Genomic DNA, 57,671 nt, shown 5'->3' on the forward strand with positions numbered 1-57,671 from the left:
CTCCGGTTGTGGGGCACGGGCATGGAGCGTGCGTGTGGCGCTGCCTTTCTTCAGTGCCGGTTTATGAATCCATTCGGGAATGTCTGCCAAAGACATCATGCCGCTGAAGGTGAAGGTCAGTACGAAGATGCCGAAAAATATTCCGCTGACGTAGTGCCAGTGATACCATCTTTTTCGGTAGGGAGAGAATTTGGAGTGACGGTTGCGGTGTGTCTTGCGCCATACATCCACAGTTACCCAGATGCCGGCAATAACCATGAGGCAGCCCAGAGCTGTGAGCCAGATGACGGTTTTAGTCCAAAGGGCGGTGTCCTGCCGCAGCCAGGTGAAGTACACCCAGTGGGGGATGGCTCCCAGCCATGCCCAGAAGCGTTCGCTTTTGTTGGAGAACTGCAAGACTTCGCCGTTTTGCGAGCCGAGATAGAGTTGTGTCCCGGCATCGTCGGCAAAGTATATTTTATAGACGGGCATTTCCTTTTTCAGTTCAGCGAAGGGAATCCATTGGTCCAGAGAGTGGAGGGTGTCGATGCGGGTAATGGGAGAAGAACACCACAAAGCTGCTGTTCGGTGCAGGTGCTCGCTGTCCAAAGAGGGTTGTGAGATGGTGGAATCGGCAAGGAAATGAAACGTGCCTTTTGTGGTACTAAAGCTGAACTCGGGGTGTCCGGCATTGAGGTTCAATATCGTAGACCTGACCTTTACGCCACGGGGCAGGCGGGCTGTGACGGAGGAGATGTCCGGAAGTGAGTCTCCGGCTTGGGAGAGCATTTCCAGCTTTTGCATTTTTTCCTTGGCGCTGACACGGGGAAAGCGGTGGTACATCATCACGAAGGCGGAGAGGAACCACATGAGAAATAGGATACAGAGCAAAGTGCCCAGTATCCTATGAATAGAGTACATCAGTTTGGTGATAACATTCATTGTCGTTCGCGTTTTTCCTGCAAAAGTACAAGATGATTCAAGAACACTAAATACCCACTAATGGGTATATTATTCAGTGTCTTTTCCGGCAGCATAGGCCGCCTTCTTCGTCATGATGTCCAGCATGCGGTGCTTCAGTCCGAAACGGATATGGTCAATGAATATTTCTTGAATTTCCGGAATTTGTCCCAGTCCTTCCAGTTGTGCACTGACGGTGAAGCCTTCTTTCTCGAGCATCTCCTTCCACTCTCCGGCAATGTCGTTTTTGGCATGGTCTCCGGCAACAAACATGAAGGGTATGAGGGTCACACGTTTGGCTTTCCCGGCTTTCAGTTGTGCCAGCATGGTGTCAAAGGTAGGATAACCTTCGATGGTACCCACATGGAAATTGGCCAGTCCGCCTGCTTTCAGCATATAATCCATCTGACTGTAGATGGCGGTACTAGGGGTATAGGTACCGTGCCCCACAAGGACGAAGTGTTCTTTGGAAACTTTCTTGCCTTGTGCCGGGGCGTTGTAGCGGTTGCCCAGAATATCTGCCACCTTTTCTGCATCTTCGATAGAGTAGAGCAGGGGAGTACCTACACGTATTTCCTTGAAGAAGGGCAGTGCACTTTCCACATCCCTGCGGAGTGATTCCATTTCTACTCCGTCAATGATGTTGGTGCTCTGCACGATGAGGTGTGTGTAACCTTCGCTGCGCAGTTTCAGCATGGCATCCAGTGGAGTCAGCTTCGTGGTGCCGCGCTCTTTCAAGCGGCGGATAATGATACGCGACGTATAGGCTTCTTGGAACTTCAACTCCGGGAAGGCAGCTTGTGCCTTGGCGTTGATGGCATCAATGGTGAGGGCACGGGTATCGTCATGCGTAGTGCCGAAGTGCACCATGAGCAGGGCGGCCTTGTCACCGGGTTTCATACTTGCAAGCATATCGCTGTGCTCGTAATTGCCTCCCCCGTGCGCATGGCAAAGGAGGGAGGTGCTTAGTAAAAGTAATAAAGAAAGAATCTTGTTCATAGATTATTTATCGTTTTCAACAACTCTAAGCATATCGAAATAATAACCTTCGGCAATTTCTGCGCCTTTTTCTACTTTACCGGTTGCTATGTCATAGATGTAGATACAAGGATTGGCTTTTTCTGTATTTACGCCGATGTATGCCTTACCGTCTATAATAACGGAGCGTTGTGCAAATCGTCCGCCACTGTAAGGTATTTCTTGTCCGTTATAACTCAAGCGTTCTTGTGTTCCGGTATTGATGTTGATGATAGAATAATAGTGGCTGTAGCTGTCGATGGCAGTACCGGCTGCATCATTACGTGCATACACAAGGGCTTTACCGTTACCCAGGTTTTGGATGGTGAGCAGTTTACCGTCGGCGTTGGGATATCCCTCATAGCTTGCATCGAAGTCTGTTTCACCTTTCCTGATGCGGAGCAGATGACCTTGTTCCATGTCATTGGCATCAGTGAATGCAGCCAAGTAGAGGTTACCGTCTGCATCATACATCACGCAACTTTGCATCAGTTCTCCGTAAGCGCTTCCCGCCATTTCTCCGGCAAGGGTATTGACCTTGTTACTTTCCACTTTCATGTCCGAGGGATTGATAACTGCTGTCAGGAAGTTTGAGGTTGCCTTTCCGCCTCTGCCTGATTTGTCTTTACCGAAGTAGAAGTAATATAATTTACCGGCCTTTTCGTTGTAGGTCAGAATGCCGGAAGCTGTGAATACTTTTGCTCCTTCTGGCAAAGGAAGGTCCAGTGTTCCTTCGGCAAGGATACGCATGTCGTCAGCATTCAGCTTGGTCCAGATAACTTTATCTGCATCACCATTGGCTGCCATGATAATCAGGGTATGGTCATCCAGCCAGGCATGTGTGTAGCCGCGTACTTTGAAGGTATTCTGTACAAATGTTTGTTCTTGGACTATTTTGATGGAATTACCAGTTACCTGCAATTTAGTAAATCGGTCGTTTGAGTTTGGTACTTGATAATAGTATTTCCCTTTGACAATGGCTTCCATGGAATAAGTGTTGTTTTCACTTCTGAATTCAACGCCGTCATTCTTTATGTCAATGACTCCCATATCTGCCGTAAGGCTGTTTACACTTTTTACAATGGTACCGTCACCCTGGTTCATACCACCGTGTTTGCCGATAGTCATAAAAATATCAAAGTGATAATCGGAAAGTTCCGGTTGCGGGTCTGGATCCGGGGTGGGATCTGGATCGTTGTTGTCGGAACATGCACTGAATGATAAGGTCATGGCTACGGCCATAAGGATACCGGATAAAAGATTTAGTCGTTTCATTTTAATAAAATTAGTTAGTTGATGAATAATCTGAATTTGGCGAAGAATGCTCGTCCGGGCTTTTGCAGTTTATAGTTGTCATAAGCCAATTTGTCGAGTAGGTTCGAGCATTCCAGCGAAATATTGTATCGTCCTCGTTTCCATGAATAGGTGATGTCGGCATTGCAAATGTGTTGTGCCGGGATGCGTGCCTTGCTTTCGCGAGAGCCATAGGCCTCCCATGTCAGGAAGAACCAGTGCACCCACTGATAACTGCAACTCAGCCGTAATTTGCTTTCGGGCAGAACCACATTGTGGAAAAGATAGCTTGCTTCTGCACTTCCGAAGAGCCAGGGGCGGTTGGGTACCCGGTTGTTGTAAGTTGCCGAAGGCTTCCCGTCAGTCTTGTATCTGTTCTGGTCGCGTGCCTCTTGAAAACTGACATTGGTGGCAAGCTGTAACTTGCTTTGCCAGTCGTAACGTACTTCTCCTTCTATGCCCTTGATATGTACAGCCGGAACATTCTTATATTGCATCATACCTTCTTTGGTTTCTACGGTGGCTTGGATATAGTCGTCCACATAGCGCAGGAAACCGTTTGCTTCATAATAAAGTGTATGGCCGGGGGCAGGATGCCATGTGCCGAAGATACCCAGATTGATGTTGTCGCTGCTTTCGGGTTTCAAGGCTACATTGGCATATATGGTGGTACCGTTTCCCAATAATTCGCGGGCAAGGGGTAGCCGGACGCTGTGCTCATAGGAAATTTTAATGGATAAAGGTTTTATGGCTGTGTAGCGTGAACCGATACCGTAGCCCCAATACTTTTTGGTTATTGTCCCTTTTACATCCTTCGACCCGGTGATGCTGGATAAATCCGTTTGCCGGATATTCAGGTGGTTGATGTAGTTCTTTACAAAAAAGGTATTGCTCATTTTTTCTTCGAGAAGGGACTGATTGTAGGAGAAGCCTGTCACATGTTTTGCCAGAATATCATTGGAGGCTTCAAAATCAGTATCCGCTTCATCATAGCGGTCATTGCCGATGCGGCTTAATAGATAGTTTAGGTTGAGGGAGTGATGGTTGTTCAACCGATAGTCCAAATTGGCGCGGCCAATGGTCAGGGGACGTTTGTAATGGCGCATCGAACGGCCCCGTCCTGTGATTTCGTTACGTGAGCTTACGATATAATCTCCGTTCCAGTCATACTTACGGTAGGCTGTATCTGTGGTCAATGAATGGTCCCAAGTGTGCGAGAGTGCGGCATTCAGCTGCATGTTCTTCCAAATGAAATTATGCTTTTGATAGCGGGCTGAAATGTTCCATGCATCGGAGCCTCTTTCTGCCATTCCATATACCTTACTCTGTACAGAGCCTGTCTGCAACTCCTTGTCTACTTTGGAGTAAGAGGCGGAAACAAAAAAAGCATCTGCCCAGGACTTATTGGCAAAGCCGATTTCCATTTGTCCGAACAGTGAAAAATAGTCATCATGGAAGCGTCTACGGTCAGTCAGAATGTATTTGCGGCTGTCTTCATCCCAGACTTCGACATCTCTCATCATATAATCGTTTTTGGAGTAATTGACCCCAAAGGTGGGTTTAATGATCAGTCCGGTTCGAGGCTCTACAAACTGGGCATTCAAGTCTGCCTTGTGAGTATGGAAGGAACCGATACCGTAAGAGACATCCAGATAGTTCTTCTTCTCTTGTTTTGTAATGATATTGATGGCACCTCCCAATGCATCTGTACCCAGACTGGTAGGTACTACTCCTTTATAAATTTCAATCCGGTCGATGATATTGACCGGCAGATTTGCCAATGAAACGCCGCTGCCTTTTGTGTCCAATGGTATTCCGTCTAAGAAATAACGTATGGAATTACCAGACATTCCATTGATGGAGAGGTCGAAGTCCGAGCCAACTCCGCCTTCCTCTCTCACCTTAATGCCCGTTGTACGGTTCACCAGGTCGTTGAGGTTATTCAGAGAGTTTACTATCGGCTTGATGTCGAGTGCATTGACAGCAAAGGCCCCTTCCTTCACTTTCTGCGTTTGGGTCTTTCCGTATACTTCGACAGAATTCAATGCCACGGAGCTTTCCTGCAATGTGAAGTTCTGTTTTTTATCCTGTCGGATGTCAAAAGTTTGTTTCACGGTTTGGTAGCCCAGGAAGGAGACGACGAAGGTATGTTTACCCGGAGTGACTTGTAGTGAATACTTCCCCCGGTCGTCCGTATAGGTGCCGGAGGTGGTGTTTTCCACAGCGATGGTGGCTTGGGATACCGGTGTCCCGTGCTGGTCTATGACTTTTCCGGATAAGGTGACCTTATTCTGTGCCATACTACCTGCAGGCAGTAGGCAGATAAATGTAAATAGCAGTCCTGTGATGAATCTCATTTCAGTTCCTTATAAGCGTTCGTAACTTGCCCTCAAGGAAAAATGAACAAAGAGAAAGATTCCTTTATATGGATAAAGAATGCCTCGACTCAATGTTTTGTTGCTTTATTCCCCGAAAGCACTAAAACTATGTTGTCTTGGCAGGTCTTCTGACTTATCCCTCTTTGAATGCCTTCCCATCCGCCGGGCGGACAGTGGCTTGTAGAATATTCAAAGATTTTGGAAGGACTTACAGCAGCGGGTCTGTTCAGGATTTGCACCTGATTCCCTTTTTCATCACTCATCTCCAACAGAACCGGGAGAGGTGAAACCAAAACTGGGACAAAGATAACAAAAACTATTAGGTTTGCGAATACTCCTGATAATTTTTGTTATCTTTGCCCGCGAATTGGTTCCGGATGCATGTTTCCATCATCTGGATTAAAAGGGAATCGGGTGTAAATCCCGGACAGTCCCGCTGCTGTGAAGCTCCGTTTATATCATGAAAAACACCCTTGCCACTGATATGCATTGAAATATCGGGAAGGCTTCAGGATTAGGAGTCAGTCAGAAGACCTGCCATTCATTAAAGGCTGCCTTTGCTCGTGGGTTAGGAAGACAGTACGAAGATATTAGTTGAACATTTAAACAAGAAATGGAATGCCTTTGTTAAAGGTATGTCCGCATTGTGGTGTGACTATATATATCCTTTATATATTAAAGAAAAAGTAAAATGATTAAGAAAGTATTGATTGCTAACAGAGGTGAGATTGCCTTGCGCGTCATGCGTTCGTGCCGGGAGATGGGACTGCTTACGGTTGCGGTCTTCTCCGAGGCCGACCGTACCTCTCATCATGTGGCATATGCCGATGAGGCTTATCCGATAGGACCGGCCGTGGCAAAAGAGAGTTATCTGAATATTGAAAAAGTGATTGCCACGGCAAAGCGATGCGGTGCCGATGCCATCCATCCGGGTTACGGCTTTTTGTCGGAGAACTCGGAGTTTGCACGCCGTTGCAAGGAGGAAGGGATTATCTTTATCGGTCCCGCCGCCGAGACGATGGAGGCGATGGGCGACAAGATAGCTGCCCGCAAGCGAATGATTGCGGCAGGCGTACCCGTGGTTCCCGGAACGGAACAACCTTTGCAGAGTGCCGAAGAAGCCGTGCGCATCTGCAACGAGATAGGTTATCCCGTGATGCTGAAGGCGTCTATGGGTGGCGGTGGTAAAGGTATGCGCCTTATCCATAACGAGAGCGAAGTGGTGGAAGCCTACAACACGGCACGCTCCGAGTCCATGTCCTCCTTTGGAGACGACACGGTCTATCTGGAAAAGTTCGTGGAAGAACCCCACCACATCGAGTTCCAGATATTGGGCGACAACCACGGCAACGTCATCCACCTCTTCGACCGCGAATGCTCCGTGCAGCGTCGCAATCAGAAGGTGGTAGAAGAAAGCCCGTCACCCTTCCTTACGCCGGAATTGCGCCGGGAGATGGGAGAGAAGGCGGTTGCCGCAGCCAAGGCAGTAAACTACTCCGGTGCAGGTACCATCGAGTTTCTGGTAGACAAGAACCGTCGGTTCTACTTCCTCGAAATGAATACGCGCTTGCAAGTAGAGCACCCCATCACGGAAGAAGTGGTAGGCGTGGACCTGGTGAAAGAGCAAATCCGCATTGCTAACGACGAGGTGCTGCACCTCAAGCAGGAGGAACTGTTCCAGCGCGGCCATGCTATAGAGTGCCGCATCTGTGCCGAAGATACGGAAAACAACTTCATGCCGTCTCCCGGTGTCATCAAGCAACTGACGGAGCCGAACGGAATCGGTGTGCGTATAGACAGCTATGTGTACGACGGCTATGAGATTCCCATCTACTACGACCCTATGATAGGTAAGCTCATCGTATGGGCAACCACCCGCCAGTATGCCATCGAGCGTATGCGCCGTGTGCTCTACGAGTACAAAATTACGGGCGTAAAGACCAACCTTGCCTATCTGAAGCGCATCATGCACGTGCCCGACTTTGTGAAGGGAGAGTACAACACCCTCTTTATCGAGAAGAACGCCCGCATGCTGGTACGCACCAACACTGCCAACGAAGAGTTGGAGAACATAGCCATGATAGCTGCCTATATGGACTATCTGGTTAATCTGGAGGAGAATGTTTCGGCACAGCTACCCGATGCCCGCCCCATCAGCCGTTGGAGGGAATTTGGCTTGCAGAAGGGAGTGCTCAGGATTTAAGGAATGGATAATTGATAATGGATAATTGATAATGGATAATTAATAATGGAAATACATATAGGAGACCGTATCGCAGACATTACCCTGGTGGGTAAGGAAGGGAATAAGGTACAACTTACCATTGACGGAAAGCCCTACGAAGTGGACATTGTGATGGCAGAGAACGGAAGTTGCTCCATCCTGCACAACGGAAACTCGTTCAACGCAGGCCTTGTGCGCGGCGAGGGCGGCAAGAGTTATGACATCAGCATGCTCCAGCGTTCCTTCCACGTAGACATTGTAGACACGCAAGCCAAGTATCTGCACATGAAGAAAGGAGCCGACGAGAAGCAGGGCGACAAGATTTTGGCTCCGATGCCGGGCAAGGTGGTAAGCATCCCCGTCAAGGTGGGCGACCGACTGGCTGCCGGCGACATTGCCGTGGTGCTGGAAGCCATGAAGATGCAGAGTAACTATAAGGTAAATGCCGACTGCATCGTCCGCAACATCCTCGTGAGCGAGGGCGAACCGGTAAATGCCAACCAAGTATTGATTGAATTGGAGTTGATAAAGGAGGAATAATCCCGAGTCGCATTCAGTCCGTATATTATAAATCACTAAATTGTAAATGCAAATATGAACAGAGAAGAAATATATCGCCAGTTTGAGGAACTGGACAAACGTGCCTCGCTGGGTGGGGGCGTAGACAAGATAGAGAAACAACACGCCTCCGGCCGCATGACTGCCCGCGAACGTATTGACATGCTGCTGGACAAAGGCTCGTTCAATGAGCTGGACAAGTTCGTGAACCACCGTTGCACCAACTTCGGCATGGAGAAGAAACAGATTGCCGGAGACGGCATGGTGTCCGGTTACGGAAAGATAGACGGCCGCCTTGTATTTGTCTATGCCTACGACTTCACGGCGCATGGCGGTTCGCTCAGCGAGACGAATGCCGCAAAGATTGTAAAGGTGCAGCAGCTTGCCCTGAAGAACGGTGCTCCCGTCATTGCCCTCAACGATTCGGGCGGCGCACGCATCCAGGAAGGTGTGAACAGCTTGGCAGGCTATGCCTCCATCTTCTATCAGAACACCATTGCGTCGGGTGTCATTCCGCAGATATCCGCCATTCTGGGTCCGTGTGCCGGTGGGGCATGCTACTCTCCGGCGCTCACCGACTTTATCTTCATGGTAAAGGAGCAGAGCCACATGTTCATCACCGGTCCGGACGTGGTAAAGACCGTGACCCACGAGGAGGTGGACAAGGAGGAACTGGGCGGTGCCTATACGCATAGCAGCAAGAGCGGCGTTACCCACTTCATGTGCAATACGGAGGAGGAGACACTGATGAGCATCCGCGAGCTGCTGAGCTTCCTGCCGTCCAACAATATGGAGGATGCTCCCTTCACTCCCTGCTCCGACGATATCCATCGCCGGGTAGAGGCGCTTCAGACCGTCATTCCTGAGGACCCGAACATGCCCTATGACATCAAGGATATTATAGAACCGGTGCTGGACAACCAGTACTTCTTCGAAGTGATGCCTCACTTTGCCAAGAACGTCGTTATCGGTTTCGGTCGTCTGAACGGGCGTTCGGTAGGTATCGTGGCAAACCAACCTGCCTATTTGGCGGGTGTGCTCGATATTGATGCCAGCGACAAGGCGGCACGTTTCATTCGTTTCTGCGACTGCTTCAACATCCCGCTGATAACCTTCGAAGATGTTCCCGGCTTCTTGCCCGGAACGATGCAGGAGCACAACGGCATCATCCGCCACGGCGCCAAGATTGTCTATGCCTATGCCGAGGCCACCGTGCCCAAGATAACGCTGATTACCCGCAAGGCATACGGCGGCGCCTACATCGTGATGTCCAGCAAACCGACGGGTGCCGACGTGAACCTGGCTTATCCGCAGGCGGAAATCGCCGTGATGGGTGCCGAGGGTGCGGTGAACATCCTCTACCGTAAGTCCTCTGCCGAAGAGAAGCAGGAGATTATCAAGGAGTACGAAAGCAAGTTCTCCAACCCTTACCGCGCTGCCGAGCGTGGCCTCATAGACGAGGTCATCATGCCGCGCGATACCCGCTACAAGCTAGTGCAGGCATTGGAGATGGCGCACAACAAGAATCAGAGCAATCCACCGAAAAAGCACGGCAACATGCCTTTATAATAGTAGTTATTTTTTATGTGTGAAATGCGTATCCCCGGAGAAGTGATTTCTGTGGGGATACACTTTTTAAATAGAGAATTAAGAATTAAACAATAAGGCTGAAAAGTAAAAACTAAAGATAGAAACTATGGAACTATTAAGAAACCTCTTTGAGGGTTATCCCAACCTTTGGGGCGGAGGAGTGGCACACTCTGTCCTAATTCTGTCCCTGGTCATCACCTTCGGTATCATGCTGGGCAAGTTGAAAGTGGCGGGTATCTCGCTGGGTGTCACCTGGATTTTGTTTGTGGGCATTGTCTTCGGACATTTCGACATGAACCTCGACGAACATCTGCTGCACTTCCTGAAGGAGTTCGGCTTGATACTGTTTGTCTATTCCATCGGTCTGCAAGTAGGACCGGGATTCTTCTCCGCTTTCAAGAAGGGTGGACTTACGCTGAACATGGTAGCAATGCTTTCCGTCTTCCTCAGCGTGGTTATCACCATTGTATTGCACTTTGCCACCGGAATTCCCATTACTACGATGGTGGGTATCTTGTCCGGAGCCGTGACCAATACCCCCGGTCTGGGTGCTGCCCAGCAGGCAAACAGTGACCTCAACGGGGTGGATGCTCCGGAAATCGCACTCGGATATGCCGTTGCCTATCCGCTGGGTGTGGTGGGCTGCATCCTGGCGCTGCTAGCCTTGAAGATTTTCATGCGGATTAACACCCAAAAAGAAGAGGAGGATGCCGAGCACGGGCTGGGTCATCTGCAGGAGCTGACCGTGCGTCCCATATCGGTAGAGATACGCAATGAGGCAATAGACGGCAAGCGGATCAGAGATGTGAAACCATTGTTGAACCGTGCGTTTGTCATCTCCCGCATCCGGCACACCGGCAGTCAGGAAACAGAACTGGCGAATGCCGATACGGTGCTGCACATGCAGGATGAAATTCTGTTCATTGCCAACCCGAAAGATGTGGAGGCCATTGTTGCCTTCTTCGGAAGAAAAATTTCGGTGGAGTGGGAACGGGAGGACAAGAACTTGATTTCACGCCGCATCCTCATCACCAAGCCGGAACTGAACGGCAAGTCTCTGTCTCAGCTCAAGATACGTAACAACTTCGGTGCCTGCATCACTCGTATCAACCGTTCGGGCGTGGACCTGGTGGCAACTCCCCACTTGCAGTTGCAGATGGGAGACCGTGTGACGATTGTAGGCAGTGAGCTTGCCGTGAGCCATGCGGAGAAGGTATTGGGAAACTCGCTGAAGCGTCTCAACCATCCAAACTTGATTCCTATCTTCCTGGGTATTGCCCTGGGATGTATCTTGGGCAGTCTGCCGTTCATGTTCCCCGGCATTCCCCAACCCGTGAAACTGGGACTGGCCGGTGGACCGTTGGTGGTTTCCATCCTCATCAGCCGTTTCGGGCCTCAATATAAGCTGATAACCTACACGACGATGAGTGCCAATCTGATGATACGCGAAATCGGTATCGCCTTGTTCCTGGCCTGCGTGGGGTTGGGTGCAGGAAAGGGATTCATCGATACCATTATCTACGAAGGCGGCTATGTGTGGATTGGCTATGGGGCCATCATCACGGTCGTTCCGTTGCTGGTGACAGGATTCATGGGGCGCTATTTCTGGAAGCTGAACTACTATACGCTGATAGGTGTGCTGTCCGGAGCTAACACCAATCCACCTGCATTGGCCTATTCCTCGGACTTGACATCCTGCGATGCCCCTGCGGTGGGATATGCCACGGTCTATCCGCTGGCTATGTTCCTGCGGGTGCTGACGGCTCAGTTGCTGATACTGGCACTGGCGTAGTTTCACCATAGATAATCTATGGTACATAGGTTGATTTGATAACAAGTAATGTAAAGAGAGCTAACAAGTAATGTTAGGCTGCTTTACATTACTTGTTATTTTTGTTTGTAGTATTCCTCCGCTTGTGCCAGTGTCTCCGGTTTGCCGATGTCGAACCAGCGGAATCCTTGCAGCGGATAGCCTTGTATGTGCACCTTTGTGCAGGCGGACAAGTAGAAAGGAATGATGGAGAACTTGCCGTCCCACTGCCCATCGTCCATCAGGCGGAAGAGGGAGGGGGAGATGACATGGATTCCTCCGAAGGCGAGTTCCCGGTACTTCGTTTCCCGGTAGTCGAAGCCTGCCGGTTTCACCTCTCCGGTGGACTTGTTTATCCAGCCGTGCAGGTGGTAGTCGTCGTCAAAAAGGAGATAGCGGGAAGTCTTGCGCTCGCTCACAAGCAGGGTAGACTCCGCATCGCTCTCCAGATGGTGGCGGTAGAGACCTGCAAGGTCAATATCCGTCAGAATATCCGCGTTGTGCACCAGAAAAGGTTCTTGTCCGTCCAGAAAGGGGCGTGCCTTTTTGATGCCTCCTCCGGTGTCGAGCAGCATGCCGCGTTCGTCGCTGATGTGAATCTCCGTGCCGAAGTTGTCGTGGGCACGGAGGAAGTCGATAATCTGCTCCCCGAAGTGGTGGATATTGACCATTATCTCGTTGAATCCTGCTTCCTTCAACCGCAGTATCACCCGTTCCAGCATGGGCTTTCCTGCTACGGGAACGAGGGCCTTGGGCATGTGGTCCGTCAAGGGGCGCAACCGGGTGCCCAGGCCGGCGGCGAAAATCATGGCTTTCATATTGGCATATTCTCACATTAGCACATTAAACTTTGGCCTTAAACGTCTGTTCAATATTCTGTTCTCTATGTATCAGGTTCACTTGCACGCCGAACTTCTTGTGCAGATGTTCCGCCAGGTGTTGTGCCGAATATACGGAGCGGTGCTGTCCGCCGGTGCAGCCGAAGCAGACAGACAGATTGGTGAAGCCGCGTTCCATGTAGCGCTTCACGGAAGCGTCGACAAGGGCGTAGGCATGCTCCAGGAATACGGCTATCTCGCCGTCGTCTTCCAGGAAGCGGATAACGGGTTCGTCCAGTCCCGTGAAGGGTTTGTAACGCTCGTACTTGCCGGGGTTGTTCACAGCGCGGCAGTCAAAGACGAAACCTCCTCCGTTGCCCGTGGAATCTTCGGGGATACCTTTTTTGTAGGCAAAGCTGGTGACTTTCACCACGAGGCGGCGCTTTTGCAGGTCGTCTGTAAACTGTTTCAGCTCGGTAAGTTCGCGCAGAATCCGGCAGAGGTAGGGATATTCGGGATAAGGCTCTTGGAGCAGCTGGCGCAGGTTCTCGATGGCGAAGGGGACACTTTGTATGAAGTGGGGCTTCTTCTCGAAGTAACCGCGGAAACCATAGGCACCCAGCACCTGCATGGTGCGGAACAATACGAAGTGGCGAAGCTGGGCATAGAAATAAGCCTCGTCCACGGGCTGGTACTTGCGCAGGGCGTCGATGTATTCCTTCAGCAACTCTTGGCGCAGGCTGTCGGGATAGTTTGCTTTGGCTTGCCACAAGAAGGAGGCTACGTCGTAGTAAACCGGACCTTTGCGTCCGCCCTGGAAGTCGATGAGCCACGGCTCGCCGTCCTTTATCATAACGTTACGGCTCTGGAAGTCGCGGTACATGAAGGTGGCGGAGCTGCTACGGAGCAACACGTCTGCCATCTTCTGGAAGTCGTCCTCCAGCCGGTCTTCCTGAAAGTCCATCCCCGTAGCCTTGAGGAAGCAGTATTTAAAGTAGTTCAGGTCCCACAGAATGCTGCGGCTGTTGAACTCTGCCTGCGGGTAGCAGTAGGAGAAGTCCATGCCGTCGGCTCCGGCAAACTGCACGGCGGGCAGCAGACGGATGGTCTTGCGCAGTAACTGCTTCTCATCCTCGCCGAATACGCTGGTCTTGCGGCCTTTCTCGATGGCATTGAATAGGAGCGAGTCGCCCAGGTCTTCTTGCAGATAATAGATATCATCTTCGGAGCGGATGAACACTTGCGGTACGGGCAGTCCTTTCTGGCGGAAATGTTCTGCCATGTAGAGGAAGGCGCGGTTCTCCTCCACAGACTCTCCGCTGACGCCGATAAGTGTAGGACTTCCGATGAGGCGGAAGTAACGGCGGTTGGAGCCGGAGGAGGGGAGTTCGTCAATCTGTTCCGGTTCGTGTCCGGTATGTGCGATGTAGAGTTTCTTAAGTTCTTCGGTTATCATGGTGGTATGTTTTATTTTGGCAGCTAAGATAAAACTTTTGTCGGAGATATGCTTATCTTTGCACGTTGAAAATGTGCTAATGTGCCAATATGCCAATGTGCCAATGACCTGCGGCATGGGGAAGTAGCGCAAGTATAGCGCAGCCGATTAGCACATTGGTACATTAAATCATTAGCACATTAATTATGCGTTCCATCTCTCAGTTTCTCATAGCCGCCCCTACATCGGGCAGTGGAAAGACCACCGTCAGTCGTGGACTGATGGCATTGTTTGTGAAGAAAGGTCTGAAGGTGCAGCCTTTCAAGTGCGGTCCCGATTATATAGATACTAAGTATCACGAGGCGGTATGCGGCCGTCCTTCCGTCAATCTGGATACTTTCATGGCATCTCAGGAGCACGTAAGCAGTCTGTATGCACGCTATTCGGCGGATGCGGATGTTGCCGTGGTCGAGGGGATGATGGGGATGTACGACGGGTACGACCGCGACCGGGGCTCGTCGGCAGAAGTGGCACGGCTCTTGGGTATTCCTGTGGTGCTGGTGGTTGATGCCAAGTCGGCTGCCTATTCCATGGCTCCTTTGTTGTCGGGGTTCATCAATTTCCGTCCGGATATACGTATTGCGGGAGTTATCTTCAATCGTGTCGGCTCGCTCCGCCACTACCGGATGCTGCAGGAGGTCTGTGAAGACTTGAACGTGACTTGTCTGGGCTATCTGCCCAAGCAGAAGGAACTGGAGCAGGAGTCACGCCATCTGGGGCTGGATTTCAGCCGTTCTAAGGAGACGGAGGGGCTGGACATGCTGGTAGGCTTGCTGGAGGAACATGTGGACTGGGAACTGCTGCTCTCGACAACCGGGCTTCCATTGCCTGCGGCGGCTGTGGAGGAGAAGCCGATACTATCAGAGCCGGGGAAGCTGCATATCTCGGTAGCGCGCAACGAAGAGTCCTTTTCCTTCCTCTATGCGGAACATCTGGATATTCTGCGCCGTATGGGCACGGTCACTTTCTTCAATCCGGAGCAGGACCGGGCTGTTCCGCAAGAGACGGATTTGCTCTATCTGCCCGGCGGCTATCCCGAGAACCGTCTGGAGGAACTTGCCGGGGCAAGGCTTGCCAGGGAGTCTATCCGCAGCTATATAGAGGCCGGTGGCAGGACGCTGGCGGAATGCGGGGGGATGATATATCTTTCGCAGTCCGTTCTTTCTGATGGGGATACGGACGGGGGAAGTGCCGGGAGCTGTGTAGGCAATATTGGAAATGAGATGGTAGGAGTATTGCCTTTCAGCATTACGAACGAGCGTAAACGCAGGAAACTGACATTGGGATACCGCCGGTTCGACTATAACGGATGGCGGCTTAAAGGACACGAATTCCATTATACGCAGTTTGCCGTGCCCGAAACTGATGGAAAAGAAGGTGGTGCGTGCAGTCTTCCTCCCTCGATAGCGCAGGTTTACAATGCCAAAGGAGAGAAGGTAACCACTCCCGTCTTTCGCTATAAGAACCTGATAGCCAGTTATACGCATCTGTATTGGGGCGAGGTGGATGTGATGGCTTTGTTCGGTGAACTCTAAAATAGCGCATTGATATTTTATGTAATTTCGTTTGTGTTCTTGAAATAGTGGAGTATCTTTGTTTTCATTTAAATATATTATGAAACTGAATACTTATCGCTTGTCTTCTTTGGAAGACCCTACTGATTTATCAAATAGAGTATGAAAAGAGTCTATACCAAAACTGGAGACAAAGGAACAACGGGTATTCATGGTGGCGCGCGTGTGCCGAAAGATGACATCCGTATCGAGGCAAACGGATGCCTTGATGAATTGAATGCCGTGATTGGTATCGTGCGCTCCATGCTGGCGGCAGAAGATGGATGGCAGGAGTTGCTGCATGCTGTCCAGCGGGAACTGATGGTGGTGATGAGCCATGTGGCCACTCCCTCGGGAGTGGTGAACCCTAATCCGCTTTCTGCCGCAGAGCTCACGCTGCGCTGTGAGCAGGAGATGGATGCCATGACCGTCCTGCTGACGGACAACGGCTACTTCCTTTTGCCTGGTGGCACTCCCATATCAGCCCAACTGCAGTTTGCCCGTACCGTGGCCCGCCGTGCCGAACGCCGTTTGTGGACACTCCATCGCCAAGACCCCGTGAACGAGGATATTCTGCGCTTCATCAACCGCCTTTCGGACTTGTTCTTCGTCATGGCCCGCATGGAGATGCAGCGGCAGGACTGGCCGGAGGAGAAATGGCAAGAGTTTGCCTACAAAAGGAAAAGACAGTAAGCACTTATCGCTAACCGCCGGGAAGCTGTTTTCAGCATAGGGGTTCTATTTGCTGTCCGAGCCTTAAATCATACAGACATGCCCGTACTTCCGCTTCGCTGCCGATATGCTTTCCTGCATCGTCGGACAGCTTCACGCATTCGCGCCATTCCTGGTTGACGTTCATCTTGCATTGCGTCAGTTTCATTACGATGTTGGAGGGCTTGAATCCGGTATCATTCGTCAGATTGGTGCCGATGCCGAAGGAGCAGCGGATTTTGCCCCTGCAATGCTCCTGGATGTCGAGTGCCTTGCCAAAATCGAGCGCATTGCTGAAGACGATGGTTTTAGTGGTAGGGTCGATGCCCAGTTCGCGGTAGCGGGCAACGAGCTTGTCGGTGAAATCGAATTCATCGCCGGAGTCGCAGCGTACACCGTCGAATAGTTTGGCCTGCTTGCGGCTCAGGTTACTTAAGAAAATGCCGGAGGTATAGGTATCGGACAGTGCGATGCCCAAGTCACCGTCGTACACGTTCACCCAGTTTTCCAAGGCCATGTAGTTGGCGTGTTTGTAGCCGAACTGTGCGCCGTGGAACATGAACCATTCATGCGGATGCGTCCCCATAGGCTTCATGCCGTATTTCATGGCGAAGTGGCAGTTGGAAGTCCCGGTACAGTATTCGGCGGCTTCCTTCAGACGGTCTATGACTTTGTCCTGTACCTCGAACGAGAAGCGTCTCCGGGTGCCGAACTCCGAAAAATACAGCTGGTGTCGGTTGGAGAGTGCCACCTTTTCGGACAGTTTGCAGAGTATGCCGTCCATGTCGGCCACGTTTCCCAAAGAACGGTTCTTTATTTCGGATACGATGGAAAGCAGGGGGACTTCGTAAAGGGTGGCCTTGTACAGATAGTCCGTGATTTCAATGTTCAGGTGCCGGTCCTCGTCCAGATGGATGCTTACCTTCTCCGGCTGGAAGCGGAAGGAGGAGAGCCACTCCCAATAGACCCTCGGCAGGAAACGGCAGTGGCGGGTCATGTATTCCAGCTCTTCGGCAGTAAGTACGGTCTGTGCCAGGCTGTCCACCGCCTCTTGCAGTTCCTTCAGAAACGTGTCCGTATAGGCGGTGTCGTCTCTGTCCTTGAAGCTGAAAGTGCCCATGGCATAGGGAAACAATTTGATGTAGGCATACGAGGTGGTGAATTTGTAAAGGTCTGTATCGAGTATGGTATGAATCATGGCAAAATATTCTTTAGTTATGATGTTCGATTTTGGGGATGAAGATAGTGAAAATTTCTTATTTGACCAGCCTCTATCTGTTAACAACGGCATATTCCTATTAAACCATGTTATAAATGAGACCGTCATGGACAGAAATTTTGGATATTTCGGGGAAGTCCGTACATTTGCAATGTGTTTTTCATAGTATTAGATTTAAGGTTAACAAAAGATTGGCTGTCTGGGATAGATAGCCTTTTTTTATGCCTTCACTTTTCCTTTTCCGTAGAGGTGGCGTGTAGTGCAGAGCGCCAAAGTTCCATAGACCAATACTTGTATCCACATCGTCAGCATCTGCGGCCATACGTCGGCCAGCGTTCCACCCATTGAATTCAGTTTTACAAAAGCAAGTACGGCAGGACCTGCCGGAAACAGATAGTGGGCTGTCTGCCAATACCACGGCATCAGCTCCAGCGGATAGGACACGCCCGAAAGGAAGATATAGCCCACAGAGAAGAAGGCTATCATCAGCAACGGCGCTTCGGAGTCTGTAAACCAGCGGGAGACGGCCAGGGCAAGGAAACTCGTGCCCAGCAGGAAGGGTATCATCATTGTGACGATGTCTCCTCCGCTGCCGATGTGTGGGATGCTGAACAGGTGCGGCAACAGTCCCAGCAGGAATAGGGAAAACACCACGTAGAGCATGAAGTATACGAAGGTCCTGCCTCCGACAATCCGTAATGTATCCTTCAATGAGTCGGCACGCATCAGCCGTATTCCTTTTCTTCGGGCTTCCGCTTCCTCGCCCGTCAGCATGGCAATCACCATCAGCATCGTCTGGAAGATGATGACAATTAGGACGGCGGGAATCAGATAGGAACCGTAGCCCTCTGTATAGTTGTAGAGCGCCGTGCCGGACACGCTGACGGGAGCGGACGAAGCCACTGCCAGCAGTCCTTGCGGAGGTAGGAATACGGTGCCCTCCATGCGGTGGGCATCGTTCACGGCAAGCATGACGCGCGCACTGGATTCTTGCAGTCCTTTGAAGTTGAGGAAAGCGTCCGTGGCGGCATAGAGTACGAAGACCGAAGTCTCGCCCCGTGCCACACGTGCCTCGAAGTCGGCAGGCAGGTAAAGGATGCCTGCCACGTCGCCCTGCTTCATCCATTGGCGGGCTTCGAGGATGTTGGGTGTCTGGCCGTAGACGGCGGTCTGGGGAGTGGCGTCGAGCAGTCGGATGTATTCGCGGCTGAGGGCGGAGTGGGAGAGGTCTACCACTGCGACGGGAGCCTTGCGCACTAGGTTGGGGGCGTACATGTAGTTGTAGAGCAGTCCGTAGAGGAAGATACCGCCTGCCAGCACGAGCAGGATGGCGGGATTGGTGGCGATGGCATGCCACTCGTGGCGGATGACAGAAGCTGTTGACAATGCGGTAGGTGGGCAAGGTGATGGGGAGGCGGAGATTGCTTCTTCCCTTATCTCTTTTTTTATCCACCATTTCAGCAATGGCAGTATCAGCAGTGCTGCCAATAGGAAGATGAAGAGTGTAGCTACCGACTGCCAGAAGTAGGCAAACCCTGCATCGAAGTAAATCATGGCTTGTGCCGCCTCCGTGAAGTGCCGCACGGGGAAGAGGTAGGAGGCCGCATGCACGGGCGCATACATGGCTGTAACGGGAAACGTGACTCCGGACAGCGTAGCCCCCAACGACCCCACCATGGATACTACACTGATGATATAGGCAATCTTGGGAAAGACAGAATAGATAAAGACCGCCAATGCCTGGGTAGCGATGATGAAGAGCACGGTCATTGCATTCATCAGCCACAGACTGCCAGCGAAGGGGATATGTAGCGGGCCGAACAGTACATAGTTTGCCAGGATACCGATGGACGAGAAGATGAGGGTATAGGGCAGCAGTTTCCCTGCTACGGCAGTGAGGATATTGCCTCGTGCCGTCTCCAGCCATTCGCCGACGCTGCCGAATTTCAGTTCGCTGCCTATGGAGTAGACGGTGGTGAGCAGGATGAGTATCTGGAACAGTACGAAAAAGAAAGGCTGGCTCAGGTAGATGGAGTAGTCCATGTCCGGATTGTAGAGGGGATGGGTACTGGCTTCTACGGGGAGCAGAAAGGTCTGTATCTGTTCTCCGCTTACTCCCAGTGCTTCGGCCTGCATCACGATGGGCGAGAGCGCCACGGGGGCAAGCGTATTCTCGAACGCCGCCATCAGCTCGCTGCCTACCGAGAGGAGGGCATAGTGGTAATAATAGGTGAGCGTTGCGCCAGCTCCCGTCACCGCCTTCTGTTCGAAGCGGGGCGGGATGACGAGGTAGCCGTATATGTCCTTCTGTTGCAATGCCCGGCGGGCGTCGGCTTCGTCGGTGAAGTGCTCCGTCACACGGAAGGTGGGGGCGGCAGAGATGCGTCGGGAGATATTGCGCGAAGTGGCAGTGTTGTCCAGGTCGACGATACCCACGGGAATGTTCTCCATCTGTCCGTTTCCAAAGATGGTGGCCATGAAGAACAGACAGAGTAAGGGTAGCACGACGCAGACGCCGAGGTATAGACGGCGGGAGGTCATGCGGTGCCATTCGCGACGGATAACCATGCGGAGCGCTTTCATTGCGTAGCCAAATTCTTTATCTTTCATTTTTTATTCTTCATTTTTAAGAGTACGGACATCCCCGGTCTCAATCCCTCTACCTGCTGTGTGGGACGTGCGTGTATCTCGAACGTCTGCATGTCATAGCTGCCCGTCTGTTTGGTGGATTTCCAGGTGGCGAAGCTGCCCAGCGGACTGATGTAATAGATGCGGAATTCAATGTCCTTGCCGTCGATGGCGGGGACATCGGCACGGAAAGTGCCTCCTATCTTGAATTGCGGCATCAGGTCCTCGCGTATGTTCAGTACCACGTGTGCATCGTCCATCACGACGAGGCTCATGATGGGAGTTCCGGGAGCCACCAGTTCTCCGCGTTTGGGGAAGATGGTGGCTATCTGGCCGTCTTCGGGAGCGGTGAGACGGGAGTCGACGAGGAGGGAGGAGACTTCATCGACGGTGCTTCGCGCCGCTTCCACCAGGCTGCGGGCCGAGGCGCGGTCCTCGCTCTGCGCTCCGTCTACGGCCATCTGGTATTGCTCGTAGGCGGCACGTTCGGCGGCTTGGGCAGCTTTGTACATGGCTTCCACCTCGTCACGCCGCTGGGAGGTGACGACACTGTCCTTATAAAGCGTTACAATGCGCTGGTAAGTGGTCTTGGCGAGGGCAAGGTCGCTCTGCGTCTTGTTCCAGAGTTGCCGGGCGGTGGCCACAATCTGGCGGCGGGTGCCGGCGTCTATCTTCTTGTTCTGCTCCTGGGCCACCTGCTCCAGGGCATTCACCTGGCGGTATTTGGCTTCGATGGTGGGGCTGTTGATGACGACAAGCGTATCGCCTGCCTTCACCCAGTCGCCCTCTTGTACGAGGAAGGAGTCCACACGTCCGGGCAGCTTTCCGCTGATACGTATTTCCGTTGCTTCCACTTGTCCTTGCAGGACCAGGGGCTGCCGGTTCATGAGTAACATGCCGGCAAGCGAAATGATGACCGTTGCGGCCAGGATAATGACGAATGCAATGCTGATGCTTTTATTATTGATTTTCATAAAGGGTAGGTTTTAATAAGTTGTCTCGAAATATTTCTCGAACCGTTCCGGCGTTCCGCAGATAGCCAGCAGGTTCATCAGTGCCACATCATATTCGTAGTAGGCTGCCAGACGCGCCACGCGGACGGTTGCCAGCATCGTTTCCGCATCTACGACCTCGGTACTGGTTGCCATGCCTTCGGCAAAGGATTTCTTGCGGATTCGCACCAGCTCTTCGCTCAGCTCGATGGTGGTATTCAAGGCGCGTACGTTGTCTTGTGCCTTTTGCAGTTGGGTGTAGAGCTTGTCGATGCCTACGCTCAGGTCTTCTTTGGCTTTTTCTTGTCCCAGGGCAAGGGTCTGCTGGGCTATCTTCGACTGGCGGATGCGCTTCTCACGTGCCAGTCCGTCGAACAGGTTCCAGGTGAATCCCACGCCTACGATGGTGCGAGGGAGAAGATTGCTTTGTATGCCGTGGGCATAGAGGGTCTGCTTGCCGAATACGGCGATGTCCGGCAGGTAGCCGCTCTGGTCGATGCGGAGCTGCTGGCGGGCAATCTGTGACTGCAGTTGCAGTTGGTTCACGGTGTAGTTCTCCACCCGCATGGCTTGCAGGAACTCCTCTTTGGCGGGTAGTTGGTCGTTGATGAAAAGCTCCGAGGTAGGATGGATGCTGCATGTGTCTTGCAGGTTGAGCAGGGTGCGTAGGGCACTTTGCACGACGGAGGCCTCCTTCCGGGCAGCCTCCAGTGAGCGGGAGGCTTCGTCCATATTCACTTGGGCAAAGAGCCGGCCTGCCTTGTCTATCATGCCGGCAGCTTCCAGTTTAAGGGCATTCTGGTAATGGCGTTGCAGGCTGTTGTAAGTCTCCTGCCGCACGCGTACCACTTCTTGGGCAAGTTTCAGCCCGAAGTAGCTTTCTGCCAGCAGGGTGCGTTGCGTGGCATCGGTCTGTCCCCGGTTTTCGCGGGCGATGTCTATCATGGTGTTGCCTATCTTCGAGGCCCGGATGCGTTTGCCGCCGGAGAATACGACCCATTCGGCGGTCAGGCCGACGGAAGTCAGGTTGCGTGGAGCCAGTGGAAAGGCAAGGGTATGGGAGCCTATCTGGTCGAGTATGCTGCTGATGAATTGGTCGTCCGGCACGATGTTGTGCACAAAGTCCTTTGCCGGGTCGGTGAACTGAGAAAGGGGCTGTTTTACCTCTATCTTTTCGGAAAGATGCACGAACGTACCGGCACCTTGCAGGGAGGGGTACCAGAGGGCATTCAGTTTGTCACGTTCCGCACGGGCGGCTTCAATTCCCTTGTCAGCTATTTTCAGGCTGCGGTTGCCGTTTTGCATCTGTCTTAGGGCATCACCGAAGCTAAGGGGAAGGGAGGTTTGTGCGGCCACTCCACCGATGGCAAGCAGCATGCAGGCAGCAGCCGGAAAAAATCTCCGGCATAATAGATTATTCATAAGTTCGTTCGGTTTAGGGGTTCTTGTTTCTCTAAACAAGAGGAGGTGGGAATTGTTCAGTAGTCATCTTTTTGAATAGAACGTTACAAATATAACGAATAGTTTCCGAAGATATGTCTTATGAATGGGAGAGATATTCGGATTTGCACTATCTTTGCATTCGCTAAAATGGAATTTATGGAGAAACTTCATCCGATTATGTTTGCCGGGACGGGCAGTGATGTGGGAAAGAGCATCATTGCTGCCGCCTTCTGCCGCATCTTCAAGCAGGACGGCTATCAGCCCGCACCGTTCAAGGCACAGAATATGGCGCTCAATTCATTTGCCACTCCCGAAGGGCTGGAGATAGGCCGTGCCCAGGCTGTGCAGGCAGAAGCCGCCGGAGTGCCTTGCCACACGGACATGAATCCGCTGCTGCTGAAACCGCAGTCGGACCACACCTCGCAGGTTGTCCTCAACGGGCGTCCTATCGGCAACCGCAATGCTTATGAGTATTTCCGCAAGGAAGGACGCGACGAGCTGCGCCGGGAGGTTTGTGCTGCCTACGACCGCCTTGCCGCTCGCTATAATCCCGTTGTGCTGGAAGGCGCGGGAAGCATCTCCGAAATCAATCTGCGGGATACCGACCTTGTCAATCTGCCGATGGCCCTACATGCCGGAGCCGATGTAATCCTTGTGGGGGACATTGACCGTGGTGGTGTGTTTGCCAGTGTCTATGGTTCGCTGATGTTGCTTCGTCCCCATGAGCGGGAACGCATTAAAGGAATTCTTATCAACAAGTTCCGGGGGGATATACGTCTCTTCGAGTCGGGCATTACGATGCTGGAGGAGCTTTGCGGCATTCCCGTTGTCGGGGTAGTACCTTACTACCGTGATATCTACATTGAAGAAGAAGACTCCGTGGCGCTTGCCGCAAAGTCTGTCCGTGCCGAGAAGGGAAAGGTGAACATCGCCGTCATTCTGCTGCGCCACCTCAGTAACTTCACCGATTTTAATGTCCTGGAACGTGACCCGCGCGTACATCTCTTCTATACCAACAATGTGGATGAGTTGGCAAAGGCCGACGTCATCCTGCTGCCCGGTTCCAAGAGCACGCTTGATGATCTTTACGAATTGCGCCGTAACGGTGTGGCGGCTGCCATCATCCGTGCCCATCGTGAAGGTGCCACCGTGATGGGTATCTGCGGCGGCTATCAGATGATGGGGCAGGAGGTGCTCGACCCTGAGCATGTGGAGGGGGACATCGAACGCCTGCCCGGACTGGGGCTGTTGCCCATCAGTACCCGCATGTCGGGAGAGAAGGTGACCCGCCAGGTGAAGTTCGGTCTGTGCAATCCCCATTCTCCATCTTCCACTCTCCATTCTCCATTCATGCAGGGCTATGAAATCCATATGGGAGTGACCACCCCTGTGGAAGGTACTCCCGATTCTCCCTTGAATCTTCTGGAGAACGGCTCTACCGATGGTTACTACGTGGACTCCACCTGCATGGGGACTTATATTCATGGCATTCTCGACAATCCGGAATTCATAGATTTCCTGCTTGCGCCTTTTGCAGACAAACTGTCCGGGAATGCCGGCGCTTTCGATTACCATACATTCAAAGAAGAACAATACGATAGGCTTGCCGAGCACGTGCGCCGCCACGTCAACCTGCCGCTTATCTACCAAATATTGACAAAGAACCATGATTGAAGGACACGGAGACGATTCCTATAAATACAGCCGTCCCATTACGGCAAACTTCAGCTCGAACGTTTACAGCAGGGTAGACCTCTCTGCCTTGAAGGCGCATCTGTGTGCCCGGATTGACGGCATCGGCAACTATCCCGAACCGGAGCCTTACACGCTTGAGGCCTGCCTTGCCCGCCGCCACCGTCTTCCTGCCGAGGCAGTGTGCGTGACGAACGGAGCTACCGAAGCCATTTATCTCACCGCGCAGACTTTCCGCGGGACAAACACCGCCATTGTGCAGCCCACTTTCAGTGAATATGCCGATGCCTGCCGCATGCACGGCCATCGGGTCACTTCCCTCTATCGGCTTCCTGCGGAGAGCGAGGGGTATCGCTTGCCGGAAGAGGTGCGCATGCTGTGGCTGTGCAATCCCAACAACCCTACTGGAACGGTCGTGGAGAAGGAATATCTGGCAACACTTATCAGTCATAATCCGCAGGTATGTTTCGTCATCGACCAGTCTTACGAGTTTTTCACCTTGCGTCCGCTTTTCTCTGCTGCCGAGGCGGCGGAATTTCCCAACGTTCTGCTGCTGCACTCCATGACCAAGCGTTATGCCGTTCCCGGTCTGCGACTGGGATATGTCACCGGCGCTCCCCACCTGCTGCATCGCCTGCGTACCAACCGTATGCCCTGGTCGGTCAACCAGCTTGCCATTGAGGCGGGACTCCATCTGTTGGAACATGATGTTCCCAATCCGCTGGATGTGGCGTCTTACTTGCAAGAGGCTGCCCGCCTGCGCAGTGCGCTCGAGGCATTGGGAGGACTGGAAGTATGGGCCACCGAAACCCATTTCATGCTGGTGTGCCTCCGTATGGGTAGGGCTTCCGCCTTGAAAGACTATCTGGCAGGGGAGCATGGCATCTTGATTCGGGACGCCTCCAACTTCGACGGACTGAATGAACACTTCTTCCGCATAGCCGCCCAGAGCCGGGAGGAGAATGACAGGCTTGTAAAAGCAATAGGACAATGGCTTGAGGAGGAATAACCGATGGAAGAAGATGTACTTATACTTTTGGGTGTCGCCTTCAACTTGAACCTGCCGCTTCTCACTGCCTGGCTGCTCGACCACTGGCTGGGCGACCCGGCGTGGCTACCCCATCCGGTGGTGGCTTTCGGTAAAGCCATTTCTTTCTGTGAGCACCGGTTGAACCGGGGCGATTCGCGTTTCCTGAAAGGTGCGTTTGTGGCGGTGTCTCTTGTCTTGGGGGTATATGTCATTACGCTTTTGTTGCTCCGCTTGGCGGCACTCTTTTCTCCGGGCATGCTTCTGACGGTGCAAATATTGCTGATATTCTATTGCTTGGCGGGCACTACGCTGGTTCGCGAGGTGCGTATGGTGTTCAAGGCGGTGGACCGTTCCTTGGAGGAAGGGAGGATGCAAGTGGCACGTATCGTAGGGCGTGATACGTCTGCGCTCTCGGCGCAGGAAGTACGAACCGCTGCATTGGAGACATTGGCGGAGAATCTGAGCGATGGGGTGGTTGCTCCCTTGTTCTGGTATCTGCTGTTGGGAGTTCCGGGCATGCTTGCCTATAAGATGGTGAACACGCTGGATTCCATGGTCGGCTACAAGAATGAACGCTATCGTCGGTTCGGCTGTTTTGCTGCCCGTTTGGATGATGTTGCCAATTATATTCCCGCCCGTCTGACAGCCTTTCTGATGGTACTGGTTTCCGGTCGCCTTTCCTTGTTTGCTTTTGTGGGCAGATATGGCAGCCAGCATGCCAGTCCCAATTCCGGTTATCCGGAAGCCGCCCTTGCCGGTATTCTGGACTGCCGTTTCGGAGGTCCGCACAACTATTTCGGCGAGGAGGTATGGAAACCTTATATCGGTTCTAATGAACGGCCTCTGAAGACGGAAGATATGCGTGTGGCTGTCCGCATCAACCGGCGTGTGGAGTGGTGGATGGTGGTTGCCGTAATAGTGACATCGACCTTGGCTTCCTTTTGTTTTTAAAATGTTGTTATTTTAACTGATTCTTTGTCCGTTCCAAAAAGATATAATATCTTTGCAAGACCGCGTTGCATTAAAAATGTAACTTTTAAAGCAGACAAAGTCTTATAAATGAGGATAAAGCAACTATATATATTCCTTTTCTTTATTTGGTTCGGGAGCACAATAATTGCATCGGCAACAGATAAAGCGGATTCTTGGACTAAAGAAAAGGAAAGTATAGTCCATGAGGTCATCTCCACTTTTCACAACAGCCTCGGTTTCGACTATCTGACCCGGGAGGAGTGTGACTCGCTGAATGCCGACGGCCTTTTGTCCCAATTGGATGAATCCCAGCGCTATTACACCTATTTCGAACTGGAAAGGATACTTATAAAATCCTCCCTTTTCCGTGGAGAAATCCGTATGGCCATTGCCCAGAGCGACCAGATGTACTCCAAAGCCCGCGCGCTTGCCTACCCCTTCGGCAATGCCCTGGCGCTGAATGCCATGGGAGAGGTGTACAGCTATACCGGCAGGCTTCGGGAAGCCGGTGCCGCTTACGAAGAGTCTTTGAGACTGCTGGATGGGATGGACGGGGAGGATGTGCATATCCGCATGCTACTGGTGGAACTGATAGATTATAACCTGCGCATACGGAATGTAAACGGTGCCTCGCGTTATCTTGCACGTCTGAACCTCTATCCGGAAGACCGGCTTTCTCCGCTGGAGCTGGCCATGCGTCACATCTCCAATGCTTCCTGCCAATTATTCAAGGGTGACTTGAAGGCCGCCAGCCATCATCTGGTACAGATAGGCCAGCTTGAAGCGCAACTGATTCCGGAGATACGGCAATACCTTCTGATTATAGATGCCCGTTATCTGGTGGCCACCGGAGAGCATGAGGCAGCCTTGACCGCCTACAATGATTTCCTTCAAACCGAATATGCCCGGATAAACCATAACATCTACAAGGAAGCTCTGCTCGAAAAGGCGGATTTACTGGTGAAGATGGGGAACAAGGAAGAAGCCTACGGACAGTACGGCAAGGTCTTTTCGTATATCAAGACTTCGTTCGAGAAGAACTATCCCAAGGAGATAGACCGGCTCTGTACCCGTTTCCAGGCCGACCAACTGGCCTACCAGAACGAACGCGACCGCATTGTATCCATGCGTTTCTATCTGGCAGGCATCATTGTGTCCGTACTGTTTCTGATATTCCTCCTGGTGTTGGGCTGGAAGAAGATATTCCGTTTGAAGCGTTCCCAGATGCGGCAGGAGGCGATGAAGGAGAAAGCGGTGCAAGCCATACAACGGAAGAATATGTTTCTTTCGAACATGAGCCATGAGGTACGTACGCCGCTGAATGCCATTGTCGGATTCTCGGCGGTACTGACGGATGAGGACGAGTCATTCGATGACGAATCGCGCCGGGAATTCTCCGAAATTATCAAGGTGAATTCCTTTCAGTTGCTGAAACTTATCAATGACATTCTGGATTTCTCGGATTTCGAGAATGACAATATAACCTTCAACATCCGCACGCATGATGCCGTGAAGTTGTGTAATGAGGTCGTGGAGACCGTGATGGCCTCGCGCAAGCTGGAGGTTGAAATGCGTTTTGACACGGATTTGTCCGTCCTGATGCTGGATACGGACGATGCGCGCCTCCGCCAAGTCTTGATAAACCTGCTGGTGAATGCCGCCAAGTTTACGGAACAAGGCTCCATCGTGCTGGAACTGAAGATGGCTGATGCCGGTACGGCACTTTTCTCCGTGACGGATACCGGATGCGGCATTCCACCGGAGAAGCAGCACTTGATTTTTGAACGCTTTGAAAAGCTGAATGATTTTGTGCAGGGAAGCGGACTGGGTCTTTCCATCTGCCAACTGATTGTGAAATATATGAACGGCAAGCTGTGGGTGGACAGTGGGTATACCCGTGGCGCGCGTTTCTGTTTTACGCATCCTTTGAAGTATAATCCCGCATTACACGGAGGAACGGCGCAATGAAACGAATACTGATTCTCATCCATGTTTTGTTTTGCGGATATATCTGTCCGCTGCTGGCAGAAGACACGGGGGCTGTCCGGTATCAGGACAGCATCCTGAAGGTTGCCGATGCCCTGCCGGCCACCCTTGTCCGGCTGACGTATCTCCGTGACATGGCCTACAAGCACCAGTATGCTCCCTATAACATGACTTTTTCCACCCGTCTGTACGAGGAGGCGCGGCGGCAGAAGAACGCTTTCTATGAGAATATGGGCGCTTACTATCTGGCGGCATGTTATGACAAGAAACACGACCCGGACAGTCTGTCGTATTGGGTGGATGTGCTGAAGGATTTTGTCTCCCAGGTAGGCACTTACGATTATTATCTGGAGCAGAAGGCTGCCATCAGCCGCGCCCTGGCTTCCAAGAGACAGATAGAGAAAGCGGTGTATGTGGCTAAGGAGACGTTGGAGGAATCAAAACTCCGCCATAGCAATAACGGGATGATAGCGGCGTATAACAGTCTGGGGTGTGCCTACGGAGTGTCCAGCCGCCCGAATGAGGCACTGGACGCTTTCTTGGAGGCTTACCGGAATTTCTCTCCCCAGACAAAGACCAGCCTGAAAGTGGATATACTGTCGCGTATTGCCCAGGTATACGGCAATGGCGGTAAAGACAGCCTGAAGCTGCCCTATTTGCATGAAATGGACATGACGTTGCAGACGGTTATTTCCAAAGAACCCGAGACAAGGAAAAACTGGAGCAATTTCGAGATTGACTGCGAAGTGAAGTATATCCTGCACTACATGAACCGGAAGAACTTTACAGTGGCGCACGAGCATATCGAGAAAGTAAAGAAACTGCTTGAACCGCATGTAGATCCCGTCTTCTGGCTGAATGTCCAGTTGATACAGCTTCAATACTATGCCAAGACCGATGAGTATGACAAAAGCATCGCATTGATAGACGAGGTGACCCCTACGGTACTGAACAACTACGTTTCCACCTTTGCCACTTTGATAAACTACAAGGCGAGTACGCAATATGACAAGGGGGACATTGACGGGGCCATCGAGACCCGGCGCTACCTCATACGCAAGCAGGATTCGCTGAACAATGCCTTCTCGGCCAACCAGTTGAAGCAGGTGAAGGAGATTTACCACATTGACGAGCTGTTGTTGGAGAAGCAGAAGATTCAGGACATGAATTACCGTATAGGATTTATATTCCTGGGCGTCTGCCTGCTGCTGATGCTGCTTTTCTACTTGTATACGCGCTATGTCTCCGGAAAGATTGCTGTCGTAGAGAAGAAGACGGCTGAAGCCGCTTTGCAGGCAGAGACGGACAACATCGCGAAGGAACGTCTGAAATCGGAAATCAGCCATGATATACGTACTCCGCTGAATGTGGTGGTGGGCTTTGCCGAATTGCTGACCGGAAAGGAGGAGCTGGATAAGGAGACTAAGAGGGAATACGGGCAGATGATTCAGACCAATGCGGAAAGTCTGCTGAATTATGTCAACAGCATTCTGGAGTTGTCCCGCTTGGAGTCCGGCAAGATTCAGTATGAGGACGAGGAGTGTGACATTATTCAGTTGTGCAGTGAGGTGCTGGATAAAGTGAACGGCCGTGAGGAGAGCACTGTGTCTGTCAGCCTGCAGACCGACCTCAAGGAACAGCTTGCGAGGACAGACCGAAGGTGGTTCGATACATTGCTTGTCAGCATGCTGACTCCGTCAGAGAATGACACTGCCCGTTATGAGGCGATTATCCGCATCAGACGGGACCGCACTAGGTCGGCCCTCTATTTCGACGTGGTCAACGCCCCGTTTGCAAAGGTACATTTTGAGAATAAAACGAGCTTGATTCGCCATGAAATCAATGCCCATTTTATTCATTATTTTGGAGGTATCTACAAGGTGCAAACCGAAGCGGAGGAAGGCCCTACTATTTCGTTCACTATTCCTTGTCGAGATTGATGCGGACGATGCCGCCGTAGGGCGTCAATGCGTCGAAGGCTTCTTCGGCTTTGAGGATTCCGGCATAGAGTTGCGCGCAGATTAATACGCCGCCATGTGCGAAGATGGCAACGCGTGTATAGGGCTTCTTCCTCAACTCGTCCAGAAACTGGCCGACACGTCGGTATTGCATGGCAAAGGACTCTCCACCGGTAGCTGCCACGTTCATGTAGTCGGCATACCATTCCTGCAGGCGTGGGTCTTCATTCTGCTCGAACGGCTTCATCTCCCAGTCGCCAAAGTTGATTTCCATAATCCGTTTGTCCCGTTCTGCATCGGGATAGCCGCAATAGGTGGCGAGGCGCACGCAGCGGGTCAGGGGACTGGTGTAGACGTGGTCGAACGGAAGGTATGCCTTCAGGTTTTCTGCTGTCACGGCGGCTTCCGCTTCAAACGTGGGTTTCAGGGGAACATCGGTCTGTCCGTAGCATACGCCCGGAGGAACATCTACCGAAGTGTGTCGAATGAGTATTACTTCCATCTTTAATTTTCAGTTGTTAATTTATAATTAGAATAAGGCTTCCCAAGTAGAAGGACAGTTCGCATAGCAGGAAAGTGGCCCCGCAGCAGTCACCCGTATATCCTTGTAGGCGCCGCTTCATCAATCGGTAGAGCAGGAAGAAGGTGAGCAGTGGGAAGAGGGTGGCAATCCACAGCTTTATAGGCAGCAGCAGAACGAAAGGAAGCAGGCCGCAAAGAAATCCGGCCAGTAACTCGTGCCGGCTCATGCGGTTGTAGACGGTCTTGCTTTTGCTGTCTTCCTCTTTCCGGGCATAGGGCAGGTAGTTGACAATCTGGGAGGCACAGAACTTGGACCAGCAGTCACCGCAGAGCACAAGGATGCAGAGAAGTCCCAGTGGCAGGTGATGAAGTTGGAGCAACAGCAGGAAATAGCATATCAATCCGATGACACCGTAGCTTCCGATGTGGGAGTCCTTCATGATGGCTAGAGTCCGTTCGCGGGTGGTGCCGCCGCCAAAGCCGTCGAGGAAGTCTGCCAGTCCGTCTTCGTGCAGGCATCCGGTGACAATTAGGCGTGCGATGAGGGCAAGAATCCATGCCAATGACACCGGCATAATCTGTCCGGCAAGCCACAGCACTGCCGCCATCACGCCTCCCGTCAGCCAGCCTACAAGCGGCCAATAGGGAACCACATGCTTGAAACACTCTGCCGGTACTTCCTTGATTTTCCAGAAGGGCAGTCGGGTGAGCATTATGAATGCAGCCAAGACATTGTTCATGTTAAAAGTATTTAGTGATGGAGGCATGTGCAAAGTTATCCATTTCATTGAGCATCCGCACGGCCGAGTCGACAATGGGATATGCACAGATGGCCCCTGTTCCTTCTCCCAAACGCAGCCCCAGATTCAGCAGCGGACGGGCATGCAGGGCGTCGAGCACCAGTTTGTGGCCCGACTCGTCTCCGCAGTGTCCGAAGATGGCGTAATCCGTCACTTCCGGATAGAGCCTGGCGGCGGCAAGCAGGCAGTTGGTCATGATGAATCCGTCTACAAGGATAATCATCCTCAGCTCGGCAGCTTGCAGCATGGCGCCTATGGCCATCACCATTTCCAGTCCGCCAAAGTAGCGGATGATGTCTCGGGGAGAGCCGTCGCCCTTGTAGTTCTCCATAGACTGCTTCAACACTTCGTATTTGTGGCGGATGCCCGCGCTGTCGAGTCCGCTGCCTGCGCCGACACATTGTTCCAGAGGAATACCGGTGAAGCAGGTCATCCACAGGGAGGATGAAGAGGTGTTTCCGATACCCATTTCACCGAAGCTGAGGACATTACTGCCTTCTTCATGGCATTGGCGCACCACCTCGGCACCCCGTTCCAGGCACATCTCCATTTCCTCTTCCGTCATGGCTGCCTCGTGCAGATAACTCCGGGTGCTTTTGCGCACTTTCATATTGATGATGCCTTTCTCGTAGGGGAGGTCGTAGTCTACTCCTGCATCTACAATCTTCAGGGTAAAGCCGTGCTGCCGGCAGAGGAAATTGACACCTGCCCCTCCATGAAGGAAGTTGCTGATTTGCTGCCAGGTGATTTCCTTTGGAGACAGACTGACACCTTCTTCTACAATGCCGTGGTCGGCGGCGAAGATAATGTTTTGCGGATGTTTCAAGGTGGGGGATAATGTCTGTTGTATGAGTCCGATTTGGAGTGCCAGTTCTTCTAAAATGCCCAATGAGCCTTTGGGTTTGGTCAGGTTGTTGATTTTGTCAATCAATGTGGGACGGATTGACTCGTCCGGACGGGTGATATGAAATGTTTTCATCAGTCTGTTGAATTTTAATTGTTTGTTGTTTTATGAATGAGTGTTTTTTACGGTAAGTGGGATGCCGGATACCATCAGTATCACTTCGTCGGCACGGGCGGCTACATATTGGTTCATCCAGCCTTGCATGTCCGTGAACTTTCGTTGCAGTTCGTTCTCGGAAGTTCCTCCCATACCTATTTCATTGGTTACAAAGATGAAGGTTGCGTCTTGTGCCGTGAAGCGGTCGAATTCCGCCTTGGCAGCGGCAAGTGCCCGGTCGGTATCTGAATGCAGGTCGAAGAAAAAGTTGGTACACCATAAGGTGATGCAGTCTATCAGGACGACCCGCCCCTCCAGCCGGTGGCGGCTGAGTTCTTTCTCCTCTTCGATGTTTGTCCATTCCGGTCCCCGGCGTTCCTGATGCCGGATTACCCTCTGGCGGAATTCTTCGTCCCAGATGCGTGCCGTGGCAAGATAAACGGGAGTGGGAGAGAGCTCGAGTGCCAGCTTTTCCGCATAGGTGCTTTTGCCGGAACGTGCTCCTCCGGTGATGAGTATGATTCGTTTCATTGGTATTTAGTCTGTATTTTGAAAGAATATCTTTGTTTTCCCGAGCAAAAATAAGAAATATTTGACGAAACGTTTGTTTTTTTAGGAAGTAATTTATTAACTTTGCCACCGTTTTTAAGGCATGACCTTGGAAATGTTTATGCGGCAGTAGCTCAGTTGGTAGAGCATCAGCTTCCCAAGCTGAGGGTCACGAGTTCGAGTCTCGCTTGCCGCTCCTCCATTTAGAGTTAGGCAGTTGCATCACAGCGGCTGCCTTTTTTTAAATATCGAGGAAAATGTTCGGGTCAAGCCATTTTAAACGTAGGAAAAACTTTAAAAAACGAAATAGAATGGCAGTAGAATTGAAAGACCTTACCAAACGTAGTGAGAATTATTCTCAGTGGTACAACGAGTTGGTGGTAAAAGCCGATTTGGCAGAACAATCGGCAGTACGCGGCTGTATGGTAATCAAGCCCTACGGATACGCTATCTGGGAGAAGATGCAACGTCAGTTGGACGATATGTTCAAGGAAACGGGACACGTCAACGCTTATTTCCCCTTGCTTATTCCGAAATCATTCCTCAGCCGTGAAGCGGAACATGTGGAAGGCTTTGCCAAAGAGTGTGCCGTCGTGACGCACTATCGTTTGAAGAACGACCCGAATGGCGGCGGTGTGGTGGTGGACCCTGCTGCAAAACTGGAAGAAGAGCTGATTATCCGCCCTACTTCCGAAACCATCATCTGGAACACCTACAAGAACTGGATCAATTCATACCGCGACCTGCCTATCTTGTGCAACCAGTGGGCAAACGTGTTCCGTTGGGAAATGCGTACCCGTCTGTTCCTCCGTACCGCCGAATTCCTCTGGCAGGAAGGACACACGGCACATGCCACCCGCGAGGAAGCCGAAGAAGAAGCGGTAAAGATGCTGAATGTATATGCCGAGTTTGCCGAAAAATACATGGCGGTGCCCGTGGTAAAGGGCGTGAAGTCTGCCAACGAGCGTTTTGCCGGTGCCCTCAACACCTACACCATCGAAGCGATGATGCAGGACGGAAAGGCTTTGCAGAGCGGTACTTCCCACTTCTTGGGACAGAACTTCGCCAAGGCGTTCGATGTGCAGTTCGTCAATAAGGAGAACAAGCTGGAGTATGTTTGGGCTACTTCCTGGGGTGTTTCCACCCGTCTGATGGGAGCGCTTATCATGACGCATTCCGATGACAACGGTCTGGTACTTCCTCCGCACCTGGCTCCGATACAAGTAGTTATCGTTCCTATCTACAAGAATGCGGAGATGCTGGCTAAGATTGACGAGAAAGTGGCAGGCATTGTTGCCAAGCTGAAGTCAATGGGTATTTCCGTGAAGTACGACAATGCCGACAACAAACGTCCGGGCTTCAAGTTTGCCGACTATGAGGTGAAGGGGGTTCCCGTCCGTCTGGTGATGGGTGGCCGCGACCTGGAGAACAATACAATGGAAATCATGCGTCGCGATACACTGGAGAAGGAGACGCGTTCCTGCGAGGGTATCGAAGAGTACGTGAAGGATTTGCTCGAGGACATTCAGGCAAATGTCTACAAGAAAGCGCTCGATTACCGTAACAGCCGCATCACCAGCGTGGACAGCTACGAGGAATTCAAGGAAAAGATTGAAGAAGGCGGCTTCATTCTGGCTCATTGGGACGGGACTACCGAAACCGAAGAGAAAATCAAGGAAGAGACCAAAGCAACCATCCGTTGTATTCCTTTCGATTCATTTGTTCCGGGTGACAAGGAACCGGGCAAGTGTATGGTTACCGGCAAGCCTTCTGCCTGCCGCGTGATTTTCGCACGTTCCTATTAATAATACCCACCCCGGATTACGCGGATTAACACAGATGATTTTAGGAGTTCTGATAATCAGAAACTTTTATCTGTGTCAATCCGCGTAATCTGGGGTGATTGTATATCTTGATACGTCCTCTCGGTTTTAAATTTATAGAGTTATCTCTCATCATGAATTGATGAACAGCTATTTATATTGCTTCAGAAATTCTGAGATTGTTTTACGTACAGTTTCCGGAGATTGTTTTGAATGAAGCATTGCTGCAATGACAATCCTATTCTCATCAATCAAATAATATATCACGTTAGGGGAAAGTTTTAAATGACGGACAGTAATGTTGTTAAATAGAGTAGAAAAATCACTGTCTATAATTCCTATATACGGATGTTTTGCTAAAAGATTTACTTTGTCTTGTATCTTTTGATGTGTTTTCTGTGCCGTCAACATGCCAAAATTATTCTCTACATAAATAAGTATCTCTAAAAAGTGCTCATAAGCCAACTTAGACCAGACTATTTCCATCCCATGCGTTCATTTATCATACTCTCTATTTGGGAGTTTGATATACAGTGTCCTGCTTTATTCTCTTCTAAGGCAAATAGAAGGGCTTCAGCCAAAGCATCTCGGGGAATACTGTTGATAAAGTCGTCCATCGGTATGGCTGATTGATGATAAGTTGCCATCATCGGTTCTTGTGCCGTTTGTTTGGAAGAGTCCTGCTCTTTATATGGTTTAATTTTACCCATTGCTTTTATTTTTAATCAAAGGTAAACTGAATAAATGAAAACTCCTAATATTCAATCCATTTATTTTCCACTGCATCAAAGCCAACCAATCTACATACTATTGTAACCTCCTTCACATCTTCTCGTAACAACTTTCCCTCATTTTTGCAGCGTAAAAAAAGAAAGGAGGCCCGAATATGAAACTGAACAGAAATGACTATACCGTAGAGGCGGCAGCCGGGGGTGGTTTTTACGCTTATTTCATGAATAATGTGTTGTGCAGCGCCTACGGTGAAACGCCTGACGAAGCCTGCGAAAACCTGGAACAGATTGTTGACGATTTTGTCAGTGATATGTATATGGTCGAGGAATTTGTCTGATGCTCCGGCATCATATGCCGACCGAATTATCCTTTTTACGTATTTATTCCATAAATTCTCTTGAAGTCATGTCTGCGCGATGCCGGTGTGACTTTTGTCATTTATAACCGAATTGTCACATTCTTCACATTCTGCCGTAACACGGAGGTGCGATATTTGCATCAACTAAATGCAACGTCATGTGCTGCATGTGTTTCAACATTAATTTGTAAATCATCAAGTCGTCCCAATGAAAGTCCTTTTTATCGTTCAAGGAGAAGGCCGCGGGCATCTGACCCAAGCCATTACAATGGAAGAGCTGCTGCGCCGCAACGGTCACGAAGTAGTGGAAGTGTTGGTGGGCAAAAGCAATTCGCGCTGTCTGCCCGGTTTCTTCAACCGCAGCATCCAAGCTCCGGTGAAACGTTTTCTCAGTCCCAATTTCCTGCCTACGCCTGCCAACAAGCGGGCAAGTCTTGCGCGTAGTGTGGCCTATAATCTCACCCGTCTGCCCGTCTATCTGAAAAGCATGCACTATATACACCGCCGCATCGAGGAGAGTGGCGCCGAACTGGTCATCAACTTCTACGAACTGCTCACGGGGCTGGCCTATCTCTTCTTCCGTCCTTCCGTCCCTCAAATAAGCGTCGGGCACCAGTACCTGTTCCTGCACCGCGATTTCGAGTTTCCCGGTAAGAACGGCTTCCATCTGTGGCTGCTCCGCCTTTTCACCCGTCTCACGTGCATAGGTGCCCGCGAAAAGCTCGCCCTTTCCTTCCGCGAGATGGAGGATGACGAAGAAGCGCATATCCGCGTGGTTCCGCCATTGCTGCGGAGGGAGGTGCTGTCGTGCGAAGGTACGGAAGGGGATTATCTCCACGGATACATGGTAAACTCCGGTTTTGGCGAGAATATCCTCCACTGGCACAGTGCCCATCCGGAAATACCCCTCCACTTCTTCTGGGACAAGCAGGACGAAGCCGAGGTGTGCCGTGTGGACGACACCTTGAGTTTCCATCAGCTCGATGACGTCAAGTTCCTGCGCTACATGGCAGGCTGCAAGGCCTATGCCACCACTGCCGGCTTCGAGTCGGTCTGCGAGGCGATGTATCTGGGCAAGCCTTTGCTGATGGTTCCGGCGCATATCGAGCAGGACTGTAACGCCTACGATGCATTCCGTAGCGGTGCCGGTGTCATCTCCGAGGAGTTTGATTTGGAACGTCTGCTGGACTTCTCGGAGCATTTCCACCCGAACATGGCTTTCCGCTATTGGGTGCGTAGCTGCGACTGGCGTATCCTGCGCTGTATAGAGAGGGAAGAGAAAGAGGAAACCTTTTTCGGGGTTTCCTCTTCCTGCCGTCCTTTCTTTCCGGCGACTTAAATGTTCACGTTCATCGCATTGGCTCCCAATGCCCCTAAGATGGCAGAGGCTACTGCAATTACGACTTTCAGAATTTTATCCCAGATACTTTTTTTCATGCTATATACGTTTTAAAAGTTGAACATACGAATCGGTAGTAAAATCAGTCATACTTATCCCAACGGATTTTCGCCCTGGTCTCCGTCCGAACCGCCTCCGTCTCCCGAGCCGGAACCGCCACCGGAGCTTCCTCCTTCACCGTCTCCCTTGTTCACCAATGCTTCCAGGTCGTAGAAGTCAATCTTCTGCCCGGCACGCGTGGCGGCGATGTCCGGTCTTACGGTACTGGAAGGCCGGAAATTGATTTTCACCGCCTTGATGTTCTTGGCGGTGCACTCCTTTACATCCAGTACGCCTGCCGTACGCGCCGACAGGCTGAATACGCCGAAGTTCTTGATATTGACCGACTGGCCGCTGTAGAGGGTTGTTATCATGGCCTCCACAAAATTGGTCAATACACTCTGGATGTCTCCCAGTGTCAGCGAACTCTTCTCTTTCATCACATACGCAATGTCGTCCAGCGTCGCATTGTCGCCCAGTGTCACCAGCTGCGGGTAGAACTTTGCCACCGCATCTGCCTTTCGAGGATCTTTCCTCGCAATCTTCTTGAATGGTACTCCCATAAACAATTAAATAATTAGAAATTAACAATTAGAAATTAAAGTCCCGTATTGCAATACTTTGCTCTTTCTCCTTTAGGGGGGAAGAGGGGTGCTGCAAAAGTACTCCTCCGGCTTTTTCTGCTCATGGCTTTCTTCGGGTTACGCCGTCTCTTTCCCGTTTCCTTTCTGTTCAGGAAAAGTTCTTCGTCCGATGCCCGTTTATGTCTGTATATGCTTGGTCATATCACTGATATTCAGTATCTTTATGGTGTAATAATCAACCAATAACATAAAGAATGAAAACAGAAAAAGAAAAGAGGGAAGAGGAGGAGGACCTTCGTCCGTTCCGCATCCACGCCTATTCGAAGGAGGAGCTTGCCATGCTCTACAACCCGACTTACTGCATCAGCAATGCCATCTATACCCTGGCGGCATGGATACGCCACAACAAGGCGCTGAAGGGTGAGCTGGAGAAGGTGGGCTACAACAAATACCGGCGCACCTTCACTCCTCTGGAAGTGAAAGTGCTGGTGAAGTATCTGGGAGAACCCTGACAGGATGCCGGCCGGAAATAGGGAAGCCTTGTAAGGAAAACGCCAATATATGTAAAGCCCCGTAACAATATATGTTGTCATGCACAACAATATATGTTACGGGGCTTCTCTCTTCTCCTCGAATGCCGGTTACTGATATGTCTGGATGTCCACTACCTCATATTCGGTCGTCTCCTGCTCGTTGGTCCGTGTACCGAATCCGTATTTTTCCAGTGCCTGCACCAGTACCAGCTGGGTGTGCGGGTTCACCTGCACTTTCCCGAATATGCTGAGCTTGGTCAGTATGACGCTGGCAGGGAGCCATTTTATCTGCAGGTCCTCGGGCAGCGGTTTGCGGAAGAAGACGAAGAGGTTCTCCTCCACGGGGTCTTTCATGCGGTGCCGTTCGTTGTGCTTGTTCAGCTGTTCTATCTCCTCGCCCTCGTACCAGTATCTGAAACCGTCTTTCAGCAAGGCGAGCGCCTGGGCGTAGATGCCGGGATGGTTCACCGGGGTGTGGTAGTCTATGCCGGTGACGGTGATGGGGAGGAAACGCCGGTTTCCACCGATGTCCTGCAGGCACTGCCGGTTGTTGGTGCTCGCGATGAAGGAGCAGTGGCGGGGCAGGGTGAAGGCTTCGATGTCGTAGGCCTTGCGCTGCGTCACGTTGTCCTGCGCGATGATTCGCTTCAATGCTGCCAGCTCGCCGGGCTTCACGCCTTCGAACTCCTCCATGTTGATGATGATTCGCGTGGCGAGCAGGCGGGCATCGTCCTTGTTGCTCGGGTCTATTATGCCGTTGTAGAAGTACTCTTTCCACTCGGGCGGCAGCAGGCGCCGAATCCAGCTGCTCTTTCCCTTTCCCTGCTCGCTGTAGAGGATGATGACGAGCTGGTTCATGTCCTCGTCGCTCAGTGCGCAGGCCACCAGGCCCACTATCCACCGTTTGAAGCCCTTCTGCCATAGCTCCTGGTTCTCGGTCGTCAGGGTGTCGGCCAGCCGGGCGATGTAGTCCGTCCCGTCCCAGGGGGGAAGCGCGTACAGATAGTCGGTGTAGGGATTGAACTCCTTGGCGTAGTTGGAGTCTATCACGGCTCTGAGGAAATTCTGGTAGCAGGAGATGCCGGCCATCTGCAGGTCTACGAATATGGTGTTGTAGTCCTTTCCGCGCATGGGGCGGTAACCTTTTCCGGCATCTGCCGACAGGGCATAGGGCATGAATTCGAGGCGGTCCAGGATGAGGTTCCTGCGGATGCCGTAGTGCTCTTCCAGAAAGCTCATCACTTGGTTGATGATGGGCTTTTTCTCTTCCTTCTTTGTGGCGGCTTCGCTGGTTTTGTCGGTATAGATGTAGGCATTGTGCAGGGGAGATTCCACGTCGGGATACTCTTGCCCGAACTCGTTTTTCGCCAGTCTGATGGCTGTCTGCTCGTCCAGGCCCTTGCTGTAGCATTTGTTGCCCAGGGCGAAGAGGAAGTTGTCGCGGTTGCCTGCCCGGAACTTGGTGGTGCGCTTCACGGCGGTCACGGCTTGGGAGAATATCAGCTTCTCCCAAGGCTTTGCGTCCTGCGGTGTGGCGGCAGAGGAGGCGGGGAGGGGGTGTACCGTTTCGACGGGCGTCTTCTTTGGGCTGTTCTCCTTCTTCGCAGGCGGGATGATGCGTGCCGGCAACGGGGAAATCTGTTCCAGCAGTGCGGCATTGATATAGGCATGCGGGTCGAAGGACATGAAGTATCCTCGCGAGATGTCCTTTCCGCTTCCGTCCACCTCTACTCCGAGAAGGACCTCGTAGTGCTCTTTGGCGGCGCTGTACAGCTTCAGGTGTATCTCCTCGAGCGTGGCGTAGGTCACCTCGCCCTGTCGGAGACGGTCATACAGACGCCGGGTGTATTCCGTCTGCATGAAGACGAACAGCTTGTAGCCGTGCCTTTTGGGGGAGAGGAAACTCCCCAGGGTGTGCGGGTCTTCGTTGATGAGGGTCCGGGTCCGCTCCAACTGTCCCTCTTCCAGGTCGTCGATGTCGAGCGTGATGACGGGGTTGTAGCGGGTGATGCTCGGTACGAGCCTTCTTTCCCGGTAGTTGGCCGTGAGGGTCCTGAAGGGAAGCTGCTTCTTGACGTGGTTGGCTTCCTCCACCTTTCCCTGCGCCACGAGGCTGGCGATTTTGATGATTAACTTGGCATGCTTGCCGTTTTTTATGTCAGCCATGTCCTGCGTGAAGGTTGTCTCCCCGCTGACGGCGCTGAAACCACGGTAGGTGGTCACTGGAATGTTTTCCATTCGATTTGTATTAAGTTTGCCTTATTGGCGGCGCAAAGATGCCGTTTATTTCCTTAGGAAGCAAAAACGGCCATCCGCAGTGGGACAGCCGTTTTTTTACAATTTGAATTCCTCGGTCCGTTTTACTCCTTGGGATATAGCTCATTGAAGAGCTTATATATCTCATCCTCAATGCAATCGGGGTTCAGCGTATTGCCGCTTCCGTCCGCGTCCATAAAGTTTACAAGTAGATGCAGCAGCTTGGCGAAGGGGCTTACGCCCTTCAGTCCGTGTTCCTTTTGGGGATTTATCAGCAGTGGGATGAAGGGTGTCAGGAAAGCCTTCCGCTCCTTGTATTCCACGGTTAACGACTTGTGTTCTACCATAGAAAGCAGGTCGATGGCCACTTGCACCTCTTTGCTCTCTTTGGTGTACAGCACTTGGTAATCTCTCCCTTTGATTTGCATCACGCTAATTGGCGTTTTTTTGTTCTCATAACTACAATTTGAAAATATAATTTTATATTAAGTTAGTAAATCGGTTGCAAAATTAACAAAAAAGGAGTCTGTACAATTACAGATAACGCAGATTTTATGTTTTTCTTACCTGATGCAACGCTTCTAAGGACGTGAAATTAAATAATTCGTGTCATCTGTGTTATCAGCGTCTGAAAAATTATCATAAAGCATCATCTGCTGAATAGTTACGAAATTCTGTGGTATCCCTGTGAAGTAGTGAAGCGTGTGTGTAGTCTGTATGTATAGGGTGAGGTACCGGAACCTATGGTTATATATGTAACACACTCTTTCTTTAAAAAAATAAGAAATGACGCGCGTGCGCGTGTATCTTACCTAATGAACGTAATTATTTGATATATAGTGCGATGATACCTGCATTAAAAAAGATTATCATTTTATCAATCAGAATATTTTGTACTTTCATTTCTTGACATTACCTTTGCGTTCATTAAACGGAGCGTGTCATAAAACATTTTTTTTATTATAAACGTTTCGTTTATAACAGCTTATCGCAAGATAGCTTGAATATAACTATTTCGTCGCCTTCCTTCCGAGATGGTGGAGGGTCTTGAAATAAAATGAATGCACATAGTCTATTTAAAGTAACCGCATTACATTACTTGACCGGGAGGTACTTCGCTACTCCGGTGTCCCCCAATCATATTTTTTTGTGAACGAGAATGCAGAAATGCACTGGTATGCAGTGCGTGTCACCTATAGCCGAGAGCTTTTTTTCAAGGAATACCTGGATGCAGAGGGCATTGAAAACTATATACCCATGCGCTATGAGTATGTCGTGAGGAAAGAGCGCCGCTTGCGCAAGCTTGTTCCTGCGGTCCATAACCTGGTCTTCGTCCGCTCCACCCGTGAGCGTATGGACGAAATAAAGAACAAACCGGGCATGAATATCCCTATCCGCTATATCATGGACCGCGAAACCCGCCAGCCCATCGTCATCCCGGACTCGCAGATGCGCAGCTTCATCGCCGTGTCTGGCACCTACGACCAGGCTGTGCTCTATCTTGAACCCACCGAGCTGAACCTCTCCCAAGGAACCCGGGTACGCATCACCGGCGGCATCTTCGAAGGAGTGGAAGGGGTGTTTGTGCGTGTGCGCCATGATAGGAGGGTGGTGGTGAACATCGAGGGGGTGATGGCGGTGGCGACGACGTTTGTGCATGCGTCGCTGGTGGAGGAGATAGGAGAAGGAAGTTAGCGCTTATTGTATTATAATGAGAATTAAATATGTTTTTTGGGGATATTCAGATTACATGAAAGTTGTAAATAATGATATCCTATATAATAAAGATGTTTTGTATTTTGCTCCCAATGATTTATCAGTCAGGCAAAAAATATTATATAATATTCTATTTTTTATGACAAGATATGGATGGGAGAATATGGTTCCTGAGTTTATATATAGATATTTATATCCTTTACAAACCATACATGGATATGAACAAGTGTATTTTATTATATACGAACAGAATGTTTGTTCTACTCACCTTCCTTTTTTGGAATATTTGAAAAAAAAATATCCGCATTCAAAATTGTTCTACATGTTTACAAATACATTGTCTTCCCGAGTCAATGAGAAACAGTTGCGGTTTGTGGAAAATAATCGGGAAAAGTTTGACATGATTATAACTTTTAATGAAATAGATGCAGTTGAACATAATTTTCAATTTTACAATCAGGTTTGTTCCGTATTGAATGTTTCGATTAAGGAGGAAAATGAATCGGATATCTTTTTTTGTGGTTTGGATAAAGGTCGAAGGGCGATAATAGAACAACTTCGGAATCGGCTGGAAAGTTGTGGGATAAAATGTGATTTTAATATTGTTGATTCTAAGCATAAGTTGCCATACGAAGTTATTGTATCTAAAATTGTCCAGACAAAGTGTATTTTGGAAATTTTGATGGATACATCACAGTCCGGGTCATCTTTAAGAGCAGCAGAAGCAATTGCTTACAAGAAAAAGTTGCTGACAAATAATGCTTTCATAAAAGCAAAGGAATATTTCAATGACAAGCAGTTTTCCTATTTTTCTACTCTTGAGGATATAGATGTGGATTTTATAAAGGAAGCTCTAGACAAATCACAATGTGTTGATTCTATGATTGTTTCCCCTAAAAGATTTTTAGATTTTTTGAAGCAGAATAGTATTTGAGAGACTAGAAAATGAGAGAGTTCCTAAAGTCTTTTTTTTCATTTGGTGTTGCAACGAGCATTGAGAAAATATTGGCTTTCATTTTGCTGCCCATTTATACTCGTTTATTTACAACTACCGAATATGGAATGATTGATTTATGTCAGGTACTTATGGGGATAGTATCTGTATTTGCGTTGCTGCAATTGGAAACATCGCTTCAACGATACTATTACAAATGGGAGGGGGATGATAAAAAAATCTTTTTGTTCAGCATATTAATTACGGTCATTTCATTATCGTTTTTTTTCTCAATTATAATATGCTTGTTGTCATATTATATTTCCAGTTTGCTTTTTTCCAGCTCTGCTTATTATTTATTAGTTATATTGTCTGCAATCCAGTTGCCTTTTATAAACTTTTCAATGCTTGGCTTGATTATACTTCGGTATGAAAAAAAAAACTTACTTTTTACTTACCAAGTAATATTGAAAGTCGTATTGCTATTGTTATCCGTATTCGTTTTTGTTGTTTTCATGGATGGAGGTTTGGAATGGGTTTTGATATGTCAGTTATTGACACTCGTATTGACTTCTATCGTATTGTATACTAATATAAAGCAATATTTGCTTTTTTCTTTCTCATGGAAAAATCTCATGATGAGCTTTAGTTATGCTTTGCCTCAGTTTCCTGCTCGTGTGGGAAGTGTGATGATGGTTTATTCCAATCGGCTCTTTATGGTGTTTTTTTTAACAACATCAATAATAGGCTTGTATTCTTTTTCTTTAAAGTTGGCCTCTGGCGTGCAAATCTTGGGAACAGCTTTTATGATGGCTTGGCTTCCTTTTATGTATCAACAGTTTGCAAAGGAAAACCACCGGTTACTTTTTGCGAAGTTCATGCCTTTAGTTTCTTGTTTCTTGTTTTTATTAGTATCGGTATTGTCATTGTTATCTGAAGATATTGTTAGTATAGTTGCAGGTCCGGATTTTTTTTATTCATATAAATATATTGGCAGTTTGTCGCTATATTTTGCTTTGACAATAATAAAAGAAGTAATTGATATCGGACCTAAATATACGGAGAAAACAAAGTATGTATCTTATAATTATTTTGTGTCTTTGATTGTTAATGTGGTAAGTATGTACCTGTTTATTGTATTTTGGGGAATAGAAGGAGTGATTTATTCGATGATATTAACATATCTGATGTTGGTTGTAATTAGTTGGATTGTGTCTAATAAACTGTATTATATTCCTTTTAGTAAATTTTATTTTGTAATATTGATATTGCCTGCATTGAGCATTTCTATGTCTGTAATGAATTGCAATATGACTCCTATGACTCGATATATCATATTAATATTGGCAGTTGCTTTTTATGGAATAGAAATGTACATGAATTATAAAAAGGTAAAACTGTATCTGAGTTAGAATGCCGTATATACCAATTTTACTGTTATTGTTTTTTTTGTCTTTTTCTTATGACTTTTTAGGTCATAAGAAAGGTTATAATTTAGGATATTATTTCATTTACTTGCTGTTGGTAGTAGTTTCTGGGTTTAGATATCGAATAGGAGCGGATACTTTTGCTTATCAGGATTTTTTTGAAGAGGAGCAGGTTTATTTGTCCGACCTATCCTTAGCTGATTATTTTTCATATAGATGGGAGCCTTTATTTATTTTTTTCGTGGCTTTAATAAAATCAACTATAAACGATTTTATTTTTTTTCAGATAGTTCATTCAATTATAATAAATTCGGTTGTTTTTTGGTTCATCTCTTCTAATACGAAAAATAAGTTTACAGCAGTTTTTCTTTATTTCCTATTTTTGTATGTTTTGGTAAATATGGAAATAGCGAGAGAAGCATTGGCCGTTTCTGTCTTTTTGGTCAGTGTGAAATTCTTGCAGAATAAAAAATACGTTGCTTATTATTTATTGGCAATTATAGCATTCCTTTTCCACTATGGTGCTGCGATATCGTTTGTTTTTCCTTTAATATACGGTATAAGGATTACGCTAAGACGCATTTTCTGGCTGTTTGTAGTTGTTGCAGGAATCATTATAAATATAGACTTTATCATTGCTGCGGCTTTTTCTTTAGGAGTCCCTCCAATTATATTTATAAAGTTGGTTAATTATACGGAAGTATCAGAAAATCTGAATTTTATGGGTGTCCTGATCGCTTTTTTAGGTTACATTCTTTTTCCTTGTGTATTGATGCAGATAGAAAACCGGATATTACGTATGAGATCTCGGTTTTATGATTTCTATCCCATATTTCTTTTGCTTGGCATATTGGTGATTTGCTTTCCTTTCATCAGCCGTTTTTTTAATTATTTATGCCTCATTGGTATTATTTTCTTAAGCGATTTCGTAGTTGAGCTATGGAAAAGCAATCGCTTTGTATTTGGCACTAGATATATATTACTGACATGTATACTTTCGATGGTTCTTTTGTGGAATGGCAGATACTACTTTAGTGATATGTCAGATTTGACTGGCAAGAATATGAGGAAGTATGTACACTGGTATCCATATAGTTCAATATTGGATAAAACGAAAAATCCGGATAGGGAATCTCTTCAGGATTATTATTCAATGATAAATGCTGATTAGCAAATTATTATTTTTTTGTCACCGCTAATTTACGACATGTTTTTTTGTTGTTTTTTGAATTCCTAAAATGTGATGAAAATCTTTTTTTATATTAATACTATATCCAGTGGTGGTGCTGAGAGGGTACTTACCAATTTGGCTACAGAAATGTCCGTTCGTGGTCATAAGTGTACTATAGTAACGTCTTTTCCTTGTTCATGGGAATATTCTTATGGAAAGGGTGTAAGGCGCATTTCATTAAACTCGAATAAAATAGAAGGATATCTTAAAAGAAATGTATTACTTACTTGCCGTTTAAGGAAATTGTTGGTATTGGAAAAGCCGGATATACTTGTTTCATTCATGGCAGAACCGAATTTTCGGGCAACAATAGCGAAAATGGGAACTGGTGTTAAATCTATTTTTTCAGTGCGTAGTAGCCCACATATTGAATATAGGGGTAAATTAGCATTTTTTCTAGCAAAAACGCTTTTTCGTTTTGGGAATTCGGCTGTTTTTCAAACTAATGATGCTAAAAATTGGTTTCCTCAAGCAATACGAAAAAAATCAGTTATCATATATAATCCTATTGGTGAAATTTTTTATAATACGAGACTGAATGAAGTCCGGTCTGGAATAGTTACAGTTGGTAGAATTAATAAACTGAAGAATCATAAATTATTGATTGAAGCATTTGCAAAAATTGCAAATAAGATAAACGATGACCTTACAATATATGGTTCTGGTGATACAGCTTCGTTAAAAATATATGCAGAGTTACTTGGAGTAGGTCAAAGAGTTCACTTTCCAGGACAAATATCCAATGTTCCTTTTTCTCTTAGAAATGCGCGCTTATTTGTCTTGTCTTCGGATATTGAGGGAATGCCTAATGCGCTGATGGAAGCTATGGCTATTGGTCTTCCTTGCATTTCTACGGATTGCCCTTGTGGTGGTCCACGAATGTTGTTTCCTAAGAGTATTGCTGCTTATCTTGTTCCTGTAGGTGATTCAGAAACTTTATCGGAACGAATATTGACAGTTCTTACTGATAGGGAGCTGGAAATTTTTCTTGCGCAAGAATGTAAGAAAGCTTCTTTTGAATTTGAACCATGTAGGGTTTTTGATAGATGGGAATGGTTATTTGAAAACGTTGTGCGGTCATAGATAATATAGGGAATACGGTGAAAATATTGCATGTTATAAATTCATTGGTAAGAGGGGGAGGTGCAGAAGCATTAGTTCTGGCATTAGCAACGGCATTGAATAAGATTGAAGGTAATGTAGTGCATGTGCTCAGCTTGGAAAATCCAAAGGATAAAGAATATGCCCAATTACTGGAAGCACAAGGAGTCCGATGTTTTGTACTATCACATCAAATGAGGTCGTTTAGGAATATTCAATTGTTATCGGATTTTATTCAGGAACATGATTATGATATTATAAATGTCCATCTTTTTCCTTCCTTGTATGTGGTGGCATTAACCCAAAGACTAAAAAAAATGAATGTGCGTTTAGTATATACAGAACATTCAACAACTAATAGGCGCAGAAAAAAAATATGGAGGGCTGTTGAGAAAAAGATATATGATACATATGATTGTGTTGTTTCAATATCTACAGAGGTGGAGCGGGCATTGAAAGAGCATATTCACAATATACATAGTGTTGTAATCAATAATGGAATTAATGTATCTTTTTTTGAAAAAGCTGTTCCAATAGATATATGTAAAGAAATAGGGGTAACTTCTGACTGCAAATTTGTAGCGATGGTGGCTCGATTCTCTTACATGAAAGATTATAAAACTCTTATTAGGGCATTATTAAGACTAGATAATAATGTGCATTTATTATGTATTGGTGATGGTCCTTTTCTAAATGATAATAAAGATTATGCTCACGCGATGGGTATTGGTTCTCGTGTACACTTCTTGGGATTAAGGAAAGATGTTCCTAATTTATTGCAAGGTTCCGATGTTATTGTTCTTTCGTCAGAGCACGAAGGATTCAGTATTTCTATGCTTGAAGCCATGTCATGCAAGAAGCCATTTATTGGGTCTAACGTGCCGGGTATTGGTGATTTAGTAAGAGATGTGGCATTACTGTTTGAATTCCAGGATGATGAAGGATTAGCTTTGTGTATAAATAAGGTTTTAGGGGATAAGACATTGTATCAAAATGTAGCTGAAAGATGTCATTCTTTTGCTAAACAATATGATATAAATGCTGTTGCACAGAAATATATGTGCCTTTATAAAAGTTTGTGATTTTTTCGGAGAACTCTCTTTTTTCATTTACGAATTAGTACAATGAAGTTTTACTTATTAATATTACTTTTCTTTATTTTACCTATATATAGTCAAGCTAATATCGTTTTCGTGACAAATAGTATACAGCCTATTCAGAATCAGTTTAATTTATCATATGCGAAATATGTAATTAAATCCAATATAAATCTTATGTCTCAAAACGTTGTCATTCCTGAAGGTGCAGTCTTGTGTTTTGTAGATAGTGGACGAATCGAAAATGGTACGCTTATTGGCAATGGAACAAAAGTAATGGCTCAACAAAATGTTGTTTTTTCGGATAATATTTTGTTAAAAGGAAGTTGGAAAGCTGATACAGCCTATTCTATATGGTTTGACTTCAAAAGTGATTGTGTTGTCGATTCTTCAGGACGATTTATCAGTGGAAGTGATAATAGCCAGCAGATGAATAACATATTGTTGTTTGATAATTTACTCTTTAACTGTGGTGTTTACTACTTTAAACATGCTAATTTTCAGTTACATTCTGATATGATTATTGATGGGGGAAATAGTGTTTTTAAATGGAATACATCGTTGAAGGCAGATTGCTTTATGGCTATTGGAGATAATAGAGGGAAATGGGCTGGAACATCAAATATTCAGTTGAAGAATTTTACAATAATTGGCAATAAATCGGAGTCAGATATAAAAACGGAGCAATGTCATGGAATATGCATCCGATATGGAAGTAATATCATATTGTCTAATCTGCAATCCGGTTTTAATCGTGGCGACGGATTATATATAGGCAATGTTTACCTTGAGTCTAATATAGATCACTCACCTTCTTATATAAGTGTTATAAATTGTATTTTTAGTGACAATCATCGTCAGGGAAGTTCCATTACTAGAGCTAATCACGTTGATTTTTTAGGATGTAAATTTATAAATACAAATGGTACGCCACCTCAAGCCGGTTTAGATATTGAACCTAATGATATAAATATTTCAGCGTATGAAAACTGTTATTACGCGTGTGAAAATATAAGGATAAACAATTGCTTTTTCAGCAATAATGCAGGAAATGGTTTATTGGTTGCTGGAAGAAGTAAAAATAGAGAAGGGAAATATATTGTTAATAATATATTTGTTAATAATAGTGTGTTCGACAGAGGGAATATTCGAGCTTTTGGACTGAAAAATATGCAGGTGAAAGATTGTGATATATTGACTGACAGCTATGGATGGCTTACATATAGATACTCTACAGAAGATGTTTTAATCGATAAATGTAAGATTATATGTTGTAATAAGAACAATGATTTTGTGGGGATAAAAGTGGAATCTACTTCTGAGAATAAACATAATAATATCATAATTTCTAATTGCTCAATAACAAATTTCGGCAAATTTGGAATATTCTTCAATGATAAAATTGATGGTATTTCAGGGCGTATAGTGAATAATATCTTTCATAAGTGTGGTAAAAATATGAAAAAGAACGATTTGAGTAAAAAGATTGAATATAAGGAGAATATATATAATGATTAGATGATAATTATAACTTAAAGTTTATATAATGAAAGTATTAGTTACCGGAGGAGCCGGCTTTATCGGCTCTAACCTTTGCGAGTATTTACTTGCCCATAATTATGAAGTTGTATGTTTGGACAACTTCGCAACAGGGAAGATTGAGAATCTTCTTCCGTTATTGAATCAATATCCTGATACATTTAAACTGATCGTAGGTGACATCCGTAATTTCTCTGATTGCCAGAAGGCAGTGGTAGGAGTCAATTATATTCTGCATGAGGCAGCATTGGGTTCTGTACCCCGTTCCATCAAAGACCCTGCCACTACTAATGCAGTTAATATTAGTGGCTTCCTGAATATGTTGATTGCTGCCCGTGATGCAGGAGTGAAACGCTTTATGTATGCGGCAAGTTCATCCACTTATGGAGATAGCCAGTCTCTTCCCAAAGTGGAAGATGTGATCGGCAGACCGTTATCTCCTTATGCTGTAACCAAATATGTGAACGAGCTTTATGCGGATGTATTTGCACGTACTTATGGAATGGAATGTATCGGCTTACGCTATTTTAACGTATTCGGACGTCGTCAGGACCCCTTTGGTGCTTATGCTGCTGTTATCCCCTTATTTGTAAAGAAATTGATGGCACACGAGAGTCCCGTGATTAACGGTGATGGTGAATACAGCCGTGATTTTACTTACATTGACAATGTAATCCAGATGAATATGCTTGCCATGACAACCACCAATCCGGATGCAGTCAATCAGGTTTATAATACCGCTTTTGGAGAAAGGACTACATTGAATCAGCTGGTGAATTATTTGAAGGAATATTTGAGTGAGTTTGATCCGAAAATAGCTGATGTGGAGATTCTTCATGGCCCGAATCGGCAGGGTGATATACCTCATTCTTTGGCTTGCATTGATAAGGCTAGAAAACTTCTTGGTTATATTCCGGAATACAGCATGCGCGACGGTCTGAAAGAAGCTGTCAAATGGTATTGGCATAATATCTGATTCATTCATTCTTTTTCCCTTTCTATTAGCTAATAAACTAAACTTCCTAATAAATACTGAAAATCTTATGGATACAGTAAAAATCGCCGTAATCGGTCTCGGTTACGTAGGGCTTCCTTTGGCTCGTTTGTTCTCTACCAAATACAAAACTGTTGGTTTTGACATGAATAAATCTCGTGTGGATGCATTGATGGCAGGACACGATGCTACCCTTGAAGTTTCGGACGAATTGCTACAGTCTGCCATTGCCAATGGCTTCAAGTGCACGGCTGACATTGAAGACATTCGTGATTGCAACTTTTATATTGTGGCAGTTCCTACCCCTGTGGATCATAACCATAATCCGGACTTGACTCCTCTGTATAGTGCAAGTACCACTGTAGGGAAAGTGATTTCCAAAGGTGATATTGTAGTGTATGAATCTACAGTATATCCGGGTGTGACTGAGGATGAATGTATTCCGGTAGTGGAAAAAATATCCGGTTTGAAATTCAATACGGATTTCTTTGCAGGTTATTCCCCCGAACGCATCAATCCGGGTGACAAGCTACACACAGTCGAGAAGATAAAGAAAGTGACTTCAGGTTCAACTCCTGAAATTGGTAAGAAAGTGAACGAAGTGTATGCTTCTGTTATATCTGCCGGGACACATTTGGCTCCCACGATGAAGGTGGCGGAGGCAGCCAAAGTCATTGAGAATTCGCAACGTGATATCAATATAGCCTTTGTCAATGAGCTTTCCAAGATATTCACGCGTATGGGGATTGATACTCAGGATGTGTTGGAGGCTGCAAGTACCAAATGGAATTTTCTTCCTTTCAAGCCGGGGCTGGTTGGAGGACACTGCATTGGCGTAGATCCTTATTATCTGGCCCAGTGTGCACAGAGTTATGGCTATAATCCTGAAATCATATTGGCCGGTCGTCGTATGAATGATGGTATGGGAGAGTATGTGGCTGGTCAAGTGATAAAACTGATGCTGAAAAAAGGAATTCAGGTTTTGAACTCTAATATACTGATACTCGGTTTTACTTTCAAGGAGAATTGTCCGGATGTACGTAATACGAAAGTGATAGATATTTATGAGGCTTTGATGGGATACAATCTGAATATAACCGTTTATGATCCGTGGGCAAATCCGGATATCGTAAAGCATGAATATGGAATTGAAGTGATCAATGAACTTCCTGAAGAAAAGTTTGATTCGGTTGTGTTGGCGGTTGCCCATCAACTGTTTACGGGAATAGATATCGAAAGTTTGTCGAAGACACGGTCTGTTGTGTTTGATGTTAAAGGTTTCTTGCCCAAAGAATCCGTTGACGGCAGATTATGATAAAATGAAAAAGCTTTTCTTTGTTACCAATGTTGATTGGTTCTTTATTTCCCATCGTTTGCCTATTGCCCTGAATGCTATTCAGCAGGGATATGAAGTTTATTTATTGTCACGGGATACCGGAAGAAAACAGTTTTTACAAGGGAAAGGGATTCGCTTTATCGATATTCCTTTTGACCGTTCCGGAAGTAATCCTTTGCATGAATTGAAATGTATTTTTCAGTTATATACAAACTACAAAAAGTATAGACCTAATATAATTCATCATGTTACTTTAAAGGCTGCATTGTTAGGTTCTGTTGCAGCTAAGCTGTCAGGGCAACATCATGTTGTGAATGCAATAAGTGGATTGGGGTATAACTTTACGAACGGCAGGAATGGGATTTTGCAGAAGTTGATAAGGACTTTGATTCGCATTGCATTCAAAAGTAAGTCTTTTTCCTTTATTCTTCAGAATCCGGATGATGTGGGGATGATCAAAGGCTTCAATCTGGTTCCCTCGTCCCATATTTTTCTGATAAAGGGCTCGGGAGTAGATTTGAATGAATTTGTTTTTTCCCAAGCTCCTGGCAAGACTCAATTAAAGGTACTCTTTCCTGCAAGGATATTGTTGGATAAGGGGGTGATGGAGTTCATTGATGCAGCCAAATTACTTCAAAAGCGATTTATTGGAAAAGTAAAATTCATATTGGCAGGTGATTGCGACAAAGAAAATCTGGCTGTTTTGGGGGAAGAAAAGCTAAGGTCTCTTCTTGTCGATGATTATATTGAATGGATAGGATATCAGGCTCAAATGTTTCCTATATATACGGATAGCGATATCGTTGTACTGCCTTCCTATCGGGAAGGTTTGCCCAAATCCTTGATTGAAGCATGTGCGGTAGGGCGTCCTATTGTAACAACCGATGTACCGGGTTGCCGTGAATGCGTGAAATCCGGATATAATGGTTATTTGGTTCCTGCCAAGGACAGTAGGGCGTTGGCTGATGCCATCGGCCTATTGATAGAAGATGATGCGAAGAGGAAGGAGTTTGGAAGGAACTCTCGTCTGTTGGCGGAAGAAGAATTTTCTATAGATAAGGTTGTCAGGCAAACTTTTGATATTTATCAATCAATTATTAGGATATCTTGATATTCCCGGGTATCTTTGTAGAAAGATTGGATTCATGAAGAAGAACAAGCCATATAAGGAACAAGAACCGATGGTGCCGAATGTTGGTGAACCGGTAGTTGTATATACGGGTAATGAGAATAATCCGAATATCGTTACGGAAGGACGTGATGACATTAGGCATGCTATTTCCGGTGAAGAATTATTGGATAGACTTTGCCCTCGTATAAAGGCTTTGTTTGGATGAGAGTCGTATTCGCTCCCGAAGTAGAGGAGGATTTGTATGGGCTTATAAAAATACTTGTTGAGAAGGAGTATTTGGGTACTTATCCTTTTGCTATTTCTTATGTGGAAGAACTGATAGCTGATATTCAACAGAACATTCATTCTAAATTAAAAAAGAAAGCGCCCGCTTTTTTTGAGCGTTATGGTAAGGATATGTATTACATCACTTATCAACGTAATTCTAATACGACGTGGTATATTTTCTTCTCTGTCATTGGAGATACTTATTTTATTAAATACATAACCAATAATCACGTTTCCGGTCAGTATATTTTTTAGCATATTTCAATGAACATACTCGTCACTGGAATCCACGGCTTTGTGGGTTCCAATCTCGTTGTTGCCCTAAAGGAAGGTCATAGCCTTTACGGGCTGGATATTGTCGCTCCTGAAAAGGAGGGGGTGGTAAAGACTTTTTTCTGGAAGGATATCGAACCGGCTTCTTTTCCGATGCGGAATCTTCCTGAATTCGATGCCATTATTCATCTGGCTGGTAAAGCCCATGATACGAAAAACCGGTCCGCAGCCCAATCCTATTTTGATATTAATACGGGATTGACCCAAAAGATATTTGATTTCTTTCTGGAATCGTCTGCGAAGAAGTTCGTATTCTTCAGTTCTGTGAAAGCCGCTGCAGACAGTGTGGTGGGTGATATGCTGACTGAAGATGTGGTGCCTGCTCCGGTAGGGCCTTATGGGGAAAGTAAGATAGCTGCCGAGAATTACATCCTTGACAAGTTGAAGGTTAAAAATGGGAAATTGAAAGCTAATCCGTATGATGACAAGCAGGTTTATATCCTGCGTCCCTGCATGATTCATGGTCCCGGCAACAAAGGCAATCTGAATCTTCTTTATAATGTGGTGAGGAAAGGTGTTCCCTGGCCTTTAGGGGCTTTTGAGAACAGAAGGTCTTTTACTTCAATAGACAATCTCTGCTACGTGGTGGAAGGTCTTTTGACCAAGGAGGTGGCGAGTGGTATCTACCACATGGGAGATGACGAAGCCTTGTCCACGAATGAGCTGATAGCTTTGATGTGTCGGGCTTTGGAGCGCAAGCCGCATATCTGGAAGATAAACAGAGGACTGATGGAATTCTGTGCCCGGCTTGGGACTCTGCTCCATTTGCCTTTGAATGCAGAGCGCCTGCGCAAGTTGACTGAGAATTATGTGGTGAGTAATGCGAAAATAAAGGCTGCCCTGGGAATTGACAGAATGCCGGTGAGGGCAGAGGAGGGGATAGTGAGAACGATAAAATCGTTCTCAAATATAAAAGTAAACAATTAAAAATTAAAGAGGAAAATACTGTTATGTATTATCTGATTATATTGGTTCTGCTGTTTTTGGCAGAACTTTTTTATTTTAGAGTGGCTGATAGGTGCAATATCATCGACAAGCCCAATGAGCGGAGTTCCCATACGAAAGTGACTTTACGCGGTGGTGGGATTATTTTCTATTTCGGGGCGTTTGCCTATTTCCTGACGAGTGGCTTTGAATATCCCTGGTTCCTGCTTGCCTTGACACTGGTGACGTTCATCAGCTTCGTGGACGATATGAAATCCACCGGACAGATGACAAGGCTGCTTTTTCATTTCTCTGCCATGGCCTTGATGTTTTATCAGTGGGGGCTGTTCTCCTTGTCCTGGTGGTGGATAGTCATAGCCTTGATAGTCTGTACGGGTATCATCAATGCCTACAATTTTATGGATGGCATTAACGGCATAACCGGCGGTTATTCTCTGGTTATTCTTGCTGCGTTGGCCTATATCAATAAGGAGGTAGTGACTTTTGTGGAAGCGGATTTCATCTATACCGTTATCTGTTCTGTTCTTGTCTTCTGCTTCTTCAATTTTCGTAAGAAAGCCAAGTGCTTTGCCGGTGATGTGGGTTCGGTGAGCATTGCTTTCATCCTTCTTTTCCTGATAGGCAGGCTCATCATTGAAACGGAAGATTTCAGTTGGATAGTCTTTTTATCCGTTTATGGTGTGGATAGTGTACTGACTATCATTCACCGCCTGATGCTTCATGAGAATATCGGGCTACCGCATCGCAAGCATCTGTATCAGATTATGGCGAATGAACTGAAGATTCCTCATGTCATAGTCTCTTTGGTCTATATGACAATACAGACTCTTATAATAGTAGGATATATTTATTGTCAACGGTATGGCTATATCTTCTTGATAGGGTGTATCTTACTGTTGAGCGCAATATACGTACTCTTCATGAAAAAGTATTTTTCAAGACATATCTCTTGAATTACTGTCTTCCATTATACAATTTCCACGGTCACCTGAATACCCAAAGCTTTGGCAATACGCTCGATATCACGTTTCTTGGAATGTGTGTTATTACGGCTCATCAGATACCAGCCATTCCCTATTGTTTTTTGGTCACTTCCGTATTTGGAGTCGAGTATGTTTGAAACCAATGGAACATTACACTGTTTAATACCTAAGGCAGATACTTTCTTTATGCCTACTGTCATTATAAATTGGCGAAGGGTTTCGGCCGCTTTTTTTTCCTGAATCACTTTTCCGTTTTCAAAAGTAATCTTTAACTGGTATACTGGAGTATTATTTTCTCTAGAGTTTTTTTTGTTTACTTCCAAAACTTTGACTTGCTGTGCGTTTTCTGTATGATGTACGGCATCATCCGTAATGGTATATAGCTTTTGGACTGCAGCAAGGAATTTCGGGAATAATGTCCCCCATTGATTGTTGACGACAATTCTCGTGCCGTCCGCTAATGGGATGATTTCTTCCTCCTTTAGAAAATAGCGCTTCTTTAGATCAGGATGAAGTCTCAATTTTTCCCGAACTTCTTCCAGACTACGTACCACCCCCAGTGCCCTACTGTGCAGACTAGGTGGGAATACCTTTTCCAGTTCTTTGTATCTGATGTTGGGATGAGCTTCTATGTAATGTTTTATCACTTCCAGTACGAAGCGCCTTTTTACATGGAAATTGATCCCGTCAAAGGAATATTTGGTGTGGTCTTTAGAGTCTTTTGTCTGGTTACCGATCGGTAAAGGCTGAGGTATCTGAGGATTCCTGACTGATAATGAAGCAACTGCGTTGTTCTTCTCGTAATGAACCGTGAGCACGACATTGGCAATCTCTTCATTGATGGCGGATTCTTCAGAACCGGCTTTCATGAATTTCTCTTTAAGCAATGAAAGCATGTTCTTTACACCATTATCGGGAGACAAGAACTCGGTAAATTGTCTGTGCAGATTATTGCGTGCTTGTATCCTTTGATATTGTTCGTAGCAGAATGCCTCTACGTCTTTTAAACTGAATGTATCGTAGGTGAGCAGGTCGCAAATAGTGGAACCATTGGCATCTTCCTTTTGAATCTCTACGGTAAATACACAAACGGGACTTTCTCCATCATTGGGAACATCGTAATATAGTTCGATCTTTTCTCCTATGTATAGTCCGACATTGAGTTTGAGTTGGCGCATATAAGACATCAGTTGGTTTTCTTGCCTTTCGTTCCGTATATTGGATGGACGTTTTATTTCAATGGGAAGTACGGGAGTAGGCACCCCATTTGCATTCTTTTTCCAGAGGACGATGTCGGGCCGTATGGAGCTGTTGTTTCCTATAGGTAGAGTCAATTGGGATCTCATCGTTTCATTGGTTTTCTTCCATCCAAGGAATTTCAGACAGATTTCTATTTCCCGTTGGTAGTCACCTTCTGCAGAATTTACTCCAAAGTAGGGCAACAGTGTTTCTACAATTTCCGGCCAGTTTTCGTTCATTGTTTATGTGTTGTTAATCATAGTTATACAATTTGTCTGCATCGTTTTTAACTTATGCATAAAACAAATGTATTGACTTTATTTGAACTGCCCAAATTATAGTCATAAAAAATGAATCGGGCGGTGTACAATAAAAACAAATAATCCCAGACTCTTTGTCAAGAATCCGGGATTATTTGTTTTTATTGTTTTTGAGGGGCTTTACTTAGCAGGTTTCAGCCATTTGTCCAGCCATTCAAAGAAGGTACGTTGCCACA

Annotated in this window: 51 protein-coding genes, 1 tRNA gene and 2 riboswitches (2 of these 54 running past the window's edge); of the genes, 30 read left to right on the forward strand and 22 right to left on the reverse strand. The window is 47.6% G+C overall.

The window, feature by feature from the left end; genetic code table 11:
- The 4 genes from H1A11_RS05990 to H1A11_RS06005 all read right to left on the reverse strand — a co-directional run.
- Positions 1-921: the 5' portion of a PepSY domain-containing protein gene (locus H1A11_RS05990; RefSeq protein WP_181757888.1), read on the reverse strand. The gene continues 594 nt to the left of window position 1, outside the view; the window shows 921 of its 1,515 coding nt (coding positions 1-921); the start codon lies at positions 919-921; its stop codon lies beyond the left edge, outside the window.
- A gap of 69 nt (positions 922-990) precedes the next feature.
- The gene (locus H1A11_RS05995; protein WP_119961912.1) at positions 991-1,938 is read right to left on the reverse strand and encodes a sirohydrochlorin cobaltochelatase; all 948 of its coding nucleotides are present in this window, start codon (positions 1,936-1,938) and stop codon (positions 991-993) included.
- A 3-nt stretch (positions 1,939-1,941) separates the two neighbouring features.
- Positions 1,942-3,231 (reverse strand): hypothetical protein, encoded by a 1,290-nt coding sequence (locus H1A11_RS06000; protein ID WP_181757889.1) that lies wholly within the window; start codon positions 3,229-3,231, stop codon positions 1,942-1,944.
- Between the two features lie 14 nt (positions 3,232-3,245).
- On the reverse strand, positions 3,246-5,606 hold the full coding sequence (locus tag H1A11_RS06005; RefSeq protein WP_181757890.1) for a TonB-dependent receptor: 2,361 nt from the start codon (positions 5,604-5,606) through the stop codon (positions 3,246-3,248).
- 121 nt (positions 5,607-5,727) lie between these two features.
- Positions 5,728-5,936: riboswitch (cobalamin riboswitch) on the reverse strand.
- Between the two features lie 42 nt (positions 5,937-5,978).
- Positions 5,979-6,184, forward strand: a riboswitch (cobalamin riboswitch).
- A gap of 134 nt (positions 6,185-6,318) precedes the next feature.
- Between H1A11_RS06005 and accC the strand changes: the two genes are divergently transcribed.
- The 4 genes from accC (at position 6,319) to H1A11_RS06025 (ending at position 11,791) form a co-directional block, all read left to right on the forward strand.
- Positions 6,319-7,830 (forward strand): acetyl-CoA carboxylase biotin carboxylase subunit, encoded by a 1,512-nt coding sequence (gene accC, locus H1A11_RS06010; protein WP_005829359.1) that lies wholly within the window; start codon positions 6,319-6,321, stop codon positions 7,828-7,830.
- 45 nt (positions 7,831-7,875) lie between these two features.
- Positions 7,876-8,391, forward strand: coding sequence for a biotin/lipoyl-containing protein (locus H1A11_RS06015; protein WP_005836686.1), 516 nt, complete (start codon positions 7,876-7,878; stop codon positions 8,389-8,391).
- Positions 8,392-8,445: 54 nt separating this feature from the next.
- Entirely contained in the window at positions 8,446-9,978 is a 1,533-nt protein-coding gene (locus tag H1A11_RS06020) for an acyl-CoA carboxylase subunit beta (protein WP_005829355.1), read from the forward strand.
- Between the two features lie 127 nt (positions 9,979-10,105).
- Positions 10,106-11,791 carry a putative transporter gene (locus H1A11_RS06025; protein ID WP_009038541.1) on the forward strand — a complete coding sequence of 562 codons (1,686 nt, stop codon included), beginning with the start codon at positions 10,106-10,108 and terminating at the stop codon, positions 11,789-11,791.
- 95 nt (positions 11,792-11,886) lie between these two features.
- Here H1A11_RS06025 and H1A11_RS06030 read toward each other — a convergent pair whose 3' ends face one another.
- Together H1A11_RS06030 and H1A11_RS06035 are read right to left on the reverse strand one after the other, a co-directional pair.
- The gene (locus H1A11_RS06030; RefSeq protein WP_034523164.1) at positions 11,887-12,627 is read right to left on the reverse strand and encodes a nucleotidyltransferase family protein; all 741 of its coding nucleotides are present in this window, start codon (positions 12,625-12,627) and stop codon (positions 11,887-11,889) included.
- A gap of 25 nt (positions 12,628-12,652) precedes the next feature.
- Positions 12,653-14,083 carry an RNase adapter RapZ gene (locus H1A11_RS06035; protein ID WP_008663434.1) on the reverse strand — a complete coding sequence of 477 codons (1,431 nt, stop codon included), beginning with the start codon at positions 14,081-14,083 and terminating at the stop codon, positions 12,653-12,655.
- Between the two features lie 185 nt (positions 14,084-14,268).
- On the opposite strand from H1A11_RS06035, the gene H1A11_RS06040 reads away from it, so the two are divergent.
- Together H1A11_RS06040 and H1A11_RS06045 are read left to right on the forward strand one after the other, a co-directional pair.
- Positions 14,269-15,657, forward strand: coding sequence for a cobyrinate a,c-diamide synthase (locus H1A11_RS06040; RefSeq protein ID WP_181757891.1), 1,389 nt, complete (start codon positions 14,269-14,271; stop codon positions 15,655-15,657).
- A 141-nt stretch (positions 15,658-15,798) separates the two neighbouring features.
- Entirely contained in the window at positions 15,799-16,368 is a 570-nt protein-coding gene (locus H1A11_RS06045) for a cob(I)yrinic acid a,c-diamide adenosyltransferase (protein ID WP_022401002.1), read from the forward strand.
- A gap of 31 nt (positions 16,369-16,399) precedes the next feature.
- On the opposite strand, the gene pncB is transcribed toward H1A11_RS06045, so the two are convergent.
- The 4 genes from pncB to H1A11_RS06065 all read right to left on the reverse strand — a co-directional run bounded on the left by pncB (position 16,400) and on the right by H1A11_RS06065 (position 22,647).
- On the reverse strand, positions 16,400-17,584 hold the full coding sequence (pncB, locus tag H1A11_RS06050; protein WP_005829296.1) for a nicotinate phosphoribosyltransferase: 1,185 nt from the start codon (positions 17,582-17,584) through the stop codon (positions 16,400-16,402).
- Between the two features lie 240 nt (positions 17,585-17,824).
- Entirely contained in the window at positions 17,825-20,215 is a 2,391-nt protein-coding gene (locus H1A11_RS06055) for an ABC transporter permease (RefSeq protein WP_181757892.1), read from the reverse strand.
- Positions 20,212-21,207 (reverse strand): HlyD family secretion protein, encoded by a 996-nt coding sequence (locus H1A11_RS06060; protein WP_117599549.1) that lies wholly within the window; start codon positions 21,205-21,207, stop codon positions 20,212-20,214. The genes H1A11_RS06055 and H1A11_RS06060 overlap by 4 nt, the downstream gene beginning before the upstream one ends.
- A gap of 12 nt (positions 21,208-21,219) precedes the next feature.
- On the reverse strand, positions 21,220-22,647 hold the full coding sequence (locus H1A11_RS06065; protein ID WP_117599550.1) for a TolC family protein: 1,428 nt from the start codon (positions 22,645-22,647) through the stop codon (positions 21,220-21,222).
- Between the two features lie 177 nt (positions 22,648-22,824).
- Here H1A11_RS06065 and H1A11_RS06070 point away from each other — a divergent pair, with 177 nt between their 5' ends.
- The 5 genes from H1A11_RS06070 (at position 22,825) to H1A11_RS06090 (ending at position 30,288) form a co-directional block, all read left to right on the forward strand.
- Positions 22,825-24,342, forward strand: coding sequence for a cobyric acid synthase (locus H1A11_RS06070; RefSeq protein WP_181757893.1), 1,518 nt, complete (start codon positions 22,825-22,827; stop codon positions 24,340-24,342).
- Complete coding sequence (locus H1A11_RS06075; RefSeq protein WP_057258550.1) at positions 24,335-25,369, forward strand: threonine-phosphate decarboxylase; 1,035 nt, start codon at positions 24,335-24,337, stop codon at positions 25,367-25,369. The genes H1A11_RS06070 and H1A11_RS06075 overlap by 8 nt, the downstream gene beginning before the upstream one ends.
- Positions 25,370-25,372: 3 nt before the next feature.
- Positions 25,373-26,341 carry an adenosylcobinamide-phosphate synthase CbiB gene (gene cbiB, locus H1A11_RS06080; RefSeq protein WP_057087668.1) on the forward strand — a complete coding sequence of 323 codons (969 nt, stop codon included), beginning with the start codon at positions 25,373-25,375 and terminating at the stop codon, positions 26,339-26,341.
- 108 nt (positions 26,342-26,449) lie between these two features.
- Complete coding sequence (locus H1A11_RS06085; protein WP_119961920.1) at positions 26,450-28,330, forward strand: ATP-binding protein; 1,881 nt, start codon at positions 26,450-26,452, stop codon at positions 28,328-28,330.
- Positions 28,327-30,288 carry a sensor histidine kinase KdpD gene (locus H1A11_RS06090; RefSeq protein ID WP_119961921.1) on the forward strand — a complete coding sequence of 654 codons (1,962 nt, stop codon included), beginning with the start codon at positions 28,327-28,329 and terminating at the stop codon, positions 30,286-30,288. Before H1A11_RS06085 ends, H1A11_RS06090 begins: the two co-directional genes overlap by 4 nt.
- Here H1A11_RS06090 and cobC read toward each other — a convergent pair.
- The 4 genes from cobC to cobU are packed head-to-tail and all read right to left on the reverse strand — an operon-like array spanning position 30,269 to position 33,159.
- On the reverse strand, positions 30,269-30,808 hold the full coding sequence (cobC, locus tag H1A11_RS06095) for an alpha-ribazole phosphatase (protein ID WP_117878124.1): 540 nt from the start codon (positions 30,806-30,808) through the stop codon (positions 30,269-30,271). The genes H1A11_RS06090 and cobC overlap by 20 nt on opposite strands.
- A 16-nt stretch (positions 30,809-30,824) precedes the next feature.
- On the reverse strand, positions 30,825-31,568 hold the full coding sequence (gene cobS / locus H1A11_RS06100) for an adenosylcobinamide-GDP ribazoletransferase (protein ID WP_181757894.1): 744 nt from the start codon (positions 31,566-31,568) through the stop codon (positions 30,825-30,827).
- A gap of 1 nt (position 31,569) precedes the next feature.
- Positions 31,570-32,607, reverse strand: a complete 1,038-nt coding sequence (gene cobT / locus H1A11_RS06105) for a nicotinate-nucleotide--dimethylbenzimidazole phosphoribosyltransferase (protein WP_098032430.1) — start codon at positions 32,605-32,607, stop codon at positions 31,570-31,572.
- Positions 32,608-32,637: 30 nt separating this feature from the next.
- On the reverse strand, positions 32,638-33,159 hold the full coding sequence (gene cobU / locus H1A11_RS06110) for a bifunctional adenosylcobinamide kinase/adenosylcobinamide-phosphate guanylyltransferase (RefSeq protein ID WP_181757895.1): 522 nt from the start codon (positions 33,157-33,159) through the stop codon (positions 32,638-32,640).
- 141 nt (positions 33,160-33,300) lie between these two features.
- Between cobU and H1A11_RS06115 the strand changes: the two genes are divergently transcribed.
- Together H1A11_RS06115 and proS are read left to right on the forward strand one after the other, a co-directional pair.
- A tRNA-Gly gene (locus tag H1A11_RS06115) sits at positions 33,301-33,373 on the forward strand.
- 115 nt (positions 33,374-33,488) lie between these two features.
- The gene (gene proS / locus H1A11_RS06120) at positions 33,489-34,982 is read left to right on the forward strand and encodes a proline--tRNA ligase (RefSeq protein WP_005829226.1); all 1,494 of its coding nucleotides are present in this window, start codon (positions 33,489-33,491) and stop codon (positions 34,980-34,982) included.
- Between the two features lie 168 nt (positions 34,983-35,150).
- Here proS and H1A11_RS06125 read toward each other — a convergent pair whose 3' ends face one another.
- Positions 35,151-35,486 (reverse strand): type II toxin-antitoxin system RelE/ParE family toxin, encoded by a 336-nt coding sequence (locus H1A11_RS06125; protein WP_181757896.1) that lies wholly within the window; start codon positions 35,484-35,486, stop codon positions 35,151-35,153.
- Positions 35,477-35,710 carry a hypothetical protein gene (locus tag H1A11_RS06130; RefSeq protein WP_005829224.1) on the reverse strand — a complete coding sequence of 78 codons (234 nt, stop codon included), beginning with the start codon at positions 35,708-35,710 and terminating at the stop codon, positions 35,477-35,479. The genes H1A11_RS06125 and H1A11_RS06130 overlap by 10 nt, the downstream gene beginning before the upstream one ends.
- 176 nt (positions 35,711-35,886) lie before the next feature.
- Here H1A11_RS06130 and H1A11_RS06135 point away from each other — a divergent pair, with 176 nt between their 5' ends.
- Complete coding sequence (locus tag H1A11_RS06135) at positions 35,887-36,069, forward strand: hypothetical protein (protein WP_005829223.1); 183 nt, start codon at positions 35,887-35,889, stop codon at positions 36,067-36,069.
- 229 nt (positions 36,070-36,298) lie between these two features.
- On the forward strand, positions 36,299-37,429 hold the full coding sequence (locus H1A11_RS06140) for a glycosyltransferase family protein (protein WP_181757897.1): 1,131 nt from the start codon (positions 36,299-36,301) through the stop codon (positions 37,427-37,429).
- Here the strand turns inward: H1A11_RS06140 and H1A11_RS06145 are convergent.
- Both H1A11_RS06145 and H1A11_RS06150 read right to left on the reverse strand, forming a co-directional pair.
- The gene (locus H1A11_RS06145) at positions 37,426-37,527 is read right to left on the reverse strand and encodes a smalltalk protein (RefSeq protein WP_005836960.1); all 102 of its coding nucleotides are present in this window, start codon (positions 37,525-37,527) and stop codon (positions 37,426-37,428) included. The genes H1A11_RS06140 and H1A11_RS06145 overlap by 4 nt on opposite strands.
- A 54-nt stretch (positions 37,528-37,581) precedes the next feature.
- A complete protein-coding gene (locus H1A11_RS06150; protein ID WP_005829218.1) occupies positions 37,582-38,091 on the reverse strand; it encodes an HU family DNA-binding protein in 510 nt (169 codons plus the stop codon).
- Between the two features lie 275 nt (positions 38,092-38,366).
- Here H1A11_RS06150 and H1A11_RS06155 point away from each other — a divergent pair, with 275 nt between their 5' ends.
- The gene (locus H1A11_RS06155) at positions 38,367-38,624 is read left to right on the forward strand and encodes a DUF4248 domain-containing protein (protein WP_151252455.1); all 258 of its coding nucleotides are present in this window, start codon (positions 38,367-38,369) and stop codon (positions 38,622-38,624) included.
- 129 nt (positions 38,625-38,753) lie between these two features.
- Here the strand turns inward: H1A11_RS06155 and H1A11_RS06160 are convergent, their stop codons facing one another.
- Both H1A11_RS06160 and H1A11_RS06165 read right to left on the reverse strand, forming a co-directional pair.
- A complete protein-coding gene (locus H1A11_RS06160) occupies positions 38,754-40,883 on the reverse strand; it encodes a VapE domain-containing protein (protein ID WP_181757898.1) in 2,130 nt (709 codons plus the stop codon).
- Positions 40,884-41,005: 122 nt separating this feature from the next.
- The gene (locus tag H1A11_RS06165) at positions 41,006-41,329 is read right to left on the reverse strand and encodes a hypothetical protein (protein WP_005829213.1); all 324 of its coding nucleotides are present in this window, start codon (positions 41,327-41,329) and stop codon (positions 41,006-41,008) included.
- Positions 41,330-42,068: 739 nt separating this feature from the next.
- Here H1A11_RS06165 and H1A11_RS06170 point away from each other — a divergent pair.
- From H1A11_RS06170 to H1A11_RS06235, 14 genes are all read left to right on the forward strand, one after another.
- Complete coding sequence (locus tag H1A11_RS06170; RefSeq protein ID WP_181758079.1) at positions 42,069-42,596, forward strand: UpxY family transcription antiterminator; 528 nt, start codon at positions 42,069-42,071, stop codon at positions 42,594-42,596.
- A 16-nt stretch (positions 42,597-42,612) separates the two neighbouring features.
- Positions 42,613-43,551: a hypothetical protein gene (locus H1A11_RS06175; protein WP_227201702.1), complete on the forward strand. Its 939-nt coding sequence runs from the start codon at positions 42,613-42,615 to the stop codon at positions 43,549-43,551.
- Positions 43,552-43,562: 11 nt separating this feature from the next.
- Positions 43,563-44,963, forward strand: coding sequence for a lipopolysaccharide biosynthesis protein (locus tag H1A11_RS06180; RefSeq protein WP_181757899.1), 1,401 nt, complete (start codon positions 43,563-43,565; stop codon positions 44,961-44,963).
- A gap of 1 nt (position 44,964) precedes the next feature.
- Positions 44,965-46,149, forward strand: coding sequence for an EpsG family protein (locus tag H1A11_RS06185; protein WP_181757900.1), 1,185 nt, complete (start codon positions 44,965-44,967; stop codon positions 46,147-46,149).
- A 72-nt stretch (positions 46,150-46,221) separates the two neighbouring features.
- Positions 46,222-47,292, forward strand: coding sequence for a glycosyltransferase (locus tag H1A11_RS06190; RefSeq protein WP_117588821.1), 1,071 nt, complete (start codon positions 46,222-46,224; stop codon positions 47,290-47,292).
- Positions 47,293-47,309: 17 nt separating this feature from the next.
- On the forward strand, positions 47,310-48,392 hold the full coding sequence (locus H1A11_RS06195; RefSeq protein WP_117588822.1) for a glycosyltransferase: 1,083 nt from the start codon (positions 47,310-47,312) through the stop codon (positions 48,390-48,392).
- 192 nt (positions 48,393-48,584) lie between these two features.
- Complete coding sequence (locus H1A11_RS06200; RefSeq protein WP_181757901.1) at positions 48,585-49,925, forward strand: right-handed parallel beta-helix repeat-containing protein; 1,341 nt, start codon at positions 48,585-48,587, stop codon at positions 49,923-49,925.
- Between the two features lie 28 nt (positions 49,926-49,953).
- A complete protein-coding gene (locus H1A11_RS06205) occupies positions 49,954-50,922 on the forward strand; it encodes an SDR family oxidoreductase (protein WP_117966921.1) in 969 nt (322 codons plus the stop codon).
- A 67-nt stretch (positions 50,923-50,989) separates the two neighbouring features.
- Complete coding sequence (locus H1A11_RS06210) at positions 50,990-52,255, forward strand: nucleotide sugar dehydrogenase (RefSeq protein ID WP_117966918.1); 1,266 nt, start codon at positions 50,990-50,992, stop codon at positions 52,253-52,255.
- A gap of 4 nt (positions 52,256-52,259) precedes the next feature.
- Positions 52,260-53,387 carry a glycosyltransferase family 4 protein gene (locus H1A11_RS06215; protein ID WP_034523419.1) on the forward strand — a complete coding sequence of 376 codons (1,128 nt, stop codon included), beginning with the start codon at positions 52,260-52,262 and terminating at the stop codon, positions 53,385-53,387.
- Between the two features lie 34 nt (positions 53,388-53,421).
- Complete coding sequence (locus tag H1A11_RS06220; RefSeq protein WP_005836975.1) at positions 53,422-53,613, forward strand: hypothetical protein; 192 nt, start codon at positions 53,422-53,424, stop codon at positions 53,611-53,613.
- A complete protein-coding gene (locus tag H1A11_RS06225; RefSeq protein ID WP_005829173.1) occupies positions 53,610-53,930 on the forward strand; it encodes a hypothetical protein in 321 nt (106 codons plus the stop codon). Before H1A11_RS06220 ends, H1A11_RS06225 begins: the two co-directional genes overlap by 4 nt.
- Positions 53,931-53,939: 9 nt before the next feature.
- Positions 53,940-54,935, forward strand: a complete 996-nt coding sequence (locus H1A11_RS06230) for an NAD-dependent epimerase/dehydratase family protein (protein ID WP_181757902.1) — start codon at positions 53,940-53,942, stop codon at positions 54,933-54,935.
- A gap of 23 nt (positions 54,936-54,958) precedes the next feature.
- Positions 54,959-55,906 (forward strand): glycosyltransferase family 4 protein, encoded by a 948-nt coding sequence (locus H1A11_RS06235; RefSeq protein WP_181757903.1) that lies wholly within the window; start codon positions 54,959-54,961, stop codon positions 55,904-55,906.
- Positions 55,907-55,920: 14 nt separating this feature from the next.
- Here H1A11_RS06235 and H1A11_RS06240 read toward each other — a convergent pair whose 3' ends face one another.
- The gene (locus H1A11_RS06240) at positions 55,921-57,414 is read right to left on the reverse strand and encodes a hypothetical protein (protein WP_181757904.1); all 1,494 of its coding nucleotides are present in this window, start codon (positions 57,412-57,414) and stop codon (positions 55,921-55,923) included.
- 201 nt (positions 57,415-57,615) lie between these two features.
- Positions 57,616-57,671, reverse strand: partial view of a S9 family peptidase gene (locus tag H1A11_RS06245; RefSeq protein ID WP_117966910.1) — the 3' end only. It continues 2,068 nt past the right edge of the window; 56 of the gene's 2,124 nt are visible here — the last part of the coding sequence; its start codon lies off the right edge, out of view — the gene reads right to left on this strand; the stop codon is at positions 57,616-57,618.

Origin of the sequence: Bacteroides sp. CACC 737 (assembly GCF_013874375.1) — a bacterium.
Classification (GTDB): Bacteria; Bacteroidota; Bacteroidia; order Bacteroidales; family Bacteroidaceae; genus Bacteroides; species Bacteroides uniformis.

Coding starts and splice junctions, on each gene's coding strand:
- H1A11_RS05995 (WP_119961912.1), bottom strand. CDS start 1,938: ATGAACAAGATTCTTTCTTTATTACTTTTACTAAGCACCTCCCTCCTT.
- H1A11_RS06000 (WP_181757889.1), bottom strand. CDS start 3,231: ATGAAACGACTAAATCTTTTATCCGGTATCCTTATGGCCGTAGCCATG.
- H1A11_RS06005 (WP_181757890.1), bottom strand. CDS start 5,606: ATGAGATTCATCACAGGACTGCTATTTACATTTATCTGCCTACTGCCT.
- accC (WP_005829359.1), top strand. CDS start 6,319: ATGATTAAGAAAGTATTGATTGCTAACAGAGGTGAGATTGCCTTGCGC.
- H1A11_RS06015 (WP_005836686.1), top strand. CDS start 7,876: ATGGAAATACATATAGGAGACCGTATCGCAGACATTACCCTGGTGGGT.
- H1A11_RS06020 (WP_005829355.1), top strand. CDS start 8,446: ATGAACAGAGAAGAAATATATCGCCAGTTTGAGGAACTGGACAAACGT.
- H1A11_RS06025 (WP_009038541.1), top strand. CDS start 10,106: ATGGAACTATTAAGAAACCTCTTTGAGGGTTATCCCAACCTTTGGGGC.
- H1A11_RS06030 (WP_034523164.1), bottom strand. CDS start 12,627: ATGAAAGCCATGATTTTCGCCGCCGGCCTGGGCACCCGGTTGCGCCCC.
- H1A11_RS06035 (WP_008663434.1), bottom strand. CDS start 14,083: ATGATAACCGAAGAACTTAAGAAACTCTACATCGCACATACCGGACAC.
- H1A11_RS06040 (WP_181757891.1), top strand. CDS start 14,269: ATGCGTTCCATCTCTCAGTTTCTCATAGCCGCCCCTACATCGGGCAGT.
- H1A11_RS06045 (WP_022401002.1), top strand. CDS start 15,799: ATGAAAAGAGTCTATACCAAAACTGGAGACAAAGGAACAACGGGTATT.
- pncB (WP_005829296.1), bottom strand. CDS start 17,584: ATGATTCATACCATACTCGATACAGACCTTTACAAATTCACCACCTCG.
- H1A11_RS06055 (WP_181757892.1), bottom strand. CDS start 20,215: ATGAAAGATAAAGAATTTGGCTACGCAATGAAAGCGCTCCGCATGGTT.
- H1A11_RS06060 (WP_117599549.1), bottom strand. CDS start 21,207: ATGAAAATCAATAATAAAAGCATCAGCATTGCATTCGTCATTATCCTG.
- H1A11_RS06065 (WP_117599550.1), bottom strand. CDS start 22,647: ATGAATAATCTATTATGCCGGAGATTTTTTCCGGCTGCTGCCTGCATG.
- H1A11_RS06070 (WP_181757893.1), top strand. CDS start 22,825: ATGGAGAAACTTCATCCGATTATGTTTGCCGGGACGGGCAGTGATGTG.
- H1A11_RS06075 (WP_057258550.1), top strand. CDS start 24,335: ATGATTGAAGGACACGGAGACGATTCCTATAAATACAGCCGTCCCATT.
- cbiB (WP_057087668.1), top strand. CDS start 25,373: ATGGAAGAAGATGTACTTATACTTTTGGGTGTCGCCTTCAACTTGAAC.
- H1A11_RS06085 (WP_119961920.1), top strand. CDS start 26,450: ATGAGGATAAAGCAACTATATATATTCCTTTTCTTTATTTGGTTCGGG.
- H1A11_RS06090 (WP_119961921.1), top strand. CDS start 28,327: ATGAAACGAATACTGATTCTCATCCATGTTTTGTTTTGCGGATATATC.
- cobC (WP_117878124.1), bottom strand. CDS start 30,808: ATGGAAGTAATACTCATTCGACACACTTCGGTAGATGTTCCTCCGGGC.
- cobS (WP_181757894.1), bottom strand. CDS start 31,568: ATGAACAATGTCTTGGCTGCATTCATAATGCTCACCCGACTGCCCTTC.
- cobT (WP_098032430.1), bottom strand. CDS start 32,607: ATGAAAACATTTCATATCACCCGTCCGGACGAGTCAATCCGTCCCACA.
- cobU (WP_181757895.1), bottom strand. CDS start 33,159: ATGAAACGAATCATACTCATCACCGGAGGAGCACGTTCCGGCAAAAGC.
- proS (WP_005829226.1), top strand. CDS start 33,489: ATGGCAGTAGAATTGAAAGACCTTACCAAACGTAGTGAGAATTATTCT.
- H1A11_RS06125 (WP_181757896.1), bottom strand. CDS start 35,486: ATGGAAATAGTCTGGTCTAAGTTGGCTTATGAGCACTTTTTAGAGATA.
- H1A11_RS06130 (WP_005829224.1), bottom strand. CDS start 35,710: ATGGGTAAAATTAAACCATATAAAGAGCAGGACTCTTCCAAACAAACG.
- H1A11_RS06135 (WP_005829223.1), top strand. CDS start 35,887: ATGAAACTGAACAGAAATGACTATACCGTAGAGGCGGCAGCCGGGGGT.
- H1A11_RS06140 (WP_181757897.1), top strand. CDS start 36,299: ATGAAAGTCCTTTTTATCGTTCAAGGAGAAGGCCGCGGGCATCTGACC.
- H1A11_RS06145 (WP_005836960.1), bottom strand. CDS start 37,527: ATGAAAAAAAGTATCTGGGATAAAATTCTGAAAGTCGTAATTGCAGTA.
- H1A11_RS06150 (WP_005829218.1), bottom strand. CDS start 38,091: ATGGGAGTACCATTCAAGAAGATTGCGAGGAAAGATCCTCGAAAGGCA.
- H1A11_RS06155 (WP_151252455.1), top strand. CDS start 38,367: ATGAAAACAGAAAAAGAAAAGAGGGAAGAGGAGGAGGACCTTCGTCCG.
- H1A11_RS06160 (WP_181757898.1), bottom strand. CDS start 40,883: ATGGAAAACATTCCAGTGACCACCTACCGTGGTTTCAGCGCCGTCAGC.
- H1A11_RS06165 (WP_005829213.1), bottom strand. CDS start 41,329: ATGCAAATCAAAGGGAGAGATTACCAAGTGCTGTACACCAAAGAGAGC.
- H1A11_RS06170 (WP_181758079.1), top strand. CDS start 42,069: ATGCACTGGTATGCAGTGCGTGTCACCTATAGCCGAGAGCTTTTTTTC.
- H1A11_RS06175 (WP_227201702.1), top strand. CDS start 42,613: ATGAGAATTAAATATGTTTTTTGGGGATATTCAGATTACATGAAAGTT.
- H1A11_RS06180 (WP_181757899.1), top strand. CDS start 43,563: ATGAGAGAGTTCCTAAAGTCTTTTTTTTCATTTGGTGTTGCAACGAGC.
- H1A11_RS06185 (WP_181757900.1), top strand. CDS start 44,965: ATGCCGTATATACCAATTTTACTGTTATTGTTTTTTTTGTCTTTTTCT.
- H1A11_RS06190 (WP_117588821.1), top strand. CDS start 46,222: ATGAAAATCTTTTTTTATATTAATACTATATCCAGTGGTGGTGCTGAG.
- H1A11_RS06200 (WP_181757901.1), top strand. CDS start 48,585: ATGTCTCAAAACGTTGTCATTCCTGAAGGTGCAGTCTTGTGTTTTGTA.
- H1A11_RS06205 (WP_117966921.1), top strand. CDS start 49,954: ATGAAAGTATTAGTTACCGGAGGAGCCGGCTTTATCGGCTCTAACCTT.
- H1A11_RS06210 (WP_117966918.1), top strand. CDS start 50,990: ATGGATACAGTAAAAATCGCCGTAATCGGTCTCGGTTACGTAGGGCTT.
- H1A11_RS06215 (WP_034523419.1), top strand. CDS start 52,260: ATGAAAAAGCTTTTCTTTGTTACCAATGTTGATTGGTTCTTTATTTCC.
- H1A11_RS06220 (WP_005836975.1), top strand. CDS start 53,422: ATGAAGAAGAACAAGCCATATAAGGAACAAGAACCGATGGTGCCGAAT.
- H1A11_RS06225 (WP_005829173.1), top strand. CDS start 53,610: ATGAGAGTCGTATTCGCTCCCGAAGTAGAGGAGGATTTGTATGGGCTT.
- H1A11_RS06230 (WP_181757902.1), top strand. CDS start 53,940: ATGAACATACTCGTCACTGGAATCCACGGCTTTGTGGGTTCCAATCTC.
- H1A11_RS06235 (WP_181757903.1), top strand. CDS start 54,959: ATGTATTATCTGATTATATTGGTTCTGCTGTTTTTGGCAGAACTTTTT.
- H1A11_RS06240 (WP_181757904.1), bottom strand. CDS start 57,414: ATGAACGAAAACTGGCCGGAAATTGTAGAAACACTGTTGCCCTACTTT.